57 protein-coding genes and 1 riboswitch (2 of these 58 cut by a window edge) are annotated in these 56,768 nt (G+C 56.1%); of the genes, 43 read left to right on the top strand and 14 right to left on the bottom strand.

The window, feature by feature from the left end:
- The 6 genes from tig to nrdR form a co-directional block, all read left to right on the top strand.
- On the top strand, positions 1–72 hold the 3' portion of the coding sequence (gene tig / locus DWY76_RS00835) for a trigger factor (protein WP_118527348.1). Its footprint begins 1,245 nt before the window's first position; 72 of the gene's 1,317 nt are visible here — the last part of the coding sequence; its start codon lies off the left edge, out of view; the stop codon is at positions 70–72.
- Positions 73–218: 146 nt separating this feature from the next.
- A complete protein-coding gene (gene clpP / locus DWY76_RS00830; RefSeq protein ID WP_005941935.1) occupies positions 219–815 on the top strand; it encodes an ATP-dependent Clp endopeptidase proteolytic subunit ClpP in 597 nt (198 codons plus the stop codon).
- Between the two features lie 41 nt (positions 816–856).
- The gene (gene clpX / locus DWY76_RS00825) at positions 857–2,179 is read left to right on the top strand and encodes an ATP-dependent Clp protease ATP-binding subunit ClpX (RefSeq protein ID WP_120079323.1); all 1,323 of its coding nucleotides are present in this window, start codon (positions 857–859) and stop codon (positions 2,177–2,179) included.
- Positions 2,180–2,409: 230 nt separating this feature from the next.
- Complete coding sequence (locus tag DWY76_RS00820) at positions 2,410–3,693, top strand: aminotransferase (protein WP_005941939.1); 1,284 nt, start codon at positions 2,410–2,412, stop codon at positions 3,691–3,693.
- A gap of 180 nt (positions 3,694–3,873) precedes the next feature.
- Entirely contained in the window at positions 3,874–6,210 is a 2,337-nt protein-coding gene (gene secF, locus DWY76_RS00815; protein WP_120079321.1) for a protein translocase subunit SecF, read from the top strand.
- A gap of 38 nt (positions 6,211–6,248) precedes the next feature.
- Positions 6,249–6,719: a transcriptional regulator NrdR gene (gene nrdR / locus DWY76_RS00810; protein WP_044953681.1), complete on the top strand. Its 471-nt coding sequence runs from the start codon at positions 6,249–6,251 to the stop codon at positions 6,717–6,719.
- A gap of 52 nt (positions 6,720–6,771) precedes the next feature.
- On the opposite strand, the gene DWY76_RS00805 is transcribed toward nrdR, so the two are convergent.
- Both DWY76_RS00805 and DWY76_RS00800 read right to left on the bottom strand, forming a co-directional pair.
- Entirely contained in the window at positions 6,772–7,140 is a 369-nt protein-coding gene (locus DWY76_RS00805; RefSeq protein WP_005941949.1) for a DUF4363 family protein, read from the bottom strand.
- 9 nt (positions 7,141–7,149) lie between these two features.
- Entirely contained in the window at positions 7,150–7,842 is a 693-nt protein-coding gene (locus tag DWY76_RS00800) for a DUF421 domain-containing protein (RefSeq protein WP_243111871.1), read from the bottom strand.
- Positions 7,843–7,920: 78 nt separating this feature from the next.
- Between DWY76_RS00800 and DWY76_RS00795 the strand changes: the two genes are divergently transcribed.
- Genes DWY76_RS00795 through DWY76_RS00785 form a run of 3 tightly spaced genes read left to right on the top strand, consistent with a single transcriptional unit; the run spans position 7,921 to position 11,146 of the window.
- Positions 7,921–9,381, top strand: a complete 1,461-nt coding sequence (locus tag DWY76_RS00795) for a spore germination protein (protein ID WP_243111870.1) — start codon at positions 7,921–7,923, stop codon at positions 9,379–9,381.
- On the top strand, positions 9,378–10,178 hold the full coding sequence (locus DWY76_RS00790) for a hypothetical protein (protein ID WP_120079319.1): 801 nt from the start codon (positions 9,378–9,380) through the stop codon (positions 10,176–10,178). Before DWY76_RS00795 ends, DWY76_RS00790 begins: the two co-directional genes overlap by 4 nt.
- On the top strand, positions 10,175–11,146 hold the full coding sequence (locus DWY76_RS00785) for a hypothetical protein (RefSeq protein ID WP_120079317.1): 972 nt from the start codon (positions 10,175–10,177) through the stop codon (positions 11,144–11,146). Before DWY76_RS00790 ends, DWY76_RS00785 begins: the two co-directional genes overlap by 4 nt.
- Position 11,147: 1 nt before the next feature.
- On the opposite strand, the gene DWY76_RS00780 is transcribed toward DWY76_RS00785, so the two are convergent.
- The 3 genes from DWY76_RS00780 to DWY76_RS00770 are packed head-to-tail and all read right to left on the bottom strand — an operon-like array spanning position 11,148 to position 14,967.
- A complete protein-coding gene (locus DWY76_RS00780) occupies positions 11,148–12,497 on the bottom strand; it encodes an ATP-binding protein (protein ID WP_097775631.1) in 1,350 nt (449 codons plus the stop codon).
- Positions 12,494–13,183: a response regulator transcription factor gene (locus DWY76_RS00775; RefSeq protein WP_120079316.1), complete on the bottom strand. Its 690-nt coding sequence runs from the start codon at positions 13,181–13,183 to the stop codon at positions 12,494–12,496. The genes DWY76_RS00780 and DWY76_RS00775 overlap by 4 nt, the downstream gene beginning before the upstream one ends.
- A complete protein-coding gene (locus DWY76_RS00770) occupies positions 13,180–14,967 on the bottom strand; it encodes a Na/Pi cotransporter family protein (protein WP_097775629.1) in 1,788 nt (595 codons plus the stop codon). Before DWY76_RS00770 ends, DWY76_RS00775 begins: the two co-directional genes overlap by 4 nt.
- A 297-nt stretch (positions 14,968–15,264) precedes the next feature.
- Between DWY76_RS00770 and hprK the strand changes: the two genes are divergently transcribed.
- The 7 genes from hprK (at position 15,265) to pta (ending at position 25,024) form a co-directional block, all read left to right on the top strand.
- The gene (gene hprK / locus DWY76_RS00765) at positions 15,265–16,200 is read left to right on the top strand and encodes an HPr(Ser) kinase/phosphatase (protein WP_120079314.1); all 936 of its coding nucleotides are present in this window, start codon (positions 15,265–15,267) and stop codon (positions 16,198–16,200) included.
- A 28-nt stretch (positions 16,201–16,228) separates the two neighbouring features.
- On the top strand, positions 16,229–17,125 hold the full coding sequence (gene murB / locus DWY76_RS00760) for a UDP-N-acetylmuramate dehydrogenase (RefSeq protein ID WP_120079312.1): 897 nt from the start codon (positions 16,229–16,231) through the stop codon (positions 17,123–17,125).
- A 33-nt stretch (positions 17,126–17,158) separates the two neighbouring features.
- The gene (gene rapZ / locus DWY76_RS00755) at positions 17,159–18,022 is read left to right on the top strand and encodes an RNase adapter RapZ (RefSeq protein WP_005941973.1); all 864 of its coding nucleotides are present in this window, start codon (positions 17,159–17,161) and stop codon (positions 18,020–18,022) included.
- Positions 18,023–18,038: 16 nt separating this feature from the next.
- Positions 18,039–18,968, top strand: a complete 930-nt coding sequence (gene whiA / locus DWY76_RS00750; RefSeq protein WP_005941975.1) for a DNA-binding protein WhiA — start codon at positions 18,039–18,041, stop codon at positions 18,966–18,968.
- Positions 18,965–22,474 carry a DNA polymerase III subunit alpha gene (locus DWY76_RS00745; protein WP_120079310.1) on the top strand — a complete coding sequence of 1,170 codons (3,510 nt, stop codon included), beginning with the start codon at positions 18,965–18,967 and terminating at the stop codon, positions 22,472–22,474. Before whiA ends, DWY76_RS00745 begins: the two co-directional genes overlap by 4 nt.
- Before the next feature lie 170 nt (positions 22,475–22,644).
- The gene (gene pfkA / locus DWY76_RS00740; RefSeq protein WP_005941980.1) at positions 22,645–23,619 is read left to right on the top strand and encodes a 6-phosphofructokinase; all 975 of its coding nucleotides are present in this window, start codon (positions 22,645–22,647) and stop codon (positions 23,617–23,619) included.
- Positions 23,620–23,998: 379 nt separating this feature from the next.
- A complete protein-coding gene (gene pta, locus DWY76_RS00735) occupies positions 23,999–25,024 on the top strand; it encodes a phosphate acetyltransferase (RefSeq protein WP_005941982.1) in 1,026 nt (341 codons plus the stop codon).
- Positions 25,025–25,262: 238 nt separating this feature from the next.
- On the opposite strand, the gene DWY76_RS00730 is transcribed toward pta, so the two are convergent.
- The gene (locus tag DWY76_RS00730) at positions 25,263–26,345 is read right to left on the bottom strand and encodes a mechanosensitive ion channel family protein (protein ID WP_154255704.1); all 1,083 of its coding nucleotides are present in this window, start codon (positions 26,343–26,345) and stop codon (positions 25,263–25,265) included.
- Positions 26,346–26,513: 168 nt separating this feature from the next.
- A riboswitch (FMN riboswitch) is annotated at positions 26,514–26,633 on the top strand.
- Positions 26,634–26,783: 150 nt separating this feature from the next.
- Between DWY76_RS00730 and DWY76_RS00725 the strand changes: the two genes are divergently transcribed.
- Positions 26,784–27,383, top strand: a complete 600-nt coding sequence (locus DWY76_RS00725) for an ECF transporter S component (protein ID WP_005941988.1) — start codon at positions 26,784–26,786, stop codon at positions 27,381–27,383.
- Positions 27,384–27,509: 126 nt separating this feature from the next.
- Here the strand turns inward: DWY76_RS00725 and DWY76_RS00720 are convergent, their stop codons facing one another.
- A complete protein-coding gene (locus DWY76_RS00720; RefSeq protein WP_097775476.1) occupies positions 27,510–28,928 on the bottom strand; it encodes an MATE family efflux transporter in 1,419 nt (472 codons plus the stop codon).
- A 171-nt stretch (positions 28,929–29,099) separates the two neighbouring features.
- On the opposite strand from DWY76_RS00720, the gene DWY76_RS00715 reads away from it, so the two are divergent.
- Complete coding sequence (locus DWY76_RS00715) at positions 29,100–30,053, top strand: phospho-N-acetylmuramoyl-pentapeptide-transferase (RefSeq protein ID WP_005941994.1); 954 nt, start codon at positions 29,100–29,102, stop codon at positions 30,051–30,053.
- Positions 30,054–30,159: 106 nt separating this feature from the next.
- Here DWY76_RS00715 and DWY76_RS00710 read toward each other — a convergent pair whose 3' ends face one another.
- Genes DWY76_RS00710 through DWY76_RS00700 form a run of 3 tightly spaced genes read right to left on the bottom strand, consistent with a single transcriptional unit; the run spans position 30,160 to position 32,224 of the window.
- Positions 30,160–31,014: a tetrahydrofolate dehydrogenase/cyclohydrolase catalytic domain-containing protein gene (locus DWY76_RS00710; protein WP_120079308.1), complete on the bottom strand. Its 855-nt coding sequence runs from the start codon at positions 31,012–31,014 to the stop codon at positions 30,160–30,162.
- An 11-nt stretch (positions 31,015–31,025) separates the two neighbouring features.
- On the bottom strand, positions 31,026–31,661 hold the full coding sequence (locus tag DWY76_RS00705; RefSeq protein ID WP_120079306.1) for a cyclodeaminase/cyclohydrolase family protein: 636 nt from the start codon (positions 31,659–31,661) through the stop codon (positions 31,026–31,028).
- On the bottom strand, positions 31,652–32,224 hold the full coding sequence (locus tag DWY76_RS00700; RefSeq protein WP_120079304.1) for a 5-formyltetrahydrofolate cyclo-ligase: 573 nt from the start codon (positions 32,222–32,224) through the stop codon (positions 31,652–31,654). The genes DWY76_RS00705 and DWY76_RS00700 overlap by 10 nt, the downstream gene beginning before the upstream one ends.
- A 250-nt stretch (positions 32,225–32,474) precedes the next feature.
- Between DWY76_RS00700 and glyA the strand changes: the two genes are divergently transcribed.
- The 4 genes from glyA (at position 32,475) to DWY76_RS00680 (ending at position 35,883) form a co-directional block, all read left to right on the top strand.
- Positions 32,475–33,728, top strand: a complete 1,254-nt coding sequence (gene glyA / locus DWY76_RS00695) for a serine hydroxymethyltransferase (RefSeq protein ID WP_120079302.1) — start codon at positions 32,475–32,477, stop codon at positions 33,726–33,728.
- A 101-nt stretch (positions 33,729–33,829) separates the two neighbouring features.
- The gene (locus DWY76_RS00690; RefSeq protein ID WP_120079300.1) at positions 33,830–34,345 is read left to right on the top strand and encodes a cob(I)yrinic acid a,c-diamide adenosyltransferase; all 516 of its coding nucleotides are present in this window, start codon (positions 33,830–33,832) and stop codon (positions 34,343–34,345) included.
- 270 nt (positions 34,346–34,615) lie between these two features.
- A complete protein-coding gene (locus DWY76_RS00685; RefSeq protein ID WP_044953687.1) occupies positions 34,616–34,876 on the top strand; it encodes a cation transporter in 261 nt (86 codons plus the stop codon).
- 35 nt (positions 34,877–34,911) lie between these two features.
- Positions 34,912–35,883, top strand: a complete 972-nt coding sequence (locus DWY76_RS00680; protein ID WP_120079298.1) for a 2-dehydropantoate 2-reductase N-terminal domain-containing protein — start codon at positions 34,912–34,914, stop codon at positions 35,881–35,883.
- A gap of 66 nt (positions 35,884–35,949) precedes the next feature.
- Here DWY76_RS00680 and DWY76_RS00675 read toward each other — a convergent pair whose 3' ends face one another.
- The 4 genes from DWY76_RS00675 to DWY76_RS13890 all read right to left on the bottom strand — a co-directional run bounded on the left by DWY76_RS00675 (position 35,950) and on the right by DWY76_RS13890 (position 40,612).
- On the bottom strand, positions 35,950–38,436 hold the full coding sequence (locus DWY76_RS00675) for an ATP-dependent DNA helicase (RefSeq protein ID WP_120079296.1): 2,487 nt from the start codon (positions 38,434–38,436) through the stop codon (positions 35,950–35,952).
- Positions 38,437–38,596: 160 nt separating this feature from the next.
- Positions 38,597–39,682 carry a hypothetical protein gene (locus tag DWY76_RS00670; RefSeq protein ID WP_120079294.1) on the bottom strand — a complete coding sequence of 362 codons (1,086 nt, stop codon included), beginning with the start codon at positions 39,680–39,682 and terminating at the stop codon, positions 38,597–38,599.
- Positions 39,683–39,752: 70 nt separating this feature from the next.
- Positions 39,753–40,328 (bottom strand): uracil-DNA glycosylase, encoded by a 576-nt coding sequence (locus DWY76_RS00665; protein ID WP_005942018.1) that lies wholly within the window; start codon positions 40,326–40,328, stop codon positions 39,753–39,755.
- A complete protein-coding gene (locus tag DWY76_RS13890; protein ID WP_165852540.1) occupies positions 40,310–40,612 on the bottom strand; it encodes a hypothetical protein in 303 nt (100 codons plus the stop codon). Before DWY76_RS13890 ends, DWY76_RS00665 begins: the two co-directional genes overlap by 19 nt.
- Before the next feature lie 347 nt (positions 40,613–40,959).
- Between DWY76_RS13890 and ligA the strand changes: the two genes are divergently transcribed.
- The 21 genes from ligA to recN form a co-directional block, all read left to right on the top strand.
- Entirely contained in the window at positions 40,960–42,951 is a 1,992-nt protein-coding gene (ligA, locus tag DWY76_RS00660; protein WP_243111897.1) for an NAD-dependent DNA ligase LigA, read from the top strand.
- A 128-nt stretch (positions 42,952–43,079) separates the two neighbouring features.
- On the top strand, positions 43,080–43,973 hold the full coding sequence (locus DWY76_RS00655) for an ATPase, T2SS/T4P/T4SS family (protein ID WP_120079290.1): 894 nt from the start codon (positions 43,080–43,082) through the stop codon (positions 43,971–43,973).
- On the top strand, positions 43,970–44,434 hold the full coding sequence (locus tag DWY76_RS00650) for a hypothetical protein (RefSeq protein ID WP_120079288.1): 465 nt from the start codon (positions 43,970–43,972) through the stop codon (positions 44,432–44,434). Before DWY76_RS00655 ends, DWY76_RS00650 begins: the two co-directional genes overlap by 4 nt.
- A gap of 18 nt (positions 44,435–44,452) precedes the next feature.
- The gene (gene spoIIIAC / locus DWY76_RS00645) at positions 44,453–44,647 is read left to right on the top strand and encodes a stage III sporulation protein AC (RefSeq protein WP_005942027.1); all 195 of its coding nucleotides are present in this window, start codon (positions 44,453–44,455) and stop codon (positions 44,645–44,647) included.
- The gene (locus DWY76_RS00640) at positions 44,644–45,027 is read left to right on the top strand and encodes a stage III sporulation protein AD (RefSeq protein ID WP_120079286.1); all 384 of its coding nucleotides are present in this window, start codon (positions 44,644–44,646) and stop codon (positions 45,025–45,027) included. Before spoIIIAC ends, DWY76_RS00640 begins: the two co-directional genes overlap by 4 nt.
- Positions 45,024–46,106, top strand: a complete 1,083-nt coding sequence (locus DWY76_RS00635) for a stage III sporulation protein AE (RefSeq protein ID WP_120079284.1) — start codon at positions 45,024–45,026, stop codon at positions 46,104–46,106. Before DWY76_RS00640 ends, DWY76_RS00635 begins: the two co-directional genes overlap by 4 nt.
- 3 nt (positions 46,107–46,109) lie before the next feature.
- On the top strand, positions 46,110–46,580 hold the full coding sequence (locus DWY76_RS00630) for a hypothetical protein (RefSeq protein WP_120079282.1): 471 nt from the start codon (positions 46,110–46,112) through the stop codon (positions 46,578–46,580).
- A complete protein-coding gene (locus DWY76_RS00625) occupies positions 46,577–47,110 on the top strand; it encodes a stage III sporulation protein AG (protein WP_120079280.1) in 534 nt (177 codons plus the stop codon). Before DWY76_RS00630 ends, DWY76_RS00625 begins: the two co-directional genes overlap by 4 nt.
- Before the next feature lie 32 nt (positions 47,111–47,142).
- Positions 47,143–47,769 (top strand): SpoIIIAH-like family protein, encoded by a 627-nt coding sequence (locus DWY76_RS00620; RefSeq protein WP_005942037.1) that lies wholly within the window; start codon positions 47,143–47,145, stop codon positions 47,767–47,769.
- A 160-nt stretch (positions 47,770–47,929) separates the two neighbouring features.
- Positions 47,930–48,316, top strand: coding sequence for an Asp23/Gls24 family envelope stress response protein (locus DWY76_RS00615; RefSeq protein WP_120079278.1), 387 nt, complete (start codon positions 47,930–47,932; stop codon positions 48,314–48,316).
- A gap of 74 nt (positions 48,317–48,390) precedes the next feature.
- On the top strand, positions 48,391–48,825 hold the full coding sequence (nusB, locus tag DWY76_RS00610) for a transcription antitermination factor NusB (RefSeq protein ID WP_005942043.1): 435 nt from the start codon (positions 48,391–48,393) through the stop codon (positions 48,823–48,825).
- The gene (locus DWY76_RS00605) at positions 48,822–49,763 is read left to right on the top strand and encodes a glycoprotease (protein ID WP_097781770.1); all 942 of its coding nucleotides are present in this window, start codon (positions 48,822–48,824) and stop codon (positions 49,761–49,763) included. The genes nusB and DWY76_RS00605 overlap by 4 nt, the downstream gene beginning before the upstream one ends.
- A complete protein-coding gene (gene xseA, locus DWY76_RS00600) occupies positions 49,751–50,974 on the top strand; it encodes an exodeoxyribonuclease VII large subunit (RefSeq protein WP_165852539.1) in 1,224 nt (407 codons plus the stop codon). Before DWY76_RS00605 ends, xseA begins: the two co-directional genes overlap by 13 nt.
- Complete coding sequence (gene xseB, locus DWY76_RS00595; protein ID WP_223387585.1) at positions 50,952–51,167, top strand: exodeoxyribonuclease VII small subunit; 216 nt, start codon at positions 50,952–50,954, stop codon at positions 51,165–51,167. The genes xseA and xseB overlap by 23 nt, the downstream gene beginning before the upstream one ends.
- A complete protein-coding gene (locus DWY76_RS00590) occupies positions 51,167–52,048 on the top strand; it encodes a polyprenyl synthetase family protein (RefSeq protein ID WP_120079276.1) in 882 nt (293 codons plus the stop codon). The genes xseB and DWY76_RS00590 overlap by 1 nt, the downstream gene beginning before the upstream one ends.
- A gap of 32 nt (positions 52,049–52,080) precedes the next feature.
- Positions 52,081–52,548: a divergent PAP2 family protein gene (locus tag DWY76_RS00585; protein WP_005942054.1), complete on the top strand. Its 468-nt coding sequence runs from the start codon at positions 52,081–52,083 to the stop codon at positions 52,546–52,548.
- 67 nt (positions 52,549–52,615) lie between these two features.
- Positions 52,616–54,499: a 1-deoxy-D-xylulose-5-phosphate synthase gene (gene dxs, locus DWY76_RS00580; protein ID WP_120079274.1), complete on the top strand. Its 1,884-nt coding sequence runs from the start codon at positions 52,616–52,618 to the stop codon at positions 54,497–54,499.
- Positions 54,496–55,299, top strand: a complete 804-nt coding sequence (locus DWY76_RS00575) for a TlyA family RNA methyltransferase (protein WP_005942058.1) — start codon at positions 54,496–54,498, stop codon at positions 55,297–55,299. The genes dxs and DWY76_RS00575 overlap by 4 nt, the downstream gene beginning before the upstream one ends.
- A gap of 38 nt (positions 55,300–55,337) precedes the next feature.
- A complete protein-coding gene (locus DWY76_RS00570; RefSeq protein WP_005942060.1) occupies positions 55,338–56,189 on the top strand; it encodes an NAD(+)/NADH kinase in 852 nt (283 codons plus the stop codon).
- 18 nt (positions 56,190–56,207) lie between these two features.
- Entirely contained in the window at positions 56,208–56,690 is a 483-nt protein-coding gene (locus DWY76_RS00565; RefSeq protein ID WP_005942062.1) for an arginine repressor ArgR, read from the top strand.
- Positions 56,691–56,711: 21 nt separating this feature from the next.
- On the top strand, positions 56,712–56,768 hold the beginning of the coding sequence (gene recN, locus DWY76_RS00560) for a DNA repair protein RecN (protein WP_120079272.1). 1,608 nt of this gene lie beyond the right edge of the window; only the first 57 of its 1,665 coding nucleotides appear in the window; it begins with the start codon at positions 56,712–56,714; its stop codon lies beyond the right edge, outside the window.

Here is a 56,768-nt window from a genome sequence, read left to right as displayed (position 1 = left end):
GACTTCATCAAGAGCCACGCAAACATCGTGGAGAAGGCTGCTGAGGAAGAGAAGGCTGCAGACGCTGAGTAATCAGCTCCTGTGTTCCTTTGAAGCGGGCAGTATGCTGCACGGTTTCAATCAAAGGTTGTAAAAATTGACCGATACGGCAGAACCGGCAGGGAAACCGTATCGGTCAATTTTGCAAATACTATATTCCATTTCAGGAGGCGAACTTTATGAGTTTTGTTCCTTACGTTGTGGAACAGTCGTCCCATGGCGAGCGTTCCTATGATATTTTCTCCCGTCTTTTGAACGATCGCATCATCGTTCTGAGCGAGGATGTCAACGATACCTCCGCCAGCCTTGTTGTGGCACAGCTGCTGTATCTGGAAGGGCAGGACCCGGACAAGGACATCAGCCTGTATATCAACAGCCCCGGCGGCTCCATCAGCGCCGGCATGGCCATCCACGATACCATGCAGTATATCAAGTGCGATGTTTCCACCATCTGCATGGGCATGGCAGCTTCCATGGGTGCCTTCCTGCTGGCAAGCGGCACCAAGGGGAAGCGTTTTGCACTGCCCAACTCGGAAATTCTGATCCATCAGCCGCTGATCGGCGGGCAGGGCGGCGGCCTTTCCGGCCAGACCACCGATATCAAGATCCATGCCGAGCACATGGTGTATATCCGCGATAAGATGAACCGCATGCTCAGCGAGTATACCGGCCAGCCGCTGGAAAAGATCCAGCTGGATACCGAGCGCGACAACTATATGTCCGCACTGCAGGCAAAGGAATACGGCCTGATCGATGAGGTCATTGCCCACCGCTGAGCCGCCGACATTTAATTTACCCAGGATAAGGAAAAACAGCTATGGCAAATAACAATTCCGGCAGAGACAAAAACGAAAAGGATCTGGTCTGCAGCTTCTGCGGAAAGCATCAGGACGAAGTGGAGCGTATGATCATCGGCCCCGGTGTCAATATCTGCAGCGAATGCATCGGCCTGTGCCACGACCTGCTTTCCGACAAGCCGGATCAGCCCAAAAGCGCCCGACCGGCCCGCGGTGCAAACCGTGCACACATCCAGCCTGCGGACAATCTGGATATCAACATCCTGACCCCGGCCGAGATCAAGGAAGGTCTGGATCAGTACGTGATCGGTCAGGACGAGGCAAAGCGTGTGCTGGCCGTCTCGGTCTACAACCACTACAAGCGCATCCTCAGCGGCAAGGGCAGCGATGTGGAGCTGCAGAAGTCCAACGTGCTGCTGCTGGGTCCTTCCGGCGTGGGCAAGACCCTGCTGGCACAGACTCTGGCAAAAATGCTGGGCGTTCCCTTCGCCATTGCCGATGCCACCACCCTGACCGAAGCCGGTTATGTGGGCGAGGATGTGGAGAACATTCTGCTCAAGTTGATCCAAGCAGCGGATTTTGATGTGCAGAAGGCACAGATCGGTATTATCTATATCGACGAGATCGACAAGATCACCCGCAAGAGTGAGAACCCCTCCATCACCCGCGATGTGGGCGGTGAGGGCGTGCAGCAGGCCCTGCTGAAGATTTTGGAGGGCACTGTGAGCAATGTTCCTCCGCAGGGCGGCCGCAAGCACCCGCAGCAGGAGTTCATCCAGATCGACACCACCAACATCCTGTTCATCTGCGGCGGTGCATTTGATGGCTTGGATAAGTATATCCTGCGCCGCACCGATAAGTCCGCACTGGGCTTCGGCAGCAGCCTGAAGGATAATTCCAGCGAAGCGGAGAAGGCTCTGCTGCGCAAGGTGGAACCCCACGATCTGGTCAAGTTCGGCCTGATCCCGGAACTGATCGGCCGTCTGCCGGTCATTACCGTGCTGGACGATCTGGACGAGGACGCTCTGGTTCGCGTACTCAAGGAGCCGCGCAACAGCCTTGTGAAGCAGTATAAGGTACTTCTGAGCATGGATAATGTGGAACTGAACTTCACTGATGAAGCGCTCCACGCCATTGCCCGCAAGACGATCGAGCGCAAGACCGGTGCCCGCGGCCTGCGCAGCGTGATGGAAAGCATTCTGCTGCCCATCATGTACGAGGTGCCCACCGATGCTACCATCATCCGCGTAACTGTGGATGAAGATACCGTGGAAGGCGGCGAAGCACATCTGGAATACGGCGCGGTGCGCAAGCGCTATAAAAATCAGGCCGCTCTGAGCTGACGCTTTTAGCGTACAGCAGGGGAGCAAAGACCCGGCATTCAAGCTCTGTTTCAAAAGCTTTTTGCTTTTGGCAGAGCTTTTTGCTTTATTATTCTTGTTTCCGAGGGCAAAATGTACTATAATATTAAGGTCTGGAATGGCATGGGGAACGCTCCCTGGCAGGAATGCTCCGCAAAATGCCGCTCTGGCGCTATGGGTAACAGGAAGTACGATAAAGGAGTGTGTTTCTAATGGCAAATTATCTTGCAATGAATCGTGATGAACTCACTGCCGAAAAGGCAGCGCTTGAAGCAAAGTACAAGGAATTTCAGGCCAAGGGCCTCAAGCTGAATATGGCCCGCGGCAAGCCCGGCCCTCACCAGATGGATCTGGCCATGGACCTGCTGAAGATGAACGATTACACCACCGATGCTGGCACGGATGCCCGCAACTATGGCGAGCTGGAAGGCCTGCAGGAGGCCCGCGTGCTGTTTGCGGATGTCTTTGGCGTAAAGCCGGAGGAAGTGTTCGTGGGCGGCAACTCCAGCCTGCAGCTGATGTATAACCTCGTCAATATCGGCTATGTGTTCGGTTTCCCGGAGTCTCCGTGCCCCTGGTCTCAGGTGGAGAAGCGCAAGTTCCTCTGCCCGGTGCCCGGCTATGACCGTCACTTTGCTATTACCGAGGAGTTTGGCTTTGAGCTGATCAGCGTGCCTATGACCCCCAATGGCCCGGATATGGACATTGTGGAAAAGCTGGTGGCCGAGGATCCTGACATCAAGGGCATCTGGTGTGTGCCGCAGTATTCCAACCCCGATGGCTACACCTACAGCGATGAGACCATCGAGCGTTTTGCCAAGATGAAGACCGCTGCGCCTGATTTCAAGATCTTCTGGGATGAAGCCTATATCGTCCATCACCTGACCGATGAGATCATCGAGACTCCGGTGCTGCTGAACGAGAGCAAAAAGTACGGCAACGAAAACCGTGTGTTCATGTTCACTTCCACCAGCAAGATCACCTTCCCGGGCGCAGGTGTCTCTGCCATTGCCTGCAGCGAGAGCAGCATGAAGTATATCTGCAAGCGCTTCTCGGTCATGATCATCAGCTACGACAAGATGAACCAGCTGCGCCACGTCCGCTTCCTGAAGAACAAGGAAGGTGTGCTGGCCCACATGGCAAAGCACCGTCGTCGTCTGGTGCCCTGCTTTGATGCCGTCAAGACCGCGTTCAAGAACAACCTCATCCCCTGCGGGGATATTGCCCACTGGACGGACCCCAAGGGCGGCTACTTCATCAGCCTGTATGTGATGCCCGGCTGTGCAAAGCGCGTGGCGGGTCTGTGCAAGGATGCGGGCCTGACCCTGACCGGTGCCGGTTCTGCATATCCCTATCACAAGGATCCCGAGGATTCTCACCTGCGCATTGCGCCCACCTATCCCAGTCTGGACGAGGTGGAAACCGCTTCCGAACTGCTGTGCATCTGTGTGCGTCTGGCTGTGGCAGAAAAACTGCTGGCTGACAAGGCAGACTAACATTTTTTGATTTTATCTCCTCTGTGCGGCCCGTCTGGGCCGTCAGGGGAGTTTTGTCGCAAGAAAGCCGGCACGACGGCCCCCTTGCGGAAATGATAAGGCCCGCCGGAGCAGGCGGTCCGCACTAGAATACGGGCGGCAGCTGCAAGAACTGCTGCTTTTGGAGGTTCCCTGAATTTTATGAAAACAAAAGGCAAAGCATGGCATCTGATCGCCACAGTGCTGTTGATCGTGGTATTTGTGTATACTGCGTTCTTCGGTATGTATGCCAAGTACGGCGATACGACCACGACCTACATCAAAGGTGCAAAGGATATCCGCTTCGGTGTGGATATCAAGGGCGGTGTCAACGTCACCTTTGTGCCGTCGGATGGCTACGATGCTACCGAAGAACAGCTGGAAGCAGCCCAGCTCGTCATTGAAAACCGTCTCGTGGCGCTGAACGTGACCGACTATGAGCTGTATGTGGACAACAATTCCGACAGCCTGATTCTGGAATTCCCGTGGCAGTCCGGTGAGACGGATTTTGACCCGGAAGCTGCGATCGATGAGATCGGCACCACCGCCTATCTGACCTTCCGCGAGGGAAGCAGTGCGGACGGTGAGCTGATCCTGGACGGCTCCATGATCGAGAGCGCCGCAGCTCAGTATGGCCCCGTCAGCAATGGCGGTGCTTCGGAATATTTCGTCTCCTTGAAGTTCACCGATGACGGTGCCAAGGCATTTGGCGATGCTACCACAAAGCTGGCTGCATCGGGCGGCACCATCAGCATCTGGCTGGACGATGAAAACGTGAGCACGGCTACGGTCAATACTGCTATTACCGATGGCTCTGCCATCATTACAAGCTCGGCTTCCAATCCTTTCACGCAGGAGCAGGTCGTCAAGATGGCCCGCCAGATCAACTCCGGCGCACTACCCTTTGCACTGACGGTGGACAGCTATTCCACCGTCAGCCCCAGTCTGGGCGAGAACAGCCTGAGCGCCATGGTTCTGGCCGGCCTGATCGCCTTTGCACTGATCGTGGTGTTCATGACGATGCTGTACCGTCTGCCGGGCTTCCTTGCATGTATTGCACTGGCTGGTCAGGTGGCAGCAACGCTGGCGTTCGTTTCCGGTTACTTCCCGGTGTTTGAAAGCTTTACCATGACCCTGCCCGGCATCGCAGGCATCATCCTTGCCATCGGCATGGGCGTGGATGCCAATGTTATCACGGCAGAACGCATCAAGGAAGAGCTGAAAAACGGCAAGTCGCTGGATGGCGCACTCAAGAGCGGTTTTGCCCGCGGCCTGACCCCCATCGTTGACGGCAACGTGACCATCGTCATCGTGGCCATCGTGCTGATGGGTGCCTTTGGCCCCTCGGACGGCATGTTTGCAAAGGCACTCCACTTTGTGTTCTTTGCCTTTGGCCCCTCCACCGCAGGCACTATTTATGCCTTCGGTTACACGCTGCTCACCGGCGTGCTGCTGAACTTTGTGTTTGGCGTGTTTGCTACCCGTGTGATGATCCGCGGTGCGGCATCCATCAAGGCTCTGCGCAACCCTTGGCTCTACGGTGCAGAAAAGCCCGGCAAGGAAAAAGCCGAGAAGAAGCCCATCGACTTTGTGGGCCTGCGCAAGCGCTTCCTGACGATCTCCTCCTGCCTGATGGCAGCCATCGTGCTGTGCGCTGTGGTTTTGGGTGTCCATCTGGATACCGAGTTCACCGGCGGTGCCATGATCACCCTGAGCTACGAGGGCAGCTTTACCATGTCGGATGTGCAGAAGGTTGCATCCTTTGCATTGGAGAATAACGGCCTGACCCTGCAGACCGGCGAGAATGTTGCTACCGGTGGCCAGACCCTGAAAATCTCGATGCCCGGTACCGAAACAGTGACTACCGAGCAGGTGGCCAAGCTGCTGGACAGCCTGAACGAAAGCTGCCCGGACAACAATTTTGAACAGCTGTCGCTGAGCAACGTCAGCGCTGCCATGGGCACCAAGTTCCTGCAGAAGAGTCTGGTTGCCGTGGTGTTTGCACTGGTGCTGATCCTGCTGTACATCGCCCTGCGCTTCAAGAACATCGGCGGCCTGACCGGCGGCATGATGGCAGTGCTGGCGCTTGTGAACGACCTGATGGTGGTATTTGGCACCTTCGTGTTGCTGCGCACCGCGCTGGACGGCAACTTCATTGCCGCCATGCTTACCATCCTTGGCTACTCCATCAACGATACCGTTGTGGTCTACGACCGTATCCGCGAGAACCGCACCCTGATGGGCAAAAAGGCATCCTTTGAAGAGCTGGTGAACCACTCGGTGAACCAGTCCGCCCGCCGCACCCTGATCACCACCATTACCACGGTGATGGCGCTGGGCGTTATGTGCATCGTGGCAAAGCTGTATGGTCTGGACAGCATCTTTACCTTTGCGTTCCCACTGATGATGGGCATGATCAGCGGCGTGTACACTTCGCTGTGCGTTTCCACCTCTGCGTGGGTGCTGTGGAGTGAGCGCAAGCCCAAGACCAAAGCCTAAAAACACAGCCCGGTCAGACCGGACAGGAGGAACAGAACATGAAGTGTCCCTATTGCGGAGCCGAGGAATCCAAAGTGATCGATTCCCGCCCCACCGAAGACAGTGAGCGCATCCGCCGCCGCCGCGAATGCCTGAGCTGCCATATGCGCTTTACGACCTATGAGGTCGTGGAGACTGTTCCGCTTGTGGTCATCAAAAAGGACAGCTCCCGTGAGCCGTTCGACCGGCAGAAGCTGCTCAACGCCATGGTGCGTGCCTGCGCCAAGCGGCCGGTCAGCTACGAATCGCTGGAGCGTGCGGTAAGCAGCATTGAGCAGACGCTGCTCAGCTCCTACGACCGTGAGATCCCCAGCGTGCGCATCGGTGAGCTGACCATGCAGGAACTGAAAAAGATCGACGAAGTGGCATATGTTCGCTTTGCATCGGTCTACCGTCAGTTTGCAGACGTGGAAAGTTTTTTCAATGAGCTGAAAAAGCTGATGGGCGACCGCAAGGAACCACAGAAATAATTCGCATCAGAACACCGGCTTTCGCCCAATGGGGCAGGGCCGGTGTTTTTGTTTATACCAGCCGGTGCGAGAGCCATTCCAGTGTTTCCACCTGTACCTGTGCGCGGCGCAGCTCACCAAAGGCTTCCTCTGGGGCACCCATTTCCAGGTGTCCGTCCGCCGCCCGCAGCGCAGCTTCCAGCTCGGTAAAATCTGCTGTGCGCAGCAGGTGGTTCATTTTGGTGCGCATTTGGTCGCACCGGTCGGCACCATCAGCAAGCGCCTGCCGGGCGGCAGGGTAGTCGGCATTGCGGATGGCTTCGGCGGCGGTGTCAAGGTCTGCCGAGATCACATCCGCAAAGCTCTGCACCTTCCAGCTGCTGTAAAAGGCCACGCTCAACAGTACGGCCACAATGGCGATACATGCATAGATCCGCTTCATCCGCTCACCTCAATGGGAGCCGCCGGCACGGCGGTTCTCTTTTTTTAGCAAAAAATAATCCTCGGTCTCGTTGCCAATCAGCAGCAAAATTTCTTCCGGCAGCAGGGTGTTAGCCTGCGCCGTGCGTTCCAGCCACGCGCGGTTCTTGCCGCACCAGCGCAGGTTGTCTTCCAGCACCTGTCCGTCCAGCACAAAGGGAATGGTGGCGTTGGTATGGGTCACCTTCAGCTGCAGGTCAGCAAGACGGGCTGGCTCTTTTTCTGGCCGCAGTGCTGCCGAAAGGGTGCCGTTCGTCTCGATCACCGCGTAGGAGACCTCCCGTGGGTCAAAAATATTTTTACCGCGCAGCGCTTCCATCAGGTCAGCTGTGGTCAGCCGCAGCATCCGCAAGGCTTTCTGATCGATCTGCCCGTCCAAGATCACCGTTTTTGGTCTGCCGGAGAGAAAGTTGAAGAATTTCTGGCTGCGGAAGCTCAGCACGGAGCCCAGCAGTTCCAGCGCTGCAATGAGAAACAGCGGGATCAGGCTGGATGTGATGGGCACCTCTTCCGATTCAATGGAGATGGATGCCAGATTGGAAATGAGAATGGTGGACACCAGTTCTTCGGGCTGCAGTTCGCCCAGCTGGCGCTTGCCCATCAGCCGCATGGCAAACAGAACGCACAGATAAATGATGATCGTGCGGCAGATCAGAAGCTTCAAGTAACAAGACCTCCTGTCGTTTCTGGCGGAATGGATGCCGCTGCAGCCGGGCATACTGCTGTGCAAAGGAGTGGTTGGATGCGGCAGTTATCACAGAGCCTTGCGGCAAATCTTGCGGTGCTGGACAAAATGTTTGGCACCTCTGCGGATTATTATGCCAAGGAGATCACGATTTATCATTGCAGGGGAAGCATCCTGCTGTTTGACGGCATGGCAAGCCTGAATTCTTTGTGGGAGCTTTTACTGGATGCGGCCAGCCGTCAGGCACCGCCGCAGCAGGCAGGCCAGCGTTGCACCGGGCCGCAGGTCTTTGAGCTGATCCTGCACGGCTCAGCCTTTCCGGCAGAAAGTGAGCCGGTAACAGATCTGACTGATCTGATCAAACGAATGACGGCAGGCATGGCGGTCTTACTGCTGGACGGCTGCGCAAAGGGCATTGCTTTCTCGGTGCAGGGACTGAAGTTCCGCTCGGTAGACGAGCCTTCCGGGGAGGGCAATCTGCGCGGCTCCCGCGAAGGCTTTGCCGACCTGCTGCGGGTCAATCTGAGCCTGCTGCGGCGGCTCATCCGTACCGAACATCTGGTGCAGGAGGTGGCGCAGGCCGATACCGAAATGCAAACGGAATACGCCATCTGCTATTGCAAAAACAGGGCAGACTCCGCCATGGTGATCCGTGTGCGCAAAGCGCTTGCCGCTGCAAAGCCGGAGCTTTTGCTGGATTCCAGTTACTTTGTGCCGTGGCTTCTGCCGGGCAAGGCGCGGCTGTTCACGCCGGTAAGCTACACCGAGCGGCCTGCCGTGGCGGCGGCAAAGATCTGTGAGGGCAAGATCGTGGTGCTGGTCAACGGAAGTCCCTCTGCCATGGTGCTTCCGGCTCTTTTCTGCGAAAATTTTGAGTGCTTGGACGATTATGCATCCACCGCCGTGTTTTCCTCTTTTCTGCGCATCCTCAAATATGTTTCGTTCTACCTCACAGTATTTCTGCCGGGTGTGTTCGTCTGTCTGGCGGTCTACCTGCCGGAGCTGATCCCACCGCAGCTTCTGTACAAGATCGAAGCGGCGGAGAAGGCCACACCGCTGCCGCTGTTTGCGGAAATGCTGCTGGTCATACTCATTTTGGAGGTCATCCGGGAAGCAGGTCTGCGGATGCCGCAGTCGCTGGGGCATTCGGTCAGTCTGGTGTCCGCGTTGATCATCGGCGATGCTGCCATTGCCACCGGGCTTATGAGCACGCCGGTGATCTTTGTGGCAAGCATCACGGCCATCGCGGTGTTCGTCACGCCCTCTTTGTACGAGCCTGCTACGCTGCTGCGTCTGGGTGTGGTGCTGGCTGCAGGTCTTGCCGGGCCGGTGGGCCTTGCGGGGGCTTTTTTTGCAGTTCTGCTCAGTCTTTCCGGCACAGCCTGCCTGCAGGTGCCATATCTGGCGGCGCATCCGTTCCCGCAGCGGCCCATGGCAGAGGATGGCATCATCCGCCGCAACTACCGCCGCCTTTCAGCGCACGACTTTAATATCTGGCAGAAACGGGAGGGAAAATGATACAAAAACAGAAAGGCTTTTCTGCTCCCGTGCTGGCACTGAGCGTGTGGACAGCTGCGCTGGCAGAAGAAATGCAGACCGGTATCTCTCCGCGTGGGATGATCATTCATGGAGCGGTTCAGGCTCTTTTGCTCACATGCATCAGTGGGGTGTTCTCTGCTTGCTGGCAGCGGGCAGCCATGCAGTGGGTCTGGCTGTTTTCCGCAGGAGCATGGTTTCTGGCAGAGTTGTTTGGAACCGTAGTGCAGGCCCAGAACATTTGCCAGCAGGAGTTCCGCTCCATGGCGCTGATCGGCCTGCTGCCGCTTTTGCTCTGGGCAGGGTGGTGTATTCCGCCTTCCGGCTGGGATGCTCCGGCACGGGTGCTGTGGTGGTTCGTGCTGCTGGGTGGGCTGGTCTGTCTGACAGGGCTTGCCGGGCAGATGGACTGGGCGCACCTGCTGACGGCAGATGCTGTGCAACTGGCCCGCTGGCCGCGTGTTCCGCTGTATGCGGAGTATTTGTTCTGGCCGCTTCTTGCAGGTTATGAAGAGCCGCGCAGCATGTCCTGGCTGCCATGGCTCACCTTTCTGGCACAGGCGGGTCTTACTGCCGGGATGTGCCTCGTATTTGGCGCAGCGGATTACCCGGAACAGGAACTGCTGCGGGCATGGAGTGCAGATGTTTTCTCCCGCATGGATGCGCTGCTTTTGCTCATCTGGCTCACCTGCGCGATCTTCCGCATCGGCTTTCTCTGCGCGGCAGTGCGTACCGTGTGGCAGCGCGCGGTGCAGTGCGGGAAAGGAGCGGTAAAATGAAGCAGAAGAAACTGCGCTCTCTCAGTGCGGTGCTTTTGATCGGGTGGTGCCTGATTTTTCTGCGCTGCGAGACCACCGAAAAAAGCATGGTTCGTGCGCTGTATCTTGCTCAGAAGGAACAGTCCATCACCGTAGGGCTGCTGTATCAGGCTCCGGAAGCCGCCGCCGATGCATCCGAGGCTTCTGGGGCTGTGCAGCTGCAGTTGGCGCAGGCGGACACGCTGGCAAAAGCGCTGGCGGCGGCGCAAAAGCAACTGCCGCAAAAGGCGGATTACCGCCTGTGCGATTATCTGCTGATCGATCAAGATGCATCGGCAGAGCTGCTTGCAGCGTATGAGCGTACGGTGCTGGAAAACAGGCAGGGCAGGGTATCGGCAAAAGTTTCTGTGCTGGAAATGGACGATGGCTTTTTGGAGGAACTTCCAGCGGAAAAGCAGGAATTTCCGAACAAACTGCTTGAGCAGCTCAAGCAGTGCGCAGACCAGATGCCGAGGCTTTACCAGTATCAAGACGGAATGCTTCTGCCGCAGCTGCGGGCAGAGAAACAGGAAGTGGCACTTGCAGATACAAGCATCCTCTGGCGAGTGGAAAACAGCATTGAGCTGGAGGCCCGGCAGGCGGAAACAGCGCGGCTTTTGCTGGAAATGGGCGGCGTGCATACTTTCTGGCTGGAAGGTGAGCCGGTAACGGTCCGCCGATGCAGCGTGTCTGTCACCCTGCGGGAAGAAACTGCCAGTCTGCGGCTGGACTGTCAGCGCAGCTATGATACGCCGCAGCCAAGCGCCGCACAGTGCGAACAGCTGGCAGAACTGTACACGCAGACGGTGCAGTCTTTCTGGCAGCAGGGCATCGACCTTGTGCATCTGCAGCAGCGCAGTGCATTGCAGAACGGTGTGGGCAGAGAAAAGATCACAATAAAAAACGCCTGCCCGCAATTGCAGGCAGACGTGAGATTTTTACCGATGTGATTCAGTTGGCAGTGGGGAAGGTGACAGTAATGGTAGTGCCCACATCCACCTGACTTTCCAGCTTGATGCGTGCGTTGTGGATGCGCGCGATATGCTTGACGATGGCAAGGCCCAGACCGGTACCGCCGGTAGCCTTGCTGCGGCTCTTATCCACACGATAGAAGCGCTCAAACACGCTGGACTGTGCTTCTTTCGGGATGCCGATGCCGTTATCGGCCACAGTCAGGGTGCAGTGTCCGTCGCGGCTGCAGGCTGTGGTGATCTGTACCTTACCGCCGGGACGATTATAACGGATCGCATTATCGCACAGGTTCTGGCATAGCTCGTCCAGCAGGGCACGGTTGCCGTGCACAAGAGCACTTTCGCCCAGACAGTTCAGCGAGATGTAAGCCCGGCGGGCATTCAGCTTCTGGCGCTCTACGCAGTCCTTGGCAACGGTAAGCAGATCCACTGTCTCCATCTCCGGCTCAGAACCGGCTTCGCTGGCGTTGTCCAGACTGGAAAGCTGCAGGATATCGTTCACCAGCTGGATCATACGGCTGGCCTCCACATGGATCTTCTGGGCAAAGCCTGGCACATCCTCAGGCTTTGCAATGCCGGTCTCGATCAGCTCCGCATAGCCGGAAATACTGGTCAGCGGGGTCTTCAGCTCATGGCTGACATTGGCAGTAAACTCCTGCCGCATCTTTTCATTGTTCTCACGGAGGATGCGGTCAGAGTGGATGCTTTCGGCAAAGGGGACAAGCTCCTTATAGGGAACATTGTCCTGAATATGATCCAGATCTTCGGTCATGCTCAGCACAGGGGAGACCAATGCACGGGTGAGCAGAGCTGCCAGCACAGCGGCGGCCAGCATGAGTGCAACGCAGCTCAGCACGATGGCAGGCAGGGTCGAATCATAAATAGACCAGACCGTTTCTGCATCCTGTGCCATGCGCAAAATCTCACCGTTGGGCAACAGTACGGCATAGTAATAGGTCTCGTAGCCCATGGTCTGGGAGTCGCGGATGTCCCGGCCCACACCTTCGGTCATGGCCTGACGGATCTCCGGGCGGGAGAGATGGTTCTCCATGGGCTGATCGGTAGCAGATTCAAATAGCACGCTGCCGTCCTGCGAGATCAGGGTGATGCGCAGATCATTGGTAACAAAGGACGAAAGCTGCTGCGGGTCCTGCACCAGATCATAACCGGCGCTTACCAGATCGGCTTCCCGCTCAAGGCTGGTCCATGCCTGAGCCGTGAATGCCTTGTGAAAAACAAAGATGCAAAGCGCCGCCGTGAACAGCAGACCAAGGAAGCCCATCAGGAACAGGCGGTAGCTGATCTTTTCTTCCATGCTGCGCAGCTTCATTCTTCACCGGCCTCCTCTTCATCGGTCAGCTTGTAACCCACCTTGCGCACAGTGCAGATGTATTTGCCGGCATCCCCCAGCTTTTTGCGCAGGGTGCGGATATGCATATCCACAGTGCGGCTCTCCACCGAAATGTCGGTGCCCCACACCACCTGCAGAATGGTCTCGCGTGTCACCACCAGATTGGCGTTCTCCAGCAGCAGGCGCAGCAGACTGTACTCCTTGTAGGTCAGCTCCACCGGCGTTCCGCTTACAGTCACGTTGTGACGGGCATTGTCCAGCAGGATCTCGTGAAAGCTGAGTACGTTGGGACGTGCTTCCGGAGCCGAGCGGCGCAAGGCGGCGCGCACCCGGCTCAAAAATTCCATGATGCCAAAAGGCTTTGAGATGTAATCATCGGCGCCGCAGTCCAGCCCGCGCACGGTGTCCAGCTCGCTGGACTTAGCCGTGACCATAATGATGGGCAGCCTGCGCAGGGAAGGGGTGTTGCGCAGCTTTTTCAGGATGGAAAAACCGTCCTCACCGGGCAGCATCACGTCTAAGATCACCAGTTCCGGCTCTGCAGCGTGCATGGCCTGCCAGAACGACTCAGAGCTTTCAAAGCTGGTCACTTCGTATCCGCTGGACTGCAGGGCATACTGTTCCAGCTCCCGGATGGCGGCATCGTCTTCAACAATATAGATCATTTGTCAAAATCCTCCGCAGATTGATTTTCAGGGAAGAGATAGCGTTCACGGTAACGGTCAAGACGGCGATGGAATTCCTCACTTTCCTTGGTGTCATTGCCGTGACGCAGCTCGTTGAGGTATGCGTGGGTATCAAAGCTGTCCTGTGCAACCTCAATCTGTGCAACGGCTACGTTGCTGCAGTGGTCGCACACACGCTCATAGTTGGTCAGCAGGTCGTCCAGCACAAAGCCATATTCAATGGAGCAGCTGCCGGCCTGCAGGCGGGCAATGTGGTGGGCCTTGATGGCACGTACCAGCTCGTTGACCACGGCTTCCAGCGGTTCCACCTTGCTGGCAAGATGCAGATCACCCTTGCGGAAAGCATCAGTGGTGCGGTTCAGAATATCCTGCACCGCATCCTCCAGCACCTGCAGCTCGTCGCGGGCATCCTGCGAGAACTGGATTTCTTTGGTGTGCATCTCTTCGGCAGATTCCATCAGGTTTACGGAATGGTCGCTGATGCGCTCAAAATCGCTAATGGTGTGCAGCAGGGTATTTACGCTCTGGCTGTCGGCATGGTTCAGCTCACGGCTGGAAAGCTTGACGAGATAGGTGCCGAGAGCGTCCTCGTAACGGTCTACCTGCGTCTCTTCCTCGCGGACTTTCTGCGCAAGTGTGTCGTTCCAATCATGAGTCAGGCTCATGGCCTGCATCACGCCCACACGGGCAAGCTCTGCCATTTCAGCAGTTGCAGAGCGTGCACGCTCTACGGCCACGGCAGGGGTGTTCAGCAGGCGGTCATCCAGCAGCGCAAAGCTTTCCTTTTCCGGCGAATCCGGAATGGTGAGGATGGCAAGCTTTTCCAGCAGGTTTGCAAAGGGCAGCAGCACCAGCGTTGCCACGATATTGAACACCGAGTGCACCACAGCGATGCCCCATGCCTCGATGGTGGTGTTCACAAAAGCAAAGTGGCAGACCGTATTCAGGCCGTAAAAGCCGACAAGGAAGATGGTCACACCGATGATGTTGAAGTACAGATGGACCATGGCAGCACGGCGTGCATTCTTGTTGGCACCCACAGAGGAGATCAACGCGGTAACGCAGGTGCCGATGTTCTGACCCATGATAATGGGAATGGCACTGCCGTAGGTGATCACGCCGGTGGCGCTCAGCGCCTGCAGAATACCCACGCTGGCGCTGGAGCTCTGGATGATGCCGGTAACAAGGGCACCCACCAGAACGCCCAGAAGGGGGTTGGAAAAGCGGGTGAACAGGCTGGTGAACCATGCCTCGTTCTGCAGGGGCAGGACGGCGTTAGACATGGTGGTCATGCCCGTCATCAGCACGGCAAAGCCGATGAGGATGGTGCCCACGCCTTTTTTCTTCTCACTCTTACACATATACAGCAAAATGCCGATAAATGCAAGCAAAGGACTGAAAGAAGTGGGTTTGAGCAGATTGATGAGGAGGCTGTCGCCCTGCAGGCCGGAAAGGCTCAGGATCCAGCTGGTGACAGTGGTGCCCACATTGCTGCCCATGATCACACCGATGGCCTGATGCAGCTCCATGATGCCGCTGTTGACAAAGCCGACCACCATGACCGTGGTAGCGCTGGAACTCTGGATCACAGCGGTGACGCACAGGCCAAGGAAAAAGCCTTTAAGGGGGTTGTCAGTCAGCTTGCTCAGGATCTTCTGCAGCTGGCCGCCGGCCTGCTTTTCCAGTGCTTTGCCCATGATGTCCATGCCGAACAGGAACAGGGCAAGACCTCCAAGCAGGGAAAAGACATTGAAGATGGTCATAAAGATTTCCTCACTTTTGTTTGACGTGTTTTTGATGTGTTTCTCCTGATTTTGAGTATACAGATGCAATGTAAAATCCAAAATCGAGGGAATGTAAAATCCGTGTAAAGGTAAGAAAAATGTAAAAAATCAGTACATGGCTGCGCTGCTGCGTGCATTCTTGCCGGGCTGCGAAAAAGCCGCCCGCACAATATTGTTTTTTACCGATCGTTCTATTATAATAATAAGAAGGAATCCTGCACGGTACCTGACAGCAGGCAGGGTTGTGCAGCAAAAGGGAGCACAGGAGGAACAAGAATGGGCACATTCAATGTCTCGCTCAAAACGCTGACCGACCGTGTCAGTATGGAAGTTGTCTATACGCCGAAGGAACTGGATCAGATCTGTGTGGAGATCGCCGAAGTGAACCGCCCGGGTCTGTTTCTGGCGGGCTATTACGATTATTTTGATAAGCTGCGTCTGCAGATCATGGGTCTGGCCGAGATGAACTTTCTGTCCGGCCTTTCACCGGAAAAACGCTACGAGGCGCTGGATCAGCTGTTCCGTCAGCAGCCGCCGGCTGTTATCGTCTGCCGCAGCGAAGAACTGACTCCTTTCCCGGAGATGCAGGAGCTGGCCCAGAAGCATGGTGTTGCACTGCTGCGCTCCAATGAGACCACCTGCACTCTGATGGGCAGCCTGATCAGTGTGCTGAATCTGGAACTGGCACCGCGTATCACCCGCCATGGTGTGCTGGTGGAAGTGTACGGCGAAGGCATCCTGATCCTGGGCGACAGCGGCATTGGCAAAAGCGAGCTTGCCATCGAGCTGGTCAAGCGCGGCCACCGCCTTGTGGCAGATGATGCGGTGGAGCTGCGCAAGGTGTCCAACCGCCAGATCATGGGTACTGCCCCGGAGAATATCCGCCACTTCATTGAGCTGCGCGGCATTGGCATCATCAATGTGGCCCGTGTGTACGGCGTGGGCGCGGTCAAGCTGAGCGAAAGCCTTGACCTTGTGGTTCAGCTGGAAGCATGGGACCCCACTAAGAACTACCAGCGCACCGGTCTGGAAAACGAATACTACGACATTCTGGGCGTCAGCATTCCCAGCACCAGCATTCCGGTTTCACCGGGCCGCAATCTGGCTGTCGTGCTGGAAACTGCAGCCATCAACAACCGCCAGAAGAAGATGGGTTACAACGCAGCGCGTGAACTGCTGATCCGTCTGGGGCTGGACGATAAAATGGATTGATCCCACACCGCAAAAGGAGCAAGTTATCATGGAACGATTCAAGCAGAAACTGCAGGCAGCGGCAATCCCGTTCAGGGAGAACGAACCGCTTGCGGCGCACTGTACCTTTAAAATCGGAGGCCCGGCACAGCTGTTTGTCATGCCGGAAAACGAGCAGCAGCTCTGCAGTGCAGTTGCGCTTTGCAAAGAGCTGGCTGTCCGCTATTACCTGCTGGGCAACGGCAGCAACATCCTGTTTGCGGACGAAGGCTTTTCCGGCGTGGTGATCGATGTTTCGGCACTGGACGCAGAGATCGCGGTGGAAGATACAGTCCTGACCGCAGGCGCAGGTGTCCGCCTTGCGGCACTGTGTAAGGCGGCACTGAAGCATGGCTTGTCCGGGCTGGAATTTGCCTACGGTATCCCCGGCACGGTGGGCGGTGCAGTGTATATGAATGCGGGTGCCTACGGCGGCGAGATGAAGGATGTGCTCACCACAGTGCGGTATCTGGCGGCAGAAGGCGAGGTCAGAGAAGTGCCTGCCGCAGAGCTGGATCTCCGCTATCGCCACAGCATTTTTGAAGAGAACAGCGGCTGCATCCTCTCGGCACAGTTCCATCTGCAGCCCGGAAACGCAGCGGACATCCGTGCAAAAATGGATGAATTGATGGCCAAGCGTGTGGAAAAGCAGCCGCTGGATAAGCCCAGCGCCGGCAGCACCTTCAAGCGCCCGGCGGGTGCTTTTGCGGCTGCGCTGATCGACCAGTGCGGCCTGCGCGGCTATCGCCACGGCGGCGCAGCCGTCAGCGATAAGCACTGCGGCTTTGTGGTAAACCTTGGCGGCGCTACCTGTGCTGATGTGCTGGCACTTTGTGACGAGGTGCGCGCCATCGTAAAGGAAAAGACGGGCTACGACCTTGAAAAAGAGATCCGGGTCGTCCGATAACGGAAAAGCAAAAAAGGAGCGGTAGATCAGATTATGGAGCTGTTGATCGTCAGCGGACTTTCCGGTGCAGGCAAGTCGGTGGCTATGAATGCGCTGGAAGATATCGGTTTTTTCTGTATAGATAATGTTCCGGCCGGACTGCTGCCCAGCATCACTGCATTCTCGGAAGCGGGCGACAGCCAGCTGGAGCGGGTGGCTCTTTCCATGGATGTGCGCGGCTGCCGCACCAGCGAAGAAATCGAGCGTGCGCTTGACAAGCTGGATGAGCAGGGTGTGGATTATAAAATTCTATTTCTGGATGCCCCGGACGATGTACTCATGCGCCGCTACAGCGAGACCCGCCGCCGCCACCCCATCAGCATTGCCGAGGGCATTTCCACCCGGGAGGCCTTTGCAAAGGAACGCAAAATATTGAAGCCTTTGCAGGAGCGTGCAGATTACGTCATCAATACCGCCCTGCTTTCTACAGCACAAAACAAAGAACGCATCTGCGATCTTTTTGCAAAAAATGGCGGAGCCAAGGGTGCCATGCGCCTGACCGTGATGTCCTTTGGATTCAAATTCGGCATCCCGCCGGAGGCAGACCTTGTGCTGGATGTGCGCTGCCTGCCCAACCCCTTCTACGTGCCGGAACTTAAGCATAAGACCGGCCTTGATCAGGATGTGGTGGATTTTGTCATGAGCCACCCGGAAGCGCAGGAACTGCTCAAGCGGTATGAGAACTTTTTGCAGTATGCACTGCCGCTGTACGTCAAGGAGGGCAAAAGCCAGCTGACCATTGCGGTGGGATGTACCGGCGGCAAGCACCGTTCCATTACATTTGCGCGTAAGATCGCGGAGTATTGCACGCAACTCGGCTACGAGCCGGGCGTGCAGCACCGCGATGCCAAACGCTGACAGAATTCGAGGAAGTATGAGTAGTTTTGCATCCCGCGCGCGGGAGGAGATCGCGCAGCGCAGTATCCAGAAGGATTGCTGTGTGCGTGCGGCAGCTTATGGCATTGCGTGCTTTGCCAAATATTTTGATGCAAAGGGTCTGGTGGTGCAGACCGAGCAGCAGGAGACGGTGCAGGCTGCCCAGCAGCTGTTCGCACGCTGCGGCGTGCAGGGCGAGATCCTGCACAAGCAGCGACCCAGCGGCGTGCTGTATGAGTTCAACATTCGCGCGCCGGAGCAGGTGGCCCGGGTGCACGAGCTGTTCGGCACCACGGGCAGCGAGACCAGCCTGCAGATCGATCCCCGCCTTATCCGCTGTCAGACCTGCGTCAGTGCGTACATTGGCGCAGCTTTTTTGTGCAGTGGAACGGTCATTGATCCGCAGAAAGAATATAATCTGGAATTTCTTACCTCCCGCACCAATCTGGCACGGGACTTTGAAGCGCTGCTGGCAGAGCATGAGTTTGCACCGCACCGCACCCGCCGCAACGGCGTGAACCTGATCTACGTCAAGACCGGGGCCAATGTGGAACGGCTGCTCAGCTTTATGGGCGCTGGAAACGCTGCAGAGGAAATGCATGCACAAAAAGCCTTCAAACAGGTGCGCAACCAGACCAACCGACAGACCAACTGTGATACGGCAAACCTTGGCAAAACGGCCCGTGCCAATGCGCAGACGCTGAAGGCCATCCGCTTTCTGGAAGAGCAGGATGCCCTTAGCACTCTGCCGGAGGTACTGCAGGAAGCCGCTGCCAAGCGGATGCAGTACCCGGATCTTTCGCTCACAGCGCTGTGCGGCTGCTTTGAGCCACCCGTGAGCAAATCCGGCCTGTCGCACCGGATGAAGAAGCTGGAGGCATTGGCCGAAAATCTGCGGCAGAATCTGGAACAGGAGGCAAAAGCATGAGCGAAGCATTAGCCAATACCCGGCCTTTTGTCCATCTGCACATCCACACAGAGTACAGCCTGCTGGATGGTGCCTGCCGCATTGACCAGCTGATGGATCGCGTAAAAGAGTGCGGACAGACCGCCATTGCCTGCACCGACCACGGCGTGATGTACGGCTGCGTGCAGTTTTATAAGGCTGCAAAAAAGGCTGGCATCAAGCCCATCATCGGCTGTGAGGTGTATGTGGCCACCCGCACCCGCTTTGACAAGGTAAATAAGATCGACGGCAACAACCACCTGATCCTGTTGTGCAAAAATGAGACCGGCTACAAAAACCTGATCAAAATGGTGTCGGCCGCCTTTGTGGAGGGCTTTTATTCCAAGCCCCGCATTGATAAGGAACTGCTGGAAAAATATCACGAAGGGCTGATCTGCCTGTCGGCCTGTTTGGCAGGCGAAGTTCCACAGGCCATTCTGGCGGGCGATTATGAGCGCGCCAAAGCAGCAGCGCTGTGGTATCGAGACCTCTTCGGCGAGGGAAACTATTATATCGAGCTTCAGGACCATGGTCTGGAAGAGGATAATACTGTGCTGCCGCAGCTCATCAAGCTTGCACGGGAGACCGGCATTCCCATGGCAGCCACCAACGACTCCCACTATCTGCGCAAGGAGGATGCCAAAATGCAGGGCATCCTGCTCTGCATCCAGACCGGCAAGACCATTCAGGATGCGGATAAAATGGAGTTCCAGACCGACGAGTTCTATGTCAAAACGACAGACGAAATGTACGAGCTGTTCTCCATGGTGCCGGAAGCCTGCGAGAATACCGCCAAAATTGCCGAACAGTGTAACTTTGATTTTGATTTTGGACACACTAAAATTCCATATTACAAAGCGCCGAACGGTATGGATAATCAGGCGTTTTTTGAAAAGCTCTGCTGGGAAGGTTTGGAGCGCCGCTACGGCCCCAATGTTCCGCAGGCCAACAAAGACCGTCTGGAATACGAGATCGGCGTGGTCAAAAAGATGGGCTACACGAACTACTATCTTATCGTGTGGGACTACGTGAACTACGCCAAGAGTCAGGGTATCCCGGTAGGCCCGGGCCGTGGCTCCGGCGCAGGCAGCATTGCGGCTTACAGCGTGGGCATCACGGATATCGACCCCATCCGTTATAACCTGATCTTTGAGCGCTTCCTGAACCCGGAGCGCGTCAGTATGCCAGATTTTGATGTGGACTTCTGCTACGAGCGCCGTCAGGAAGTGATCGATTACGTCAACCGGAAATATGGTGCCGACCATGTGGCTCAGATCGTCACCTTTGGCACCATGGCCGCCCGCAACGCCATCCGCGATGTGGGCCGCGTGATGGGCATTCCGTATCAGCAGGTAGATGTCGTGGCAAAGCAGGTGCCCATGGAGCTGAAAATGACGCTGAAGCGTGCGTTGGAGGTATCGCCGGAACTTAAGCGGATGTACGATACCGACCCGCAGGTCACAGAGCTGATCGACACGGCCTTGAAGGTGGAGGGCATGCCCCGCCATGCTTCCACCCATGCGGCGGGTGTCGTCATTACCCCGGAGCCTACGGACTACTATCTGCCGCTGGCCACCAACGACGGCCTGCCTGTGACCCAGTTCAACATGACCGAGATCGAAGAACTTGGCCTTTTGAAGATGGACTTTCTGGGCCTGCGCACGCTGACCGTCATTCATGACGCGGAAACTGCTGTGCAGAAGCACCACCCGGAGTTCTCCATCCAGAAGCTGGATTACGACGACCCGGACACCTACAGGATGCTGGGACAGGGAGACACCGAGGGTGTGTTCCAGCTGGAATCTTCCGGCATGAAGCAGGTGCTTGTGGGCCTGCAGCCGCAGAACCTAGAAGACATTATCGCTCTGATCAGCCTGTACCGTCCCGGCCCCATGGATTCGATCCCCACCTACCTGCGCAACCGCCACGAGCCGGACAAAATCAGCTATAAGACCCCACAGCTGGCCCACATTCTGGATGTGACCAATGGCTGCATCGTCTATCAGGAGCAGGTCATGCAGATCTTCCGGGAGCTGGCAGGTTTCTCTTTTGGTCAGGCAGACAATGTCCGCCGTGCCATGAGCAAAAAGAAACATGCCGTCATGGAGGCCGAGCGAGAGCACTTTGTGTACGGCTGCACCGATCCCGGCAACGAATGCCCCGGCTGTGTGGCAAACGGCATCTCTGAGAAAGTGGCCAATGAGATCTACGATGAAATGTCCAGTTTCGCTTCATATGCGTTCAATAAGAGCCATGCGGCCTGCTATGCCTATGTGGCATTCCAGACGGCCTACCTCAAGTGCCATTATCCCAGTGAGTTCATGGCGGCTTTGCTGACCAGTGTGCTGGATAACACGGATAAGGTCATTGAATATTCCGGCGAGTGTGCCCGCCTTGGCATCAAGGTGCTGCCGCCGGATGTGAATGTTTCCAACGGCGGCTTTACGGCGGATGGAAGCGGTCAGATCCGCTTTGGCCTGAATGCGGTCAAAAATGTGGGCCGCAACCTGATCGAGAATGTGGTGAAGGGGCGGCAGAATAAGCCTTACACCAGCCTGTACGATTTCTGCAAGCGGATGCATGGCAATGAACTGAACCGCCGGGCAGTGGAGTGCCTCATCAAGGCCGGCGCATTCGATCATCTGGGCAACAACCGCCACAGCCATGTGGAGGCCGTAGAGGGCATTCTGAAGAGCATTGAGACCGACTCTCGGCGCAATCTGGATGGACAGCTGGATCTGTTCTCGGTGATGAGCGGGGAAGCACAGAGCGGTGCTTCCGAGGATAACTATGAAATAAAGCAGCTGCCGGAGTACAGCCATAAGGAACTGCTCCAGCAGGAAAAGGAAGTCAGCGGTCTGTATCTGTCCGGTCATCCGCTGGATGCTTACCGGGAACAATCGGCACGCATTGCATCCCACACCATCAAGGATCTTACAGGGGAAGATGCCCATGTGAAGGATGGAGAAAAAGTGCGCATTGTGTGCGCGGTGGTAAAAAGCCGCATGATGACCACAAAGTCCAACAGCATGATGGCTTTTACCAGCGTAGAGGACCTGACCGGCACCATGGAAGTGATCGTATTCCCAAAGGTGCTGGATGCTTTCCGGGATTCACTGCACGAAAATGCAGTCGTCGTGATCGATGGCAGACTGTCGGTACGGGAGGATGAAGCTTCCAAGCTGCTGGCAGAGAGCATCGTCCCGATCGATAATTACGATCCGGCCCGACTGGATAACGGCAGGCCGGACCCGATGAAAACGGCAGCAAAGAAGCTGTATATCCGTGTGCCTTCCCGCAGCAGCAGGGAATATGCAAAGGTGGTCAATCTGCTTGGCATTTTTGATGGGGACATGCCGGTGCTCCTGTATCTGACCGATACCAAGCAGTATCTGCGTGTGCCGCGCCATCTGTACGCATCCGGCCATCCGCTGCTGTTCAAAGAGCTGGAAAGGCTGGTCGGAACGGACAACATTGCAACAAAATGACATTTCCGTGCACGAATCTTAACGCAAATCCGGCGGGATGGCTGTTTCCAAAATAAGGCGTTTGTGTTATAATGATTCAAGGCAAATGAAGTGCTTTGGACAGCGTTAAAACGGAGAACGCTGTGATACCATTGGGTAAATGAAGAAACAAATTGGAGGGAAACTCTCGTATGGAAAAGCAGATCAAAACGATTGGCGTATTGACGAGCGGTGGTGATGCTCCTGGCATGAACGCTGCCGTGCGCGCCGTAGTCCGTACCGGCCTGCATAAGGGTTACCGCATGATCGGCATTCAGCGTGGCTACAATGGCCTGCTGAACGGCGAATGCTTTGAAATGAACCTGCGCAGTGTGTCGAACATCATCTCTGCAGGCGGTACCATTCTGTATACCGCCCGCTGTCTGGAATTCAAGACCAAGGAAGGTCAGGACAAGGGTGCAGAGAAGTGCCGCGAACTGGGCATTGATGCGCTGGTGGTTATTGGCGGCGACGGTTCTTACCGCGGCGCTCGTGAGCTGGCCCACCGCGGCATTCCGATGATCGGTCTGCCCGGCACTATTGACAACGATATTTCCTGCACCGATTACACCATTGGCTACGATACCGCCATGAATACCGCGCTGGAGATGATCGACAAGCTGCGCGATACCACCCAGAGCCACGACCGCTGCAGTGTGGTCGAGGTCATGGGCCGCAACGCCGGTTATATTGCTCTGAATGTTGCAATTGCTTCCGGCGCTATGGCTGTTCTACTGCCGGAGAAGGAATTTGACATGCAGCGTGATATTCTGGATAAGATCGCTGAGACTCAGAAGACCGGCAAGCGTCACTTCATTATTATCGTTGCCGAGGGTGTCGGCCATGCACAGGAGATCGCAAACGAGATTCAGGCACGCACCGGCATCGACTCCCGCGCCACCATTCTGGGCCATGTCCAGCGCGGTGGTTCTCCCACTCTGCGTGACCGTGTGAACGCTTCTGCAATGGGCTACCATGCCGTGTGCCTGCTGGAGCAGGGCAAGTATAACCGCATCGTCGGCATGAAGGGCGAAAAGCTGGTGGATTACCCTGTGGATGAAGCTCTTGAAATGACCAAGACGCTTGACCCGGTGCTGATCGACGTGTGTAACACCATTTCTATCTGATATTTATAAAGCCAATACTATGGAGCTGTTCTCTCGAAGGATCGGGAGGGTGGCTCTTTTTTGCGTTTTAACGCAAAAAATATGAACTGACTGGAACTTTCTGCATTTTAAAAAAGAAAAATCGCGAATGAAAAGTGCATAGCTTAAAATTGAAATTTGTGGAAGGCGGTTTACGGGAAATTGTGGAGGAATACGCAGGGCGTGTTTTACTACTTTGGCAGGAAAATAACGATTATGCGTGAGGCAAAAATTGTAGCACAAAAAGCCAATTTTGTCTTGAACTTTTTGCCGTATGTGCTAGAATAAAAGAGAAAGGCATCCTTGTGTCCAACAGATATCTGGATGTGAATATTGGAAAGTAAATTCGGAGGTAATCACAATGGCTGATATGTTTGCACCGCTGGTAGCACAGCTGAAGGCAAATCCCAAGACGATCGTTTTCACCGAGGGCAATGATCCCCGCATTCTGGAGGCCGCTGCAAAGCTGCTGGCCGAGGGCGTGCTGAAGGTCGTCATGGTGGGCAACGAGGCTGAGTGCAAGGCTGCTGCTGCCGCCGGTAACTTTGATATTTCCGCTGCCGAGATCATCGACCCCGAGAACTATGCCGGTTTCGATGAGATGGTCAACACCATGGTGGAGCTGCGCAAGGGCAAGCAGACCGCTGAGGAGTGCACCGCTCTTCTGAAGAAGTCCAACTACTTCGGCACCATGCTGGTGAAGATGGGCAAGGCTGATTGCCTGCTGGGCGGCGCTACTTACTCCACTGCCGACACCATTCGTCCCGCTCTGCAGCTGGTCAAGACCAAGAAGGGCGCACATCTGGTCAGCTCCTGCTTCATTCTGGACCGTGACTGCGGTGAAGAGGGCCTGAAGCGCATTGCCATGGGCGACTGCGCTGTTAACATCGACTATACCGATACCATTGATAAGGCTACCGGCGAGGTCAAGATCGCCGCTTCTGCAAAGCTTGCTGAGGTTGCTATTGAGACCGCTAAGACCGCAAAGTTGTTCGGCATCGATCCGAAGGTTGCTGTGCTGAGCTTCTCCACCAAGGGCTCCGGCAAGGGCGGCACCGTTGCTTTGAGCCATGACGCTGTGATCAAGGCTCAGGAAATGGATCCCGAGTTGGCTGTGGACGGTGAGCTGCAGTTTGACGCTGCCGTTGCTCCCGAAGTTGCACAGGTCAAGTGCAAGGGCAGCAAGGTGGCTGGTCAGGCCAACACCTTCATCTTCCCCTGCATCGAGGCCGGCAACATCGGCTATAAGATTGCTCAGCGTCTGGGTGGTTATGCAGCTTACGGCCCCATCCTGCAGGGTCTGAACGCTCCCATCAACGACCTGTCCCGTGGCTGCAACGCCGACGAGGTCTACAAGATGAGCCTGATCACTGCCTGCCAGTCTTGAGCTGACTGATTGAAAATAGCCGCCGCATTCACCGTACAAAACGGGCAGAATGTTGAGGTCTCAAAGGCAGATTTCAAAAAATGAGTATAGAAAAGCTGAGCATCTGTGAAAAGGCAGGTGCTCAGCTTTTTGCATTTTCAGTTCCGAAAAATTCTACTCTTTTTGAGGGAAAAAGATGAGATTTTTGCTTTCCGCTTTTCGTTGGCGCTATTTTGCAACAGCCCCTTTACAGGTTTGCTCAGTTCTTTTCGATATACACGCTGGTGGAGGGGAACGCAAAATCCACACCGTCGGCCTGCATGATGTCCATAATGTTCAGGTTCAGGTCGTTCTGCATCTGCAAAAATTCCGCGTAGGCGTTGGTCAGCAGGTAGGCGGAGACCAGAATGTTGATGCTGGAATCGCCAAAGTTTGCAAGCTGTACGATGTTGGTACCCTTGTTGGTGTAAGGGCTTGCGTCCAGCATGGTCTGCAAGTCTTTCATCAGCTGTTCCAGCTTCGGGCGGGTGGTGCCATAGGTGACACCCAGATTGAACTTGTAGGGCCGCATGGTGCGCAGGGCGGCGTTCTGCACGGTGGAAGAGCAGATCTTACTGTTCGTCACCACATTGATGGTTTTATCCAGCGAGCGGATGCGGGTGGAACGGAAGTTGATGTCGATCACTTCGCCTTCCACATCGCCCACAGTGATCCAGTCGCCCACCGAGAAGGGCTTGTCCAGCAGAATCACGATGCCGGAAAACAGGTTGCTGGCGCTTTCCTGTGCGGCCAGCGAGATGGTCAGACCAACCAGACCGGCACCGGCGACAATGCTGCCGATGGGAAAGCCCACTTCTTGTGCCAACGCTGCCACGCACAGCACGATCACCAGCACCTTGTAGGCGGTGTCCAGCAAAGAGCAGAGTGTTTTGTTGGAGCGGATCTCCGGGCTGCAGGAAGCCAGCAGCAGGTCGGCCAGATCCGATGCCGCATACAGGCCTTCGCAGACCAGCAGGGTCATGACAAGGCGGAAGCAGACCAACAGCAGCTTGGCAATGCCGGGAATGGCCCAGGGCAGGGAAGCTGCCGCCAGATATACGCCAACCGCAGTGCACATGCGCTGGATGGGTACCGCAAAGCTGCGCAGCAGGATGGGAGTGCCGTTAAAGTGCCACTTGCGGGCCAGCAGTGCCGGAATGCCCTTTTTGCTCAGCCAGCGGCGTACCAGCCATGCGGCAAGCAGAATGAGCAGCGCGCACCCTGCGCGCGCAGCCAGTGCAAACCAACCCTCCAGCAGCACAGAGCCAAACTCAAACGAAAGATCACGAATAGAAAAGATCATGATAACCTCCTGAATTTTATACGACCCATCTATGATACCATACCGCACCCACCCGGGCAAGAGCTTACAGAGAAGGGAGCTTGAAAGAGTTACTTTGACATTTTTTGCACAAATTTTAAGATGCCCTCTTGACAAGCTGGGCCTGCCACGCTATACTTTGTGCCAGAAAGTTCGTTTCAGGGCGGGGTGAGATTCCCCACTGGCGGTAAAGTCCGCGACCACCCGCAAGGGTGCTGACCCGGTGCAACTCCGGGACCAACGGTATAGTCCGGATGCAAGAAACGGCAGGCAAATCGTTGTCTACGCGCCCTGTTGCAGTGTTTTTGTTGCAGCAGGGCGCTTTTCTATTTGTCCTTCCCGTTCCAAAAAACAAGATACGAAAAGAGCTTTCGGAACAATTTTTGTAAGGGGCATCTTACCCCGGGAAGGATCATTACCATGAAAAAAAGCACGACTCACAATCTTACTGTTGCCGCCATGCTCAGCGCGGTGGCCTTTATCCTGATGTTCATTGAGTTTCCCATTCCGATGCTCATTCCGTCCTTCGTCAAGATGGACTTTTCTGACCTGCCGGCTCTGCTGGGTGCCTTTGCTCTCGGCCCGGTGTACGGTGTGGTCATCAGCTTTATGAAGAACCTGCTGCACATCGTTATCAAGGGCACTTCCACTGCATGCGTGGGTGAGCTGTGCAACTTCATGCTGGGTGCGGTTTTCTCCGCTGTGGCAGGCGTTATCTATAAGCACCACAAGAGCCGCAAGACCGCCATCATTGGTGCTATTGCAGGCGCTGCAGCCATGGCTGTGTTCAGCGTACCGTCCAACTACTTCATCACCTATCCGGCCTATGTGCAGTTCTACCACATGCCGCTGGAAGCCATCCTCGGCATGTATCAGGCCATCCTGCCTTCTGCAGACAGCCTCATCAAGTGCCTTGTCATCTTCAATATGCCCTTCACGCTGGTCAAAGGCCTGCTGGATGCAGTGCTGTGCATGCTGATCTACAAGCCGCTGTCTCCCATCCTGCACGGCAGAAAGTAACTTGTTCTCCATTTTTTCTTCTTCTCAAATCGTATAACCACAGCAAAACTCCCCGGTCAGGTCCCGCAGTGCGGTTCCCGGCCGGGGAGCTGTTATTTAGAGGAAAATATATCCGCCAGCGGTCGATCAGGCTAATGCCCCTTTGTCCAGCCATCTGCCGCGTACCAGCCGCACAAGGAACAGCACACCGCGCATGGTCAGCTCAAAGCTCATGGCCATCCATACGCCCACCAGCCCAAAATGCGGAGCCAGCAGGGAAGCCAGCGTGAGCCGGATGCCCCACATGCTGACAAGGTTCAGCACAAAGCATCCCGTGCTGTCTCCGGCACCCTGCATGGCACCGCTGGCAACGATACTGGCACCGAACATCGGTTCGGCCAGTGCTTCAATGCGCAGCACCTGTGCGCCCAGCGCAATAACTGCCGCATCTGCGGTGAAAATACCCATCAGGTTTGGCGCAAAAATGTACATGCCAACACCGGTCAGCGCCATGATGCCTATGCCCATGCCGGTGCACAGCCAGGCAAAGTTTTTTGCCATATCCCGACGGTTTGCGCCCACGGCCTGCCCCACCAGTGCAAGGGATGCATCCTGAATGCCATAGCCTGCCATGTAGCACAGGCTTTCGGCGCTCACACCCAGACTGTTGGCAGCAATGGCGGTGGTGCCAAGGCCGGATACGATGCGGATGAGCAGCACCTGCGCCGAGGAAAGAACTGCACGCTCTGCGGCCAGCGGTGCGCCTACCTTCCACAGGTTCTGCAGGCAGGCTTTGGTAATGTGCCAGGAGCCGGGCTTGCGGATGCACAGCGGGCCGTCCCGTAGCAGCAGGATGGCAAGGGTCAGCACACCGCTGATAGCGGTAGCAAGGGCGGTGCCCAGTGCTGCGCCCGGTACCCCCCAGCCAAGGCCCCAGACGGTCATTGTGCGGCCAAACACCACCATCTCACGGGTGGGATTGATAAGGCAGAAGTTAAAGATCACATCCAGCACGCAGGTCAGCACGCTGATAAGGCCCGGTGTCAGGGCATCGCCGGAGGAACGCAGCATGGAAGAGTAGGTTCCCATGATCATCAAAAAGGGCAGGGAAGCCGACCAGATGGCAAAGTAGGCCGAAGCATCCGCCTGCAGGGAAGGGTCGGCACCCAGCCATCCGGGCAGAAAGCGGCTGATGCCAATGCCGAAGGCCGCAGCTGCAAGGCCCACCACAAGGTTGAAGATCATAGATTGGCGCAATACACCGCGTGCATCGTCCTGCCGGTCTGCACCCAGATACTGTGCCACCTGAATGGCAAAGGACATATATAGACCGGCCAGCATTCCATGCATGAGCCACGTGCTGGAACTGACGATGCCAATGGATGCCGTAGCAGATGCACCGATATGCCCCACCATGGCTGCGTCGATGTACTCCACCGCAGTTACCACGATCTGCTGGAGGATGGATGGGATGCTCAGTGTGAGCACCACCTGCATGGTGTGCCGCAGCGGCACCTGTTCGCCCCGGCGCATCTGCGCCGAAAGCTGCTCAAGAGAGATGGACATGAGTTCTCCTTTTATAGAAACAATAACTTTTTCGACAGACTGATATACTATTATAAGTGCGGTGCTGCAGAAAGTCAATCAAACGTGGATTTTTCTCCGGGAATGATTGATTTTTTATGGATAGCGTGATACACTTCTCTCACAAACATAAAAGAAAGAGGAACTTTGAATATGATCGAATCACTGCTTTCGGTCGTAGGACAGCGCGGTGTCGATGCTCTGGCATTCCTGCTGGCGTTTGCCCTTACGGCTTTGATGGACTCCGTTTTTCACGATAAGCTTCCGCACGACCATGGCCGCGAGTTTGCGGTGAACGGTGCGCTTTCCAAGGGTAAGGCCCGTGGTTCCGGCCTGATCTTCGTGCTGTGCATCGCACTGGTATCGCTGGCATTCCTGCCGTTCAAGGTGGAATACGTCATCTACACCATCCTGCTCATTGCATCCATGCTGTCCGGCTACTTTGACGATGCTGCTGAAACTGCATGGAACGAGTATAAAAAGGGTATCATTGATTTTGCCATTGCCATTGTTGCAGGTGTGACCTACCTCAACTTCAACGGCTGCGGTGTGAATTTCCTGCAGTGGAGTTTCACTCTGCCGTATGCTGTGTACCTGCTGCTGATCGTTATTCTGATCTGGACCAGCATCAATGTGGTCAACTGCACCGACGGCGTGGACGGCCTTTCGGCAAGTGTTGCAGTGGTGACCATCGGCACCTACCTGCTGGCCTATAAAACAGAGCTGGCCGAGTACGGCACCGCAGGCGTTGTGTTCATGGGCGCGCTGCTGGCCTATCTGTGGTCCAACGCAAAGCCGTCCAGCCTGCTGATGGGCGATGCCGGCAGCCGCGCAATGGGCTTCTTTATCGCAATGCTGTCCCTCAAATGCGGCCATCCGTTTGCCTTCCTGCTGGCAGCCATCGTGTTCATCGTGGATGGCAGTCTGGGCATCCTGAAGATCAGCCTGAAGCGCTTTTTGCACATTTCCATCCTCAAGAACACCCGCACCCCTCTGCACGACCACGCCCGCAAGAATAAGGGCTGGAGCGACGAGCAGGTGGTGGCCCGCTGGCTGATCATGCAGTGTGTGGCTTCGGCTTTGCTGCTGCTCATTGTCCGCGGCTAAAATATAGCAATCAAAAAGACGCTTGGTCTTGTCTGAATATGTTTTCCCGGCAGGGAAGCATACAGCAGTGTATCAAGCGTCTTTTATTTTATAGTTCTATCATTCGTTACAGCCCGGCCTTTTTTGCTGCAGCCTGCACGACATGGCCCACCAGCACCGAGGTGGTCACAGTGCCCACACCGCCGGGTACCGGCGTGATGGCATCCACTACCGGCTCTGCTTCGCTGAACTTTACGTCACCGCACAGCTTGCCATTTTCGTTCACATGAATGCCCACGTCTACCACGGTCTGGCCCTCACGCAGGCAGTCGGCACCCACGGCGCCCATCTTGCCCATGGCCACTACTACCACATCTGCTTCCTTGCAGATGGCGGGCAGGTTCTGCGTGCGGGAATTGCAGATGGTCACGGTGGCGTTCTCGCGGTCCAGCATCATGGCTGCGGGCTTGCCTACCACAAGGCTGCGGCCCACTACGACAGCGCGCCTGCCGGAAAGCGGAATGTTGTAATACTTCAGGATCTCAAGGCAGGCCTGCGCGGTGCAGGGAGCATAGCCGAGATCGGTATTAGTGAACACACCGGCCAGAGAATCGTCCGTGATGCCGTCAATGTCCTTTTCCGGAGCCAGCGCCGCACGCACAGTGCGGTCATTGAACTGCTTGGGAAGCGGACGGAACAGCAGGCATCCGTGGATGGTATCCTCTGCGTTCACCTCGGCGATCACCTTCAGCAGATCGTCCTGCGAAGCATCGGCTGGCAGAAGAAACTGCTTTACCTCCACGCCCACCTTGCCGCAGCGGGCGATCACGCCGCGCTCGTAGGAGAGGTCGTCCTCCCGCTCACCCACACGCACCACGGCCAGCGTGGGAGTGATGCCTTTTGCCTTGAGTTGCTCACACAGCGCCGCATTGCGTTCGTTCATAGCGGCTACAACGGGTGCACCCTTCAAAATCGTTGCCATAATACTTTTCCTCACTTATTCCGCAATTTGTTCGTCACGGATGCAAAAACAGCGTCTGCCCGCGACACAAATTCATCCAGCAGTTTGTCTGTTTTTGCGTCCAACGCAGCAGCGCGCTCACGGTCTGCCATCAGCTTTGTGTTGATGAACACATTCAGGCTTGCGGCCTGCAAGGCTGCCTTGCACAGAGCGGCTGCACAGCCTGCGTCCGAGACGGCCATCACGCTGCCTTTGGCGGCGTATTCTTCCACCAGAGCAATGCCCTCGGCGCACTTTTCCATGACCTCAAGTGGCACGGCACAGGCGGCATCCAGCGCCTTTTCCAGCACGGCGGCTTTGTGTGTAGCTTGCTCTGGTGTGTCCTTGGGCAGGCCGTAGGCCGCAGCCAGCGGCGCAAAGGCATCGGCATCGGCCTGCACCAGCGCCTCCAGCTCTTTGCGCAGGGCATCGGCCCTTGTGTTCAGGGCCTGAATGTCTGCTTCCACGGCGGCATATTTCTTTTTGCCGGTGGTCAGGTTGCCCACCATATTGCCCAGCGCTACACCGGCTGCACCCACCAGCGCCGCCGTTCCGCCGCCGCCCGGCGTGGGGGCTTTGCTGGCCAGCTCTGCGAGAAATTTCTCGCAGCTCAGCTTAGTCATTTCCATTTGTAAATACCCCTCTCTGTTACGTAGGCATCCAGCCGCTGGTCGTGCTCGTCTACGGCAGCATGTTCCACCCGCTGTGCCTCAAATGCAATGCCGATCTTCACCGCGTTTTTGCAGCGGGGAAGATACCGGTCGTAATAGCCCTTGCCCATGCCGACCCGGAAGCAGTCTGCATCAAAAGCCGTGCAGGGTACAAGGACCAGATCCAGCGCTTCCGGTAGCAGAATCTCCGACCGGCTCAGGATGGGGGTGCGGATGCCGTACTGTCCCATCTCCCAGCCGTCCGGGCCGGGCACAGCGGCTGTAAGGGAATACGCCTCGCCGCACACCGGATAGGCCAACGTTTTGCCTTGCGCCTGCGCCTTTTCCGCAAGGGCAGAAAGGTCGGCTTCGGAACCAAACGCTGCGTACAGCAGGATGGTCTGCGCATTCTGCACGGCAGCCAGCTGCCAGAGGAATGCGCACAAAGCGGTATTTGCAGCCTTACGTTCTTCCGGGCCGAGAGCCTTGCGTGCGGCACGGCCCGCTTTGCGCTGGGTCTGCTTTGCTTCACTGACCGTCACCAGAGAACACCTCGCTTCATCTGAAGGTTGACTGACTTGAAAAATATACAAAAACGGCACTGCATTTTTATACAAGTATAATAAACACTTCAGACGAAAAAAGCAAGCCTTTTGGCAAAATGGAAGTTGAAGATTCTGCAGCTTTCTGCTATGATAAAAGAAAGCAATTCGGTTCGTGCGCGGAGCAGGGTGGCTTGAAGAGATCCAGAGATCCGGGGCTTTCTCCGGAAATTGAGAGGGGTAGAATATTATGTACAATGAAATGATGGACACCATCGGTCTGGTCAATACCGTTGATCCGGAGCTGGCCGCAGCCATGGATCGCGAGCTGAACCGTCAGCGCCAGAACATTGAACTGATCGCCAGTGAGAATATCGTCTCTCCCGCCGTCATGGCCGCAATGGGCAGCATCCTGACCAACAAGTACGCCGAGGGCCTGCCCGGCAAGCGCTACTATGGCGGCTGTGTCTATGTGGACGAGGTGGAGAACATTGCCATCGAGCGTGCCTGCAAGCTGTTCGGCGCAAAATATGCCAATGTTCAGCCCCACTCCGGTGCACAGGCCAATCTGGCAGTTTATTTTGCTCTGCTGGATCTGGGCGATACTGTCATGGGCATGGACCTGTCTCAGGGCGGCCATCTGACCCACGGTTCTCCGGTGAACATGTCCGGCAAGAACTATAACTTTGTCTCTTACGGTGTCAATGCCGACGGCGTGATCGACTATGCTGAGCTGGAAAAGCAGGTTAAAAAGGTGCACCCCAAGCTGATCGTGGCCGGTGCGTCTGCATATCCCCGTGCCATCGATTTTGAGAAGATCGCTGAGATCGCCCACGGCTATGGTGCATATCTGATGGTGGATATGGCCCACATTGCCGGTCTGGTGGCAGGCGGCTATCACCAGAGCCCTGTGCCGTATGCTGATGTTGTTACCACCACCACCCACAAGACCCTGCGCGGCCCCCGCGGCGGTCTGATTCTGACCAACAATCCCATTCTTGCAAAGCGCATCAATTCTGCCGTGTTCCCCGGCACCCAGGGCGGCCCGCTGGAGCATGTGATTGCCGCAAAAGCTGTCTGCTTTGGTGAAGCACTGAAGCCGGAGTTCAAGGAATATGCCCGCAAGATCGTGGAGAATGCACAGGCTCTGGCAGCAGAGCTGCAGGCACGCGGTGTCAAGCTGGTATCCGGCGGCACCGACAACCACCTCATGCTGATCGACCTGCGTGACGAGGAGTGCACCGGCAAGGAGCTGGAAGCACGTCTGGACAGCGTGCACATCACCGCCAATAAGAACACTGTCCCCGGCGAGACCCGCAGCCCGTTCGTGACTTCTGGCGTGCGTCTGGGCACCCCGGCTGTTACCACCCGCGGCATGGGCGAGGCCGAGATGAAGGTGATCGCCGACTGCATCGCCGATTGCATCTGGCACTACGACGAGAAGAAGGACGAGATCAGTGACCGTGTGCTGAAGCTGACCCGGGATTTCCCTCTGTATCAGTAAATATCGCATTGTTTGAAAGAGGAAGCGCCTTCGGGTGCTTCCTCTTCCTTTTTTGCTGGGTTTGTGTTACCATAAACGCAAAGACAAAAGGAGAAATGACCATGAAGCGTACAGGGCTGTTACATCTATATTACGGTGATGGCAAGGGCAAGACCACCGCTGCCATGGGCCTTGCTTTGCGGGCCATGGGCAGCGGAAAGCGGGTGGTGATCCTGCAGTTCCTCAAAGGCGGCAAAAGCGGCGAGGTGCCGCTGCTGGAACAGCTGGGTGCAAAGGTGTACCGCGGCAAGGCGGGGCAGAAATTCGTGTTCCAGATGAACGAAGCGGAAAAGGAAGCCACCCGCCAGCTGCAGAATGCGAACCTCACAGCTGCCATGGCCGCCCCTGCCGACCTGCTGATTTTGGACGAAGCGGGCAGCGCATGGGAACTGGATATGGTGGATAAAGCCCTGTTGCAAAAGGCTGTGCTGGAACGCCCGGCAGAGCAGGAATGCGTGCTTACTGCCCATGCTGCGCCGCAGTGGATGCTGGATACCGCCGACTATGCCACGGAGATGAAGTGCCACCGCCACCCTTACCAGAGGGGAATTTCCGCCCGGCAGGGCATTGAATACTGACCACGGCAGCAGGATGCCGGGTGCATGAGTGAAAAGCGCAAAAACCGGGATGGGGTATTTTTCATCTTGCATTTAGCCCACTGGTGTGATATGATGAAGACAAGAAATCATGCGTGCATTTTCTGAGCAGACCCACCACAGAACAGGGAACCGCTCCGCACCGCTGCCGGGCAGTTCCCGACGGCGTTTTGTTTGAAACTACGGTTAGCGCTTCCTAACAGATTCTGCGTCAACGGGCCGATGCGCGCAGAAGATCTGGAGGGGAATAAAATGATTGAAACGATCGTAAAAGTAGATGGTATGATGTGCGGCATGTGCGAGAGCCATGTCAACGAAGCCGTGCGCAAGGCCTTCCCGGAGGTAAAAAGGGTGTCGTCCTCGCAGGCAAAAGCCCAGACGGTGATCCACTCGGAACAGCCGCTGGACGAGCAGAAGCTGCGGGATGCCATCAATGCAACCGGCTATGAGGTCAAGGGCGTAAGCAGTGCACCTTACGAGAAAAAAGGCTTTTTCTCGTTTTTGAAAAAGTAAGCAAACCTTAACACACATAAGGGAGGCGTATCTGGATGAGGATTCTGGTTTACGGTGCGGGCGTTTTGGGCTGCGAGCTGGCCCATGTGCTGATGCAGAACAAAAAGAACGTTGTCACGCTGCTTGCACGCGGAGAGTGGAAGGAAATGATCGACCAGAAGGGTTTGGTCATCCGCCACTGGGTGCAGCGCAAGACCACAACGGAACGGATCAAAACCGTGGACACTCTTGCCCCGGATGATTATTATGATCTCGTCTTTGTGGTCGTGCAGGCGGGCCAGCTGCCGGATGTGCTTCCTGTGCTCAAGGCCAACAAGAGCCAGTATTTTGTGTTTGTGGGCAACAACCCGCAGGCAAAGCAGGTGCTGGAATTCATGCAGCGCCCGGCGGATAAGATCGCATTCGGCTTTCAGGGCACGGCAGGCCGCCGTGAACACGACCATGTGGTCAGTGTGTACGCCAGTGCTGGCATGACGGTGGGCGGTGCCACAACTCCGCTTTCGGGCACCTTCCGAACCCGGCTCAAGACCGCCTTTGACGGTGCAAAATACAAGCTGACCTTCTATGGCGATATGGATGAATGGCTCAAGTGCCACATTGCATTCGTTCTGCCGGCGTGCTATGTGTGCTATGCCTGCAACGGCGATCTGCACCGGGCCACCAAGCAGCAGCGCGGCGCCATTCTGGATGCCGCCTATGAAGCCTGCCTGATGCTCAAGGATGCGGGCATCCCGGTGAACGATGCCAACAACACCGATAATTTCCAGCCCGGCACATCGGCCCGCCGTAAGATGGAAGCGATGGTGTTTACCATGACAAAAACATCGCTGGGCAGATTGTGCGTTTCGGATCACGCCATGCACGCAGTGTCCGAAATGAAGTATCTGGACGAAGCGTTCGATGCTCTGCGCAGGCAGACCGGCACGGCAATGCCCATGTGGGAAAAGCTGCGCAATGAAATGCCCTCGTGGGATAGCCTGCAGCAGAACCGGAAAGCAGCAAAATAAAACAAAAAAGAAGCAAAGGCACTGCCGCTCCTGTTTTGGGTGCGGCAATGCCTTTTTGTTTGGGTCTCATTTATTCCAGAAGTCCTGCAGGGCAGCGGCCAGTTCTTCGCAGCTGCGCAGATAGCGGATATGCCGCCAGTGAGGAGGGAACAGCCGGATGTATTCCTGCTGGGCAAACCGGTCGTCCAGCAAAAGCACTGCACCTCTGTCTTCCGGCGTGCGGATCACGCGCCCTGCGGCCTGCAGTACCTTGTTCATGCCGGGATAGCGGTAGGCATAATCAAATCCAAAGCCGTTCTGTGCGTCATAATAACGGCGCAGCATTTCCTGCTGCGGATTTACCTGCGGCAGGCCCACACCCACAATGGCGCACCCGATCAGGCGGCTGCCTGCAAGATCAACTCCCTCACCAAAGATGCCGCCCATCACGCCAAAACCCAGAAGTGTTTCGGCCGGGTCCGGCACAAACTGAGCCAGAAATTCAGCCCGAGCGGCATCATCCAGACGGCTTTCCTGCACAAGGGTGCGAATGCCCGGGTATCGTGCTGCAAAATCTTCGTGTACCTGCCGCAGATATGCGTAGCTTGGGAAAAAGGCAAAGTAGTTTCCCATTCTGGCCTGCACCAGCCGGGCCAGTGCATCCGAAACTGCCTGCACGCTGGCTTCGCGGTCGCGGTAGCGGGTAGAAATATTCGGCAGGCAATACAGCCCCAGATTTTCAGCCGGGAAGGGACTGTCCAGTGCGACGGCACGTGCATCGCTGCAGCCCAGAACACTGCGGTAGAACGAGGGCGGAGCCAGTGTTGCACTGAACAGCGCTGCGCTGCGCCCTGCGGCAAGGCTGGCATCCACAAAAGGTGCCGGGTCCAGACACAGCAGCTGCAATTCAAGCTCTCTGCCGCGCGCAGTAAGCTGAGTGACAAAGTGGCTGTCGTATCGTTCGGCGGCACGGGTGATGTCCTGTACAGCAAAATAAAGCTCCAGCAACTGTGCATGTACTTCGGCATCCGGGTTCGCTTCCAGCCAGTCCTGCAAAGGTGCCTGTACGGCCCGCAGCGGACTGAGCAGGGCAGAGGGCGGCTCCTGCAAAAATACAGTACTGTCCTGTGCATACAGCGGTTCGGGCAGTTCCAGTGCGGGGGCAGTGTTTTCAGGCAAAAGACTGGTCTGTGCCGGGTCTGCGGCATCGGTCTGGCTGCTGTGCCGGGGTGCAAGCTGTATGCAGGCTTTCCGGGCTTCCAGCAGGGCTTTGTCTGCTTTGGTCAGAGCGGTCTTTAAAGCACTTTTGCCCTTGCCCAATGCGCGTTTTGCCTCGGTCAGGCTGCTTTTACAAAAGCGTGCAGAATACATTGCTCTGGCTCTGTCGGGCAGGTTATGTGCTTCATCGACCAAAAACAACCAGTCGCCGGAAGAATCAAAGAACCGCTTCAGGTGCACCACCGGATCGAACAGGTAATTGTAATCCCCAATGACCACATCGCACCACTCGCTCAGGTCTAGCCCCAGTTCAAAGGGACACACCGAAAAACGCTTTGCCGCCCCGGCCAGCGCTGCGCGGTCAAAGCTGCCGGTACCGTCCAGCAGAGCTGTCAGTGCATCCTTGATGCGGTCGTAGTAGCCGTTGGCGTAGGGACAAAGCTCCGGCAGGCAGGCGGGATGTCCCTCTGCGTCCGGATGCAGGCAGACCTTTTCCTTGGCGGTCAGCGTCACACTGCGCAGAGCAAGCTCTGGCTGGGCCGTATGCAGCCGGGTCAAGGCATCCTCGGCGGCAGTCTGGGTCGTGTTGCGGGCCGTGAGATAGAACAGCTTTTCTCCGTTGCCTTCGCCCATGGCTTTCAGCGCGGGGAAAAGCGCGCTCATGGTCTTGCCAATGCCGGTAGGAGCCTGACAGAACAGCCGCGTACCGCCCTTGCAGTCGGCGGTCTTGCCAGCGCGGCAGGCGCGGTAGATCTCGCCTGCCATAGCCCGCTGTCCGGGCCGGTACTGCGCAAACGGGAACTGCAGTGCCGCAAGGCTCTGAGTACGCTTTACATCCCACTCTATCCGGCGCTGCGCCCACGGAGCATACTGACACAATAATTTGTCAAGAAATTCATCCAGCTCCTGCTGCGTAAAGCGGCGGATAAAGCGGATGATCTGATCGGTGTCTATCTGATAATAAGTCAGCCGGACGTTCAGTTCCGGCAGGCTTTGCTGTGCGGCATAAATGGCACCGTACACCATGCCCTGTGCCCAGTGGCAGGGGTTCATATCCTCAGTGATCTCTTCCGGCGGCACAGCGGTGGTCTTGATCTCATCAATGACTACCGTGCCAGTCTCATCGGTAAAAATGCCGTCAGCCCGGCCCTCAAGGGTAAAAGTGATGCCCTCTGCCTGCCGCTCTGCGGAGAGAAATACCTCAGCCTGATAGCCGTCTCCGGCAGCTTTTTGCAATTTGCGGTGGATGTGGGCACCTTCCAGTGCACGGTCAAACCCCGTAAACCGGCTGTCAATGCTGCCGGTCCGCAGCAGAAATTCCACCAGCTGCCGGATGGGCAGATGAACCGTTGCCAAAGCATTTCACCTCCGCTTTTGGGATACACTGACGAACCGGTAATTTCTCTTCAGACACGATTCGGGCCATTCCATCGCCCGCCCGATTGCCTCACGGCAACAGGGTCCCATCCAAGCGGACGGTCTTCAGAGAAACTCACGGTTCGTCGACGTAAACTGATTATTTCAGGCCGAACATCTCCATGCATTCTGTTGCCGCTTCATCCACTTTGCCAAAATCCACCGCTGCACGGTAATAGGTCTCCAACTCATCGTGGCAGCTCTTGGCCTGTGCCATCAGGGCGCTGGCCTGTTCCAGCAGTTCGGCGGCAGCACGCTCGTTAAAGCGCAGCCGTGCCCGGTACGCTGCCAGATTTTCCCTGTCAAGGAAGCGGGTGCACCGCACAGCCTGCACACTGGGCAGATGCACCGGATGCCAGCGATTATCCGTCAGGAAGGCAAGCTTCAGCTCCGGGATCAGGATATGGTCGATCTTATCCTCCGGGTGCATGGCGCATGGACAGGTAATAATGTGGTAGCCCCGCGTCAGGGCTTCGGCACGAATCAGCTCCAGCAGCAGGCGGGACACCGCGCCGTAATCATCCCGGAACACGATAAACTTATCCGCCAATGCCTGTGCAGTGCCCTGATAAAACATTTCACCCTTGGGGGTGACGGCGGAAAGCAGGCGCAGCTCTTCGCTGCCAATGCCTTCCGTGCGCGGCACCACCCGGGTGCACAGCCGTTTGACATAACGGCGCACCTTGTCGAAATTGGCGCTGCAGGCTTCGGCGCGGCGGCTGTCCAGCAAAAGGCTGCCTGCCGATGCAATATATCGTGCAGCGCGGCTGCGCAGCAGGGCGTTGCGGGCAAACAGCGCCTTGACCTCATCGGTGCACTGATGCAGCTTTTCTGCATCGATGGTGTGGTACAAACTCACCACCACTTCGTCCGCACCGGGAGCATCCGGTTCCACCACATGGGGCGCAGTGGCATCCACGATAGCCCTGTGCTGCCCGGGCAGGACCACGCCGTCCAGACTGTCCGGGTCGCTGGCACAGTGGATGCGCTGCGTCAGTTCGCCGCGCTGTTCGGCAGCACGGGCAAGCCGCTTCATCAGGGTGGATTTGCCGCAGCCCGGCCCGCTTTTGATCAGGTACATCTGCATACCGGGTTCGTGGCGCAGCGGTTCAAAATAGCCCTTGAAACCGGCAGGCGTTGTGGCACCCAGAAAGAAATCAATGGAATCATGTCGTGCAGTTTCCATAATCGAACACCTCTCTTTTTGTTTTAGAGTATGCAAAAGGAAGGTGTTTGGTTCTTGCAACGGGAATGATTCAGTCTTTATGATAGGTATGTTTGCACACCGTTTCAATGTTGTCCCGCAGGGCAGTAAAATCAGCAAAGGCTGCAGGCTTGTTCTGCGGGCTGCGCAGCAGAGCGGCAGGGTGGAAGGTACCCATGAACAGGATGCCGCCCTTTTCGTACAGCTGGCCATGCTCCTTGGTCACGGAGAAATCCTTTCGGATCATCCGCTGGGCGGCAATGCGGCCAAGGCAGACCACGATCTTTGGCTTCAGCAGGCGGAACTGCTCCCGCAGCCAGGGCATACAGGCTTCGCTCTCAGCAGGCTGGGGGTCACGGTTCTGCGGCGGGCGGCACTTGACGATGTTTGCAATATAGCAGTTCTTCGTGCGGTCAAGGTCGATGGCAAACAGATATTTGTCCAGCAGCTGGCCGCTGCGTCCCACAAAGGGCAGACCCTGCTCATCCTCATTCTGGCCGGGGCCTTCGCCCACAAACAGAACTTCGGCATCTTCCACACCCTGACCGAACACCACATTGGTGCGGGTCTTGCACAGCTCGCAGCGGGTGCAGGCAAGACAGCTTGATCTTAATGTTTCCCAATCCATGGCAGCTTGATCTCCTCTTGAAACGGTATGATACTTAATTCACAAATCGGAACAGTTTTTCTCCTAAAATAATAGTACAAAATCTGGGATGATACGATGCATTGCATGAAATGACGAATCCACTCAATGCCTCTTTTAGTATACGACTTTTCGGCAACATCATCAATACAGTGACCGACAATCTTTTTAATGACATGCTCATCCACACCGGCTTTCTTTGCCGTGGTGACGAACGGAACACGACCATCATGAGGACGATGCCGGGGGGCAAAGGCCTGAAGCATTCACGACGAATGCGTTGCCCTTTCTGTGTGTGTTTTGGCTGGTGACTTAACGATACCACAGGACGATTCACTCGTCATGGATGTGGAGAAATCACACGATAAAACGTCACTTTATCAAAAGAATAAACAAAGAGTATCTCCACGCGTTGATTTTAAATCAATCCGCAGTGATAATTGAAAACGATTACATATGCAGATTTCAAAGCACTTATACAAATTGTATCCGCATTCTCTTTGCAGAGCGCGGCTGGATGTGTTATAATCAAAATAGTTTTCTGCGATGCATTTTCAGGCGGTAGTGCCGGACGGCAGCGCAGGAGAAACCGGATAGCGGGAGAGTGGAACTTTTGGAGTTGGAACAGGCAAAAAAGCGCGTAGAAGAATTGCGCGCTGTGATCGAGAAAAACAATCGGCTTTACTATGACCAGGATGCCCCGGAGCTTGAAGATTTTGAGTATGATGCTCTGACCCGGGAACTGAAAGAATTGGAAGCGCAGTTTCCGCAGCTGGTCACGGCATCGTCGCCTACCCAGAAGGTAGGCGGCACGGCCAGCAGCAAGCTGCCCAAGGTGACCCATGCGGTAAAAATGGAAAGCCTGCTGGATGCATTTTCGTATGATGAGCTGCGGGATTTTGACCGCCGCGTGCGGGAAGCCGGCATAGAGCCGGAGTATGTGGTGGAGATCAAGATCGATGGCCTTTCCTGCAGTCTGGAATACGAAAACGGTGAGCTGGTTCGTGCCTCTACCCGCGGCGATGGCGTGGTGGGCGAGGACGTGACCGCCAATGTCCGCGCCATTCGCAGCATTCCCAAAAAGTTGAAGGATGCACCTGAATTTCTGGAAGTGCGCGGTGAGGTATATATGCCGCATGGCGCGTTCCAGAAGCTATGTGCAGAGCAGGAGCTGCAGGGCGCAGCGCCCTTTAAAAATCCGCGCAATGCGGCTGCCGGTTCGCTGCGCCAGAAGGATGCAAAGATCACCGGAAGCCGGGGCCTTTCTATCTTTGTTTTCAATGTGCAGCAGATCCGCGGCAAAACGCTTACCAAACATGCCGAAAGCCTGGATTACCTCAAGAGCCTTGGCCTGCCGGTCTCGCCGCGCTATCATATCGTGCATGACATTGAGCAGGCCATTGCCGAGATCGAGCAGATCGGTCAGAACCGTGCCAAACTCGATTTTGATATGGATGGTGCAGTGATCAAGGTGAACGATTTTGCACAGCGCGATTTGATGGGTTCCACCAACAAATTCCCACGCTGGGCAATTGCGTTTAAGTATCCGCCAGAGGTAAAGGAGACAACGCTGCGCAGCATTGAGGTCGCAGTTGGCCGCACCGGTGTTCTTACCCCGACGGCCTGCTTTGACCCTGTCTTTCTGGCGGGTACTACCGTTGCCCGCGCGACCCTGCACAATGAGGATTTTATCCATCAGTTCGGCCTTTGCATCGGCGATACCATTCAGGTGCGCAAGGCGGGTGATATCATCCCGGAAGTGATCGGTGTTACCAATCACGCAGAGGATGCACAGCCCTATGAGATGCCCACGGTCTGCCCCTCCTGCGGTGCACCAGTCGTTCATCTGGAGGATGAAGCAGCTCTGCGCTGTGTTAACCCCGAGTGCCCGGCACAGGCACTGCGCAATATCATCCATTTTGCTTCCCGCGATGCAATGGATATCGAGGGTCTTGGCGCAGCAGTTGCCGCCCAGCTGGTGGAGAAGGACATGGTGCACTCCGCAGCGGATATCTACACGCTGACACGGGAACAGCTGCTGACGCTGGATAAGTTCAAGGAAAAGAGCGCCGATAACCTGCTGAACGCCATCGAGGCTTCCAAGCAGAACAATCTGGATAAGCTCCTGTTCGGCTTTGGCATCCGCAACATTGGCGATAAAGCTGCAGCCCTGCTGGCAGAGCATTTCGGTACGCTGCAGGCTGTCCGGGAAGCAAGTGCAGAGCAGATCAGCGAGATCGATGGGTTTGGCGGCGTAATGGCACAGAGCGTCGTGGAATTCTTTGCAAAAGAGGGAACGACCGACCTTGTCCATCGTCTGGCCGATGCCGGATTGAATATGCAGTGGAAGGGTGAACCGAAGGGCGATAAGCTGGCAGGGAAAACGCTGGTGGTCACCGGCACGCTGGAAACTCTTTCCCGCAATGAGGCGGAAGCACTGATCGTGAAAAACGGTGGTAAGGCCAGCGGTTCTGTTTCAAAGAAAACGGCCTATGTTGTGGCAGGCACGGCAGCAGGCTCCAAACTGACCAAGGCGCAGGCGCTTGGCATCCCGGTGCTGACCGAGGCAGAATTTCTGGCAATGATCAGCGACGAAAACACCTGATAAAACCGCTCCAATGGATATCCCCGCAGTTTTGTGCTGCGGGGATATTTTTATGTCCGCAGGTTCTATCCGGCAGGGACAGGCATATACTCATAGCAGGCAATGAGCCTGAAAAAGGAGAGGACAGTGTGGATGAGTATTATCGGGCGATACGCCTGCTTCCCTCATGGCTGGCCGGGCCATTGGGACAGCTGCCAGCACAGACGGCAGCGCAGATCCATGAACTTCGGTTCCGGACAGGCTGTGGTGTTTTTGTTACACTGTCGGGTCGGCAGCTCCCGCTGCAGGACCTGCCGGAGTGCCCGCTGCAGCTGAGGGCGTGTGTATTAGATCAGCTTCAGATCGAAGAGATCTTTCACACCCTGTGCGGCGGCGCGGTACATGCACACCAGACGGAGCTTGCGCATGGATTTCTGACCACACCCTCCGGCTGCCGGGTGGGTGTGGCAGGACGCTATGTGGATCGCGACGGCCAGACGGTTCTGCAGCAGGTGCAGGGGTTGAACCTGCGCATTGCAAGGGCGGTTCCGGTACAGCTGCCGGACGAACTTCTGGTGCAACTGAAAAAGCATTTTATTGGGATGCTTTTGGTCGGCGAGCCGGACAGCGGCAAGACGACGCTGCTGCGTCAGATCGCACGAGAACTGGCCGGGATGCAACGGCGAGCCTGCGTGGTGGACGAGCGCTGCGAGATCTTTCCGCCGGGTGATTCCGAGAAGATGCCGCCGCTGGATCTGCTGTCCGGCATCCCTAAGGAACGGGCTGTGCAGATGGCACTGCGCACGCTTTCGCCGCAGGTTATTTTGCTGGACGAGCTGGGCACGCTTGCCGAAACTGCAGCGCTGGAACAGGGCTTTTACAGCGGGGTGGACTTTGTTGCAAGCGTCCATGCCGCAAGCGTGGAAGAAGCCGCCCGGCGGCCGCAGGTGCAGGCGCTGCAGCGGCATGGAATGCTGCGTGTATTTGTACTGCTGCACGGCTGCACAGCGCCGGGAAAAGTCCGGCAGGTCTGCACGGTATGATGCGGCTTTTTCATTGGGCAGCGGCTGCACTGCTCCTGCTGTGCGGGTGGCTGACCGGTTCGGCATTTCAGGTCAGAACAGAGCAGCATATCCTGCAGCTGCAGCGCACCGTGGAGCTGTTGCAGCGCATCCGGCAGGAGATCGCTTACCGCAGGCTGGATCTGGAACAGCTGCAGCGGTGTCTCGTGCAGGAAAAGCTGCTGGAAAGCGATGCAGCACAAAAACTGCAGGAAATTCCGGCACCGGAAAGATTTGATGATGCGGAACGCCTTTGCTTTGAGCAGTGCTTTGCCGGCCTTGGCCAAAGCGAAGCGGCACAGGAATGCGAACGACTGGATTATTACTCTGCCCGTTTTGAAGCATTCCTGCACCAGGCGCAGCAGAAAGCGGCATCCGGGCAAGGCTTACCGTGCAGGCTTGGCCTTGCAGCCGGCGCGGTGGCAGCACTGATTCTTTTGTAGTGGCAGGAGGACGAAAACTTGGAGATCGACCTTGTGTTCAAAATTGCAGCGATCGGTATTATCGTGGCCGTCCTGAACCAGCTGCTGATCCGTTCCGGCCGGGAGGATCAGGCCATGATGACGACCCTTGCGGGTCTTGTGGTAGTGCTTTCCATCCTTGTCAAGCAGATCAGCGCACTGTTCGTTACCATCAAGTCGCTGTTTGCACTATGAGTACATCTTTTTCCATTCTGGGGGCAGTGGTCGTCTTTGCAGCGGCGCAGCTTCTGCTGCGGAAGGATGCACCGGCCTATGCGTTTCTGCTGTCCGTTGGCGCAGCATTGTTTGTGCTGCTGCAGCTTGGAGCGGCGGTGCAGGAGCTGCTTCGGAATATATTGGCTTTCAGCCGCCGGGTGGACGGGCCTGCATTTGCCTGTCTGCTGCGCTGTGCCGGAATTTTGCTGCTGACCGATTACGCGCGGACCCTGTGCGAAGAAGCTGGTGCGGACACTCTGGCATGGTGCGCCGGGTTTGCGGGCCGATGTTTGGTTCTGGCGGCAGCATTTCCTCTGCTGGAAGAGATCTGCCAGAAGATCTGGGGGCTTGCCGCATGATAAAAAAATTCCTGCAAAAAGCGGCAGCGTTTGTATTGTGCACAGTATGCTTTCTGGCTTTTGCACCTGATGCCGCTGCGGCACAGCTGCAGGGCCTGCCCGGACAGGAGCTTTGGCAGCCTTATCTGGAAAAAGCTCCGCAAAGCGCAGAGTCCTTTGCCAAAGATCCGCTCAAATCTCTGCTCGTGCTCCTGCCGGGATCACCGGCAGAGATGATCCGGCAGATGGCACACTGCTATGCGGATGTTCTGCTGTTTTTACTGTTGCTGATCGTGCTTTCATTTCTGGTGGGAGGAGCAGCCGACAGCGCCTTGTTGGAGCTGGCTGCGGCTGTGGGCTGCGGCACTCTTTTGTGGGGAGATCTGATCAGCCTTGCACAGCTGATCTGTGAGCGGATGGAGGGGTGGAAAAACTACCTTCTGGGTTTTCTTCCGGTGTACAGCGGTGTGCTCGCCGCCGGTGGAGAGGTGAATGCCAGCACAGCGGCAAGCGGTCTGCTGCTGACCGGACTGTGCTTTCTGGCACAGGGTACGGTGCTTGTAGTCAGTCCGCTGCTGCAGAGCTACCTTGCGGTAAGCATGGCGTGCTGCATCAGCACCCAGCAGGGGCTTTCGGAAACGTGCCGTGTCATGGGCGCGTTGCTGCGCAGGGGGCTTGTCTGGGCTGGGCGGATTTTTGCAGTGCTGTTAGGGCTGCAAAGAGCGGTAACGGTTCAGCTGGACCGTTCTGCACTGCGGCTGGGCCAGCTGCTTACCGGCGGCGTGCCGGTGATCGGGCAGGCTCTGAGCGATACGGCAGAAGTATTTCTTGCCGGAATGCAGCTGCTCAAAAGCAGTCTGGGTTTTGCGGCACTTGCCGTGATCGGGGCCGAATTTCTGCCACTGTATCTGCAGCTTCTGCTCCATTTGCTATTCCTTGCAGGATGCAGGCTTCTGTGCGGCCTTGCGGAGAACCGGCGCTGTCAGGCGCTGTTTGACTGCATGGCCGAAGCGGTAAAATGCATGGCAGCAGTAACGGCACTGTTTTTTGAACTGCTGACGGTAGGCGTGGGGCTTCTGATGATGACGGGAGGCGGATAGGAAATGCACGCATTTCAGACGGCGGCATCGGCGTTCTGCATTGCCTGTATCTGTGCGGAGATCACGACGCTGCTGGCGGGCGCAGGCTGGGCGGGCAGATGCATAAAAGCCGTTGCCGGGCTATATATTCTAGTGATCCTGTTCCGGCTGGCCCCGCAGATGAAGCTGGAACTGAAAAGTGCAGCGGCGGCTGCTCCGGCAGCGGTCAGCATCCAGAGTACGGAGACATCGCTCTTGCAGGGAACGCAGGAACGGCTGGAAGCGGATCTTTGCGCAGAGTGTGAGCGGCGCTTTGGTACAAAGGTGAAACTGGAGATCACACTGACCCGGACAGAACAGACCGTTCGGGCAGAAAAGGTGCTTGTGATCCTCCCGGCGGCGTGCACATCCGCAGAGCAGAGCCGGATCGCGGCATATCTGCAGCAGGAGCTTGGCATGGCACCGATACTGGAAGTACAGGAGGACACCGAATGAAAGAAGCAGGGGGCATTTCGTTCGGAGATTCCGTGAAAGATTTTGCCCGGAAATGTAAAGGGAAACAGGGCAGAGCAAGGCTTGCTGCGGCAGTAGGCATTCTGGCAATGCTGTTGATCCTGCTGTCGGAACTTTTTCCGCAGAACACGGCAGCGGGCAGCACAAAAAACACAAAGTCTGCCCAGAGCAGCACGGAATATCAGGCACAGCTGGAGAACCGGCTGGAACATCTGATCTCACAGATGAGCGGTGCGGGCAAAACGACCGTGATGGTCACGCTGGAGACTGGGGAAGAAGCCATTTATGCGCTGGATACACAGTCCGGAGAAATGCAGTCCCAGCAGACCCATGTCCTGCTGGAAGATGGTTCAGCCCTGACCGAAACGGTATGTCTGCCGCAGGTGTGCGGTGTGGCCGTGCTGTGCGAGGGCGGCGGAGACATCCGCGTTGCTGCCCGGATCACCGAACTGGTAAGCGCACTGCTGGATCTGCCATCCAACCGCATTTGTGTGGAACAGCGCAAGGGCTGAGACCCTGCAGCTTTTATAAGGAGGAACGATTTATGAGAGCACTTTCCAGAAATACCCGCAGGGCCACAGCTGTTACATTGGCTGCCGCACTGGTGATCGCCGTATACTTGAACTGGCAGTACGCCCGCAGCGATGTGCCCACGGAGCTGCCGGACAATGCTGCAATGGTCGCGGCAGAGGCTGAGGATGTCCCGGTACAGGCGCAGACGGTTCTGGATGAGCTGCCCACAGAGGCCGAAGCGGTGTCCAGCGCCAACAAAAACTATGGTGAAGCGCAGCTTGTAAGCGTTGCCAGTGACAGCGGTGCAAAGTTTTTTGAGCAGGCTCGGCTTAAGCGACAGAAGGCCCACGATGAGGCGATGGATTCCATCAAGAAAACGATGAAATCCTCGTCGCTTTCCGCAGAGGAAAAGAAGGAATATACCGCCCAGATGACCGCAAATCTGGAAGATCTGAATGCGGAGAATGAGATCGAAACGCTGATCAAAGCCAAAGGTTTTGCAGACTGCCTGTGCTTTTTGCAGTCCGGCCGGGCAGACCTTACCGTGATGACCTCCGGTGAACCGCTCACAGCGGCACAGGTGGCACAGATCCGGGATGTGGTGCTGAACAAAAGCACTGTGACTGCCCAGAACATCACGGTGGTGGAGGTCAAATAAGAAGGTGCGGCAGAGTTTTCCGAAACAAGTATTGAAATCGCACCCGCTTTGATGGTATAATAACTCTATCAATAAAGAATGATGTTGTCCTGCGTATGGCATTGATCGTTTCAGGCAGGACCATTTCAAACAAGAAAAAGCAGGCTGTGCCCGCTTTTGAATGGAGGACAACACAATGGATTTTCAGAATACAGATCTTCGGGGCGGCAGCCTTCAGATCTCCACCGAAGTCATTGGCAAGATCGCACGCTGCGCAGCATTGGAAATTGACGGCGTTGCCGAGGTTTCCTGCGGCAGACAAAATAAAAAGCTCAAGGATCTGCTGGAAGCATCCAGCATCCAGTCTCCGGTCGTGGTGGAAATGCGGGATGGTACCGCAAACATCACTCTGAACCTGATGGTGAGCTTTGGCGCACGCATTCCTGCTGTAGCCGAAAAGGTGCAGGAAAACGTGAAGAACGCTGTGCAGAACATGACCAATGTCACTGTGAGCCGCGTCAATCTGGTGATCGCCGGCCTTGCAGAAACCACTGCAGCAGAGAAGTAAAATAAAATTCAGAATTGGAAGCCGATCCTCTCTGTGCTCTGGCCGGAGAGGCTTCGTGCTGCGAGAGGAACATTATGGAAAATATTTTGCCCCGTAGAGAAGCACGCGAGAATGCATTTTTGCTGGCATTTTCGCAGACCTTTGGTGATATCCCGCTGGCAGAGGCCATTACCAGCCATGAAGAAAACGATGAAGAGCACCCTGTGGATGGTTTCAGCAAGCATCTGCTGAACGCATACTACGATCATTCTGCCGAGGTGGATGATGAGATCCGTGCACATCTGCGCAACTGGACCATGGAGCGCCTGCCTCGTGTCAGCCTGACCATCCTGCGTCTGGCAGTTGCCGAGATGCTGTTTGGCGGCGAGAATAAGCCCGGTGTTGCCATCAACGAGGCGGTGGAACTGACGAAAAAGTATGGTGCGGACGAAGATTACCAGTTCGTGAACGGTCTGCTTGGCGCAGTGGCCCGGGATCACGGTCTGGACGCGGAGCAGGCCGAACAGTGAGCCGTTATACGCTTGGCATTGATACAAGCAACTATGCAACCTCTCTGGCAGTGTTTGATACAGCTGGAGAGGTTGTTTGCGCAAAGAAGCGCTTTTTGCCGGTAAAAGCGGGCCAGCTGGGCCTGCGGCAAAGCGATGCACTGTTTCATCATACGGTCGCGCTGCCGGAGATGATGCAGGAACTGGCGCAGGAATTTGATCTGACGCAGATCGATGCTGTGGGCGTATCGCAAAAGCCCCGCCCGGTAGAAGGCAGCTATATGCCTTGCTTTCTTGCAGGTGTCAATGCTGCAACGGCCTTTGCACATGCAAAAGGGATCCCACTTGTGCTGACGACCCATCAGCAGGGTCACGCTGCCGCAGCGCTGTTTGCAGCTAAGGGGGAACAGCTGTTTGCTGAAAAAGTTCTGCTGTTCCATATTTCCGGCGGCACCACGGACCTGCTGCTCTGCGATCAGGTGCGCCGGATCACAACGCTTGGCACCAGCACAGACCTTTATGCCGGACAGGCTGTGGACCGTGTGGGGGTCAGGCTTGGCTTTGGCTTCCCGGCGGGTGCCGAGGTTTCCCGTCTGGCTGCACAGTGCACTGAGGAGATCAAGCCAAAATCCAGCGTGAAGGGGATGCAATGCAGCCTTTCCGGGCTGGAAAACCAGTGCAATGCCCTGCTTGCCGCAGGCAAAACGCCGGAATATGTGTGCAAGTACTGCCTGCTCTGTGTGGCGGATACAGTGGTAAAAATGACCAAAGCTGCACAGAAGGAATACCCCGGCCTGCCGGTGGTATGTGCTGGCGGAGTGATGAGCAGCGATATCATCCGTGCATGGGTGCAGAAACGTCTGCCGCAGGTCTACTTTGTGCCGGGACAGTATTCCAGCGATAATGCCATCGGTGTTTCGATCCTGGCAGCGCGGGAGGCCGGATTATGGCTGAAGTGATTACCGTTTCAGCACTCAACCGTTATGTAAAAACGCTGCTGGATGCCAACGATGCTTTGTTTGACCTTGCCCTGCGCGGCGAGATCGCAAATTTTGTACAGAATGCGCGCAGCGGGCACTGCTATTTTTCTCTGCGGGATGATGTCTGCAGCGTCAAAGCGGTAATGTTCCGCACTGATGCACGCCGCCTTGCTTTCCGCCCGGAAGAGGGAATGCGTGTAGTCGTGCGCTGCCGCGCTACCCTTTATGAGCGCGATGGCGCATTTCAGCTGTACGTGAACGATATGTTCCCGGGTGGCATTGGCACCGCACAGCTTGCATTGGAGCAGCTCAAAGCAAAGCTGGAGCAGGAGGGCCTGTTTGCCCTGGAACATAAAAAGCCGCTGCCGGAATTTCCTAAATGCATCGGTGTTGTTACCAGCAAGACGGGAGCTGCCCTGCAGGACATCCGCAATGTGCTCACACGGCGCTGGCCATCGGTACGGCTGCTGCTGTGTCCGGTGACAGTGCAGGGGTTTGAAGCCGCGCAGCAGGTGGCCGATGCCATCAAAAAGCTGGATCAGCGCAAAGAGGTGGACGAGATCATCGTTGCACGCGGAGGCGGCAGCCGGGAAGACCTGTGGGTCTTTAACGCAGAGATGATCGCCCGGGCTGCATACCGCTGCAAAAAACCACTGATCAGCGCAATCGGCCACGAGATCGACTATACCATTCTGGATTTTGTGGCAGACTGCCGTGCCCCCACACCTTCGGCTGCAGCAGAGCTGGCTGTACCGGATCGGGCAGAGCAGGAACGGATATTGCTGGATTTGCAGCAAAATATTCGCAAAAATATGCAAAAACGTTTTGATTTATGCTATAATGGTCTGGAACAATACAACTTTGTGTTGGAGCAGGGCCTTGCACGCCGAAACTGGCAAAAAAGTCAGGGTCAGCTGCAGCAGGTGCAGGATGCCATCCGTCAGCAGATGCAGAAACGCCTGCATTCTGCAGAATTGCAGCTGGGTCATGCGGCAGCACTTACTGGTTCGCTGGATCCATACAAGGTGCTGGCGCGCGGCTACACGATGGTCACAGCAGCCAACGGCACTATTTTAAATGCAGATGATCTGCAGCCGGAAAAAACAATCTATGTTCGCAGCGCTTCCCGCCGTGCAAAGTGCAGGGTGGAAGCGGTGGAGGAGATCAATGAGAACACCCAAAAGTTTTGAGGAAGGCATGGAACGGCTGAATACGCTCCTTGCACAGATGCAGAGCGAGGATACGACCCTTGCAGATTCGGTCAAACTGTATGCAGAGGCCGCTTCTCTGATGGAGTACTGCCATGCTGCACTGGAAAAAACATCGCTGCAGATCGACGAGATCGACGCAAAGCTTGCGGGCACAGTGCAGGAGGAAAGCTAATGGACTATCAGGAGCAGTATCAGAATTATCTGGCGCAGGCAATGGCCGCGCTGGAAAAGGCCTGCGGCCGTTTTCTGCCGGAAGAATCCGAGGTGTGCCGTGCGGCACGCTACAGCCTGATGGGCGGCGGCAAACGGATCCGTGCAGTTCTTGTTCTCAGCGTCTGCGATATGCTGGGCGGCAGTATGCAGGCGGCACAGCAGTTTGCAGCTGCTGTAGAAATGCTGCACTGCTATTCGCTCATTCACGATGACCTGCCCTGCATGGACAATGATGATCTGCGCCGCGGCCGTCCTTCCTGCCACAAGGCGTTTAGCGAAGCAACTGCCATGCTGGCCGGTGATGTGCTGCTGACAGAAGCATTTGAGACAGTCGCCAATGCCCCGGCAGATGCGTCTGTCTGTGTACAGGCAGCGCGGGCACTGGGTGCAGGCGCTGGCAGCCGCGGCATGGTCTATGGGCAGGAACTGGATCTGAAATACGAAGCGTTGGCCGCAACAGAAGACCAGCTTCGGCTGATCCACCGCAATAAAACGGGTGCGCTGATCAATGCAGCCATTCAGATGGGTGCGGCTGCGGCCAAAGCGGATGAAGCACAGTGCAGAGCGCTGGAACAGTATGCTTATGGTCTGGGCCTTGTTTTTCAGATCGTGGACGATGTGCTGGATGTTACCAGCACACCGGAACAGCTGGGCAAGCCCATTGGCAGTGACAGCGAAAATGGAAAGACTACCTTTGTGACCCTTTATGGTGCGGAAGGTGCCATGAAGCTTGCACATGACCTGAATCAGGAGACCTGCACGGAACTGCACCGGAATTTTGGCGAAAAAGCTGCGTTTCTGGAACAGCTTGCGCAGCAGCTTCTTGTGCGTAAAAACTAAAAATAATCCATACAGAATAAAGGAAAAAGATTATGCAGCTTATTCAAAACATCCTGTCTTTCAATCAGATCCTTACGGTTTCACTGCTCGGCTGGCTTGTGGCGCAGGTGCTTAAAACCATCATCAATTTTATCCTGCTGGGCAAGTTCCAGTTGGAACGCATGTGGGGTGATGGCGGTATGCCCAGTGCCCACAGCGCAACGGTCTGTGCCATGGTCATTGCAACCGGACGCTGTGTGGGTGTTGACTCTGCCATTTTTGCAGTGGCAAGCGTGGTGGCAATCATTACCATGCACGATGCCATGGGCGTGCGGCATGAGACTGGCGAGCAGGCCAAGGTCCTGAACCAGATGATCGATCAGTGGATCGAAGTGAGCGAGAAGAATGCTCCTTTCCTGCAGAACATGCATCTGAAGGAGATGGTCGGCCATACGCCGCTGCAGGTCGTGGCAGGCGTACTGGTCGGCGCAGCCGTCGGCTTCCTGTATCCGCTGGCTTGAGGCATTCTTTTTCACGCAGGAATGCACTGCAGCAACAGAAAATCTTCATTTGAAGGACGTGTGATTTATGGGAACATTGCTGCTGGACAGCATCAATCAGCCCAGAGATTTAAAGCAACTGAATGAACAGCAGGTGAAACAGCTGTGCGCGGAGATCCGCCAGTTTCTGCTGGAGAATATTTCCAAGACGGGCGGCCATCTTGCCTCAAACCTTGGCGTGGTAGAGCTTACCGTTGCACTGCACCGTGTTCTGGATACACCACAGGACAAAATCGTGTTTGATGTCGGTCACCAGTGCTACACACACAAGATCCTTACGGGTCGGCGCGGACAGTTTGATAAGCTGCGCCAGCTCGACGGGATCTCCGGTTTCCCGGACCCGAACGAGAGTGAACACGATGCATTCATTGCCGGGCACGGAAACACGGCGCTTTCGCTTGCGATCGGCATGGCGTGGGCCAAAAAGCTGCATCATGAAGCAGGGCTTGTGGTCGCGGTGATCGGCGATGGTGCCTTTACCGGCGGCATGGTCTACGAGGGCATGAACAACATTGAACAGCTGGACAACCTTCTTGTGATCCTGAACGACAACAAGATGTCCATTTCTAAAAATGTCGGTGCACTTGCCCGCTATCTGACTCATTTGCGCACGACCACGGCCTATTTTGATGCCAAGGATAATGTGCGCAGCTTTTTGGATGGAGTACCGCTGGTGGGCGCTCCACTGAAAAAAAACATCACCGAGTGCAAGACGCTTTTGCGTCGGGCAATGTACCACTCTACCATGTTCGAGGATATGGGCTTCCAGTACATCGGGCCGGTGGATGGCCACAACGTGGAAGAGCTGGAACGCACACTGCGCACCATCCGCAACCGGCAAGGGCCACATTTTCTGCACGTGATCACAAAAAAGGGCAAGGGCTATCAGCCGGCCGAGGTAAACCCCGGCAACTATCACGGCGTGTCGGCATTTGATCCGGATGGAATGCCCGACCCGGAGGTGGCACCAAAGGAATCTTTCTCGACGGTATTTGGCAATGCTCTTGTGACGGAAGGCGACCGGAACCCGAATATCTGCGCCATCACTGCAGCAATGAAGTATGGCACCGGCCTGCAGTTTTTTGCGCACAGCCACCCGGAGCGTTTTTTTGATGTCGGTATGGCAGAGCAGCACGCTGTGACCTTTGCTGCCGGGCTTGCAAGTCAGGGCATGCTGCCGGTGGTATGCATTTATTCCACCTTTCTGCAGCGTTCCTATGATCAGATCATCCACGACGTAAATCTGCTGCGGGAGAATGTAGTTTTTGCCATCGACCGCGCCGGTTTTGTCCCAGCGGATGGCGAAACGCATCAGGGCATTTACGATCCCGCTTTCCTGAGCCAGCTTGGAATGCCGCTGTATGCGCCTTCCAATTATCAGGAACTGAATTACTGGCTGCAGCAGCTGTTGAGTGACCGCTTCCATGGCCCACGGGCAATTCGTTATCCCCGCGGTGGGCAGGATGCAGCTCTGGCGGAATTTGGCTGCACCGGCGAAGATTATGATTTCCTGCGCAAGGCGGATGATGCAACAATCGTTCTGGTGAGTTACGCCGACGAACTGGCCGACCTTTTGCAGGCAGAACGTGAATTACAGCAAAAAAGCATTGCGTGTGATGTGATAAAGGCTGTAAAGCTGTATCCCTTTACAGGCAAAATGATCGCTGATCTGTCGAAATATAAAATAATCCTGTTTGCGGAAGAATGCATTGCAAACGGAAGCATTGGTGAACATCTGGAATATGCTTTGCAGCAAAACGGATGGAATGGGCGCTTTATCCATTGTGCGGTGCGGAACGCGTGTCTTCCGCATGCCAGTGTGGCACAGATCAAACAGGCAACCGGTCTGGATGCAGCGCATCTTGTACAGGCCGTGCAGATGGCCGTGACGAAAGGAGAAAATTTACTGTGAAGATTCGATTGGACCAATATCTTGTTCAGCATGGTCTGACACAGAGCCGTGAGCGCGCAAAGGCGCTGATCATGTCCGGCATCGTTTTTGTCAATGAGCAAAAGGTGGACAAGGCCGGAGAGATGATCAAGGAAGATGCCAAGGTGGAAGTGCGCGGGCACGACATTGGCTATGTCAGCCGCGGCGGCCTGAAGCTGGAAAAAGCTATGAAGTGTTTCCCGCTTACACCCAATGGCAAGGTCTGCATGGACATTGGAGCATCTACCGGCGGCTTTACGGATTGCATGCTGCAGAACGGTGCCGTCAAGGTTTATGCGGTGGATGTCGGCTATGGACAGCTTGCATGGAGTCTGCGCACAGACGAACGCGTTGTGAACATGGAGCGCACGAACATCCGCAATGTCAAACCGGAGGATCTTGCCGAGCAGATCGAGTTTTTCAGTGTGGATGTCTCGTTTATCTCGCTGCACCATATTTTCCCGGTGGCACAGGCAATCACAACGCCGGATGCCATGGGCGTTTGTCTGGTCAAGCCGCAGTTTGAAGCTGGACGCGAAAAGGTTGGCAAGAACGGTGTGGTGCGCGACCCTGCTACCCACCGTGAAGTGCTGCACAATGCCATGGGCTATGCTGCTGCAAACGGTTTTGCTGTACGCGGATTGGATTTCAGCCCGGTAAAGGGACCTGAGGGCAACATTGAATACCTGATGTTCGTGCAGAAGAGCGGTGAGCCTTCCGTGCTGGACGACAGCGTTGCAGAGCAGGTGGTGGCGGCAAGCCACAGCACGCTGGACCGCTGAGTGGCTCCGCCATCAGACCAGAAAAAGGAGCTTCCCGCATGACGATCTATATTTCGCCGAATCCCGGCAAGACCTCTGCCAACGAGATCGCACTGCGCGCGGCGCAGATTCTAATGAACCATGGTGCAGCTGTTCTGATGTGTGAACAGCCACGCACAAGCTGCAGCACGGCCGGAGTGGTTTATCTGCCGCTGGAGGAATGCCTTGAGCAGGCAGATGTGATCCTGACCATTGGCGGCGACGGCACCATTCTGCATGAGGCAAATCTTTCGCTCCGGTACGCAAAGCCGATCTTGGGCATCAATCTGGGACGCTGTGGCTTTCTGGCTACCTGCGAAGTCAGCGAGATGGAAGCCAAGCTCTCCGCTGTTGCACGGGGAGAGTTCAGCGTAGACAACCGGATGCTGCTGTATGTCCGCGTTCTTGGCCACGATGGCTGGGAGGGCCACGCCCTGAATGACGTGGTGGTCACAAAGGGCCGCCTGCAGCAGGCGATCGATTTCAGCATTTACTGCGATGATATTTTAGTAGAGCACTACCGTGGGGACGGTGTGATCGTTGCAACGCCCACCGGCTCCACAGCGTATTCGCTGGCGGCGGGCGGGCCGATCCTGGATTCCCAGACGAAGGGCGTTGTTGTAACGCCTATCTGCCCGCACAGTCTGGCCAGCCCGGCCATGGTGTTTGCGCAGGAGCGCAAGCTGAATATCTGTGTGGGACAGGTGGCCGATGATGAAGTGTTTATCAGCTGCGATGGCAGAGCTGGCTGTCCGCTCAAGGCCGGCGCAACGGCTGAAGTAAGGCTCTCCGATCAGGTGGTAAAGCTGATCACCTTCGGAAAAGCAGATCAGTTCCAGGCCATTGACCAGAAGCTTCGCAGCAGACGATAAAGGGGAGGCGAGTTTACGATGGCGCGCAGCCGTAAGGAAGATGTAAAAAGCAAGGGAGAACGTCAGCAGGTGATTCTCCGGCTTGTGCAGGAACACCCGATCAGCCGGCAGGAAGTTCTGCTGGATCACCTTTCCAAAGAGGGATTCGAGGTAACACAAGCCACCGTTTCCCGCGATATCCGGGAGCTGTGTTTGGTAAAAGCTGCCACGGCAGAGGGGTATCGCTATGTCTCCAGCCGGAACGAAAGCTTCAACCCCAAAACGCAGGGAAGGTTTGAAACGATCTTTCATGAATCCGTGCTGGGGGTAGATTACGCCGGACATGTTGTGCTGGTAAAGTGCTATTCTGGCATGGCCAACGCCGCATGCGAGGTTTTTGACGCATTGCAGTGGAAAAATGTGGTCGGCACGCTTTCGGGCGACGACACGTTCCTGATCGTTGCACGGTCGGAGCGTGATGCAAAAACGATCTGCTCGGAACTGACGAGACACATTGGATAAAAATAACGCGGGAGAAAAGATATGCTGAGCAGCCTGCAAATTGAAAATGTTGCTGTGATCCAGAAGGCTGAAGTACAT

It is taken from the genome of Faecalibacterium sp. AF27-11BH, from assembly GCF_003603005.1.
Lineage (GTDB): Bacteria > Bacillota > Clostridia > Oscillospirales > Ruminococcaceae > Faecalibacterium > Faecalibacterium taiwanense.
This window is presented reverse-complemented; position numbering and strand designations above follow the sequence as displayed.

Bases quoted from the DNA above. Each gene is read 5' to 3' on its own strand.
- DWY76_RS00790 (WP_120079319.1), top strand. From the start codon at position 9,378: ATGATACAAAAACAGAAAGGCTTTTCTGCTCCCGTGCTGGCACTGAGC.
- secF (WP_120079321.1), top strand. From the start codon at position 3,874: ATGAAAACAAAAGGCAAAGCATGGCATCTGATCGCCACAGTGCTGTTG.
- DWY76_RS00650 (WP_120079288.1), top strand. From the start codon at position 43,970: ATGATGCGGCTTTTTCATTGGGCAGCGGCTGCACTGCTCCTGCTGTGC.
- DWY76_RS00570 (WP_005942060.1), top strand. From the start codon at position 55,338: ATGACGATCTATATTTCGCCGAATCCCGGCAAGACCTCTGCCAACGAG.
- DWY76_RS00710 (WP_120079308.1), bottom strand. From the start codon at position 31,014: ATGGCAACGATTTTGAAGGGTGCACCCGTTGTAGCCGCTATGAACGAA.
- DWY76_RS00665 (WP_005942018.1), bottom strand. From the start codon at position 40,328: ATGGATTGGGAAACATTAAGATCAAGCTGTCTTGCCTGCACCCGCTGC.
- DWY76_RS00625 (WP_120079280.1), top strand. From the start codon at position 46,577: ATGAAAGAAGCAGGGGGCATTTCGTTCGGAGATTCCGTGAAAGATTTT.
- DWY76_RS00725 (WP_005941988.1), top strand. From the start codon at position 26,784: ATGAAAAAAAGCACGACTCACAATCTTACTGTTGCCGCCATGCTCAGC.
- DWY76_RS00585 (WP_005942054.1), top strand. From the start codon at position 52,081: ATGCAGCTTATTCAAAACATCCTGTCTTTCAATCAGATCCTTACGGTT.
- murB (WP_120079312.1), top strand. From the start codon at position 16,229: ATGGAACGATTCAAGCAGAAACTGCAGGCAGCGGCAATCCCGTTCAGG.
- DWY76_RS00565 (WP_005942062.1), top strand. From the start codon at position 56,208: ATGGCGCGCAGCCGTAAGGAAGATGTAAAAAGCAAGGGAGAACGTCAG.
- DWY76_RS00780 (WP_097775631.1), bottom strand. From the start codon at position 12,497: ATGAAGCTGCGCAGCATGGAAGAAAAGATCAGCTACCGCCTGTTCCTG.
- nrdR (WP_044953681.1), top strand. From the start codon at position 6,249: ATGAAGTGTCCCTATTGCGGAGCCGAGGAATCCAAAGTGATCGATTCC.
- whiA (WP_005941975.1), top strand. From the start codon at position 18,039: ATGAGTAGTTTTGCATCCCGCGCGCGGGAGGAGATCGCGCAGCGCAGT.
- pta (WP_005941982.1), top strand. From the start codon at position 23,999: ATGGCTGATATGTTTGCACCGCTGGTAGCACAGCTGAAGGCAAATCCC.
- hprK (WP_120079314.1), top strand. From the start codon at position 15,265: ATGGGCACATTCAATGTCTCGCTCAAAACGCTGACCGACCGTGTCAGT.
- DWY76_RS00785 (WP_120079317.1), top strand. From the start codon at position 10,175: ATGAAGCAGAAGAAACTGCGCTCTCTCAGTGCGGTGCTTTTGATCGGG.
- DWY76_RS00620 (WP_005942037.1), top strand. From the start codon at position 47,143: ATGAGAGCACTTTCCAGAAATACCCGCAGGGCCACAGCTGTTACATTG.
- DWY76_RS00685 (WP_044953687.1), top strand. From the start codon at position 34,616: ATGATTGAAACGATCGTAAAAGTAGATGGTATGATGTGCGGCATGTGC.
- DWY76_RS00690 (WP_120079300.1), top strand. From the start codon at position 33,830: ATGAAGCGTACAGGGCTGTTACATCTATATTACGGTGATGGCAAGGGC.
- DWY76_RS00795 (WP_243111870.1), top strand. From the start codon at position 7,921: ATGCGGCAGTTATCACAGAGCCTTGCGGCAAATCTTGCGGTGCTGGAC.
- dxs (WP_120079274.1), top strand. From the start codon at position 52,616: ATGGGAACATTGCTGCTGGACAGCATCAATCAGCCCAGAGATTTAAAG.
- pfkA (WP_005941980.1), top strand. From the start codon at position 22,645: ATGGAAAAGCAGATCAAAACGATTGGCGTATTGACGAGCGGTGGTGAT.
- DWY76_RS00705 (WP_120079306.1), bottom strand. From the start codon at position 31,661: ATGGAAATGACTAAGCTGAGCTGCGAGAAATTTCTCGCAGAGCTGGCC.
- DWY76_RS00670 (WP_120079294.1), bottom strand. From the start codon at position 39,682: ATGGAAACTGCACGACATGATTCCATTGATTTCTTTCTGGGTGCCACA.
- DWY76_RS00615 (WP_120079278.1), top strand. From the start codon at position 47,930: ATGGAGGACAACACAATGGATTTTCAGAATACAGATCTTCGGGGCGGC.
- DWY76_RS13890 (WP_165852540.1), bottom strand. From the start codon at position 40,612: ATGCTTCAGGCCTTTGCCCCCCGGCATCGTCCTCATGATGGTCGTGTT.
- rapZ (WP_005941973.1), top strand. From the start codon at position 17,159: ATGGAGCTGTTGATCGTCAGCGGACTTTCCGGTGCAGGCAAGTCGGTG.
- DWY76_RS00805 (WP_005941949.1), bottom strand. From the start codon at position 7,140: ATGAAGCGGATCTATGCATGTATCGCCATTGTGGCCGTACTGTTGAGC.
- DWY76_RS00720 (WP_097775476.1), bottom strand. From the start codon at position 28,928: ATGTCCATCTCTCTTGAGCAGCTTTCGGCGCAGATGCGCCGGGGCGAA.
- xseB (WP_223387585.1), top strand. From the start codon at position 50,952: ATGAGAACACCCAAAAGTTTTGAGGAAGGCATGGAACGGCTGAATACG.
- clpX (WP_120079323.1), top strand. From the start codon at position 857: ATGGCAAATAACAATTCCGGCAGAGACAAAAACGAAAAGGATCTGGTC.
- DWY76_RS00730 (WP_154255704.1), bottom strand. From the start codon at position 26,345: ATGATCTTTTCTATTCGTGATCTTTCGTTTGAGTTTGGCTCTGTGCTG.
- DWY76_RS00715 (WP_005941994.1), top strand. From the start codon at position 29,100: ATGATCGAATCACTGCTTTCGGTCGTAGGACAGCGCGGTGTCGATGCT.
- clpP (WP_005941935.1), top strand. From the start codon at position 219: ATGAGTTTTGTTCCTTACGTTGTGGAACAGTCGTCCCATGGCGAGCGT.
- DWY76_RS00770 (WP_097775629.1), bottom strand. From the start codon at position 14,967: ATGACCATCTTCAATGTCTTTTCCCTGCTTGGAGGTCTTGCCCTGTTC.
- DWY76_RS00745 (WP_120079310.1), top strand. From the start codon at position 18,965: ATGAGCGAAGCATTAGCCAATACCCGGCCTTTTGTCCATCTGCACATC.
- DWY76_RS00775 (WP_120079316.1), bottom strand. From the start codon at position 13,183: ATGATCTATATTGTTGAAGACGATGCCGCCATCCGGGAGCTGGAACAG.
- glyA (WP_120079302.1), top strand. From the start codon at position 32,475: ATGTACAATGAAATGATGGACACCATCGGTCTGGTCAATACCGTTGAT.
- DWY76_RS00640 (WP_120079286.1), top strand. From the start codon at position 44,644: ATGAGTACATCTTTTTCCATTCTGGGGGCAGTGGTCGTCTTTGCAGCG.
- DWY76_RS00635 (WP_120079284.1), top strand. From the start codon at position 45,024: ATGATAAAAAAATTCCTGCAAAAAGCGGCAGCGTTTGTATTGTGCACA.
- DWY76_RS00680 (WP_120079298.1), top strand. From the start codon at position 34,912: ATGAGGATTCTGGTTTACGGTGCGGGCGTTTTGGGCTGCGAGCTGGCC.
- DWY76_RS00630 (WP_120079282.1), top strand. From the start codon at position 46,110: ATGCACGCATTTCAGACGGCGGCATCGGCGTTCTGCATTGCCTGTATC.
- DWY76_RS00590 (WP_120079276.1), top strand. From the start codon at position 51,167: ATGGACTATCAGGAGCAGTATCAGAATTATCTGGCGCAGGCAATGGCC.
- DWY76_RS00820 (WP_005941939.1), top strand. From the start codon at position 2,410: ATGGCAAATTATCTTGCAATGAATCGTGATGAACTCACTGCCGAAAAG.
- nusB (WP_005942043.1), top strand. From the start codon at position 48,391: ATGGAAAATATTTTGCCCCGTAGAGAAGCACGCGAGAATGCATTTTTG.
- xseA (WP_165852539.1), top strand. From the start codon at position 49,751: ATGGCTGAAGTGATTACCGTTTCAGCACTCAACCGTTATGTAAAAACG.